The sequence below is a fragment of the Xenorhabdus innexi genome, from assembly GCF_002632485.1.
Taxonomy (GTDB): Bacteria; Pseudomonadota; Gammaproteobacteria; order Enterobacterales; family Enterobacteriaceae; genus Xenorhabdus; species Xenorhabdus innexi.
The window spans coordinates 1-47,041 of sequence record NZ_NIBU01000027.1 but is presented as its reverse complement, the minus strand read 5'-3'; the positions used below and the strand labels follow the sequence as shown (position 1 = coordinate 47,041).

The following is a 47,041-nucleotide window of genomic DNA, read 5'->3' as shown; positions in this document are numbered from 1 at the left end:
TTCTTCCGCCGGTTATCCAGAGAGTGTGATTTTGCCGTTTCCCCGCACCGGTATCGGCACACGGTGGCGTCAACGCTGATGAAATCGCCGGATCGCAATCTGCCGATGGTGAAACGATTACTGGGGCATCGCAATGTTGCGACGACGCTGGAGTATATTGATCTTGATATGGAAGTGACAGGGAAAACACTGGAGCGGGAACTGGGGTTATATACCGATCGCGTTGATAAGGATTGCGATGAGAATGAATAAACCGGCTTAAAAAAAACAGGGCGGGACTCAGACAGGATTGAGGTGGAGGTGGTATGTGAGCGACCCTGCATCAACATTGATGGCATAAAAAGCGATACTGCCCGTTCTGTGTCCCGTGAAGTTTTCACCTGACTTGACATCAGAATCAATTACTGAAATCATTACCTTCAACAAGAAAAGGGTAACTGTTAAAACAGCTACCCTGTAATCTTGTCTAAACTACTTTAAACATCACAATAGCGTGCAAATTGTCATTTAACATCTTATTAACTATTGTTTGTTTTCCACGCATTTGTCAGGAAATTTAACAAGTTCTGACAAACCCGCATCAAATCTTGGTGCCCGGAGGCGGAATCGAACCACCGACACGGGGATTTTCAATCCCCTGCTCTACCGACTGAGCTATCCGGGCTAACGGGGACGCATTAAACAGTATTCCCGCCAATCCGTCAACGACTTTCTATATAAATTTATTCAAGTGCTTTTAATTCATTCAATTGGTTGTAAATGTGAACAAAAAAGGAGAAGCGAACGCCTCTCCTTCTCTATTTTGTAGCGATTATTTATCGACGATAGCTCTTTTGTGCGTTATTCACTTTCATCAGATAACGGCGAGATTCAGCCGATGGGTGTTTATTAGTCAGAGTTTCATAGACATCACCCGGTGCCATTGTGTTGATAACTTGAGCGGCTTTTTTCTTGTCGCTGGAAAATACTCTTAATACACTACCAGCTCCACCGTTGTAAGCTGTAATAACAGCATAGCGGCGCGAGGTTGCGTTCTGGATTTCACCTAAATATGTATTCTGTAAAATCGCCAGATAAGCGGTACCCGCATCGATGTTATTTTCAGGGTCAAAAAGATAATTTCGGCTTGGCTGGCCGGATTTACCCTGTGCTCTGAATACATCCCTCCCCGCAGTATGCTGCATTACCTGCATTAGCCCCAATGCATCGGAACGGCTGACTGCGTATGGGTTGAAGCTGGATTCTGTCTGCATAATGGCAAGGATCAGGGACTCATCAATGCCATATTTAATGGCAGCCTTACGAACAATAGGCAGGTATTTATGAGCACGTTTATCCAGATGATTAGGTACTAATTGTATTGTGACAGACCAAATTACATGCAAACCCGACTGACGGCGCTGTAATTTATTTTGGATCAGGTAATCGGCAAAATGGTTTGCCCGCCATTCCCAGCGAATTGGCTCACCGGTATTATCCAGAACCTGCCCGTAAAGAAAGGGTTCTTTGCTGATTTGAATGTCATTCGCGTCAGAGTAAAGGTCGACAGAACCCGGGTCATCGCCCATTAATAAGGTTGTTACGATAGCCTTGTGTAAATGTTTATTTGGTTCAATAGGCGATATTGTTTCAATAGTAATGGTGCCAGCATCAAAATTAATATGGCTGCGGGTTTTATATTGATCGGTGTATTTTACGTAATCTTTAGGCCCTGCAATTAAAACTTCACGTAATCCCCAGATATTTTCAATGTCATGCGCGAATTGCCCCATCAAGATATCAAATCCGTTAGTATCTTTTATATATTCTTCTTTGTATTCAGTATCTTGTTTACTTGAGCAGGAAATTAGAAGTGGGATGAACAGGAATAGTGCCAGCAGTTTTTTCATTTTATGATGCCGTTGGATATTAGGATAAACTCTCATTTATTGGGTGATGTTTAAATATCCTGATTTCACCCAATAAATAGCAGATATTAAAAATTATTTTTCCGGCGGTGTATAACCGTCGATTTTAATATCTTTCCCTTCAAACAAGAATTTCACCATTTCCTGTTCGAGCAATTTGCGATCTTCCGGATTCATCGTATTTAGTTTCTTTTCGTTAATCAGCATAGTCTGCTTGCTCATCCATTGCTGCCAGGCTTCTTTAGATATTTCACTGAAAATACGCTTACCCAGTTCTCCCGGATAGAACTGAAAATCCTGGCCTTCAGCTTCTTGTTGCAAAAAAGTACAAAAAATAGTCCTGCTCATGATAAATCCTCAAATTAGTAATGGCACAAAAAGTATGGAGCAAAAAATATAGGTAAAATTTATCCCAACTGCTGCAAAAGATACTCAACGGGAGCTGCCAGCCCAATCGTTGCTGGCTGGCGTAAGTTATACCAAAGTCCCTTACTTTCATCCATGCAGGAATCGAAAGATGATATATCGATTTTAATGGGGACGATATCCAGATGAAAATGGCTGAATGTGTGGCGAAATGCAGTGAGTTGTTCAGGTTGGCTGTGAGCAATTCCTGAGTGTTCCAGCCACTGTTTTAGTGAGTTCTCATCAGTAAATTGCGGGAATGCGAATAATCCGCCCCAGATACCGGAAAGCGGGCGCTGCTCCAGCCAGACTGTATCGCCATGCTGCATCAATAAAAAGTAGGCTGTTTTTTCAGGGATTGTCTGTTTCGGTTTTTTACCCGGATAGTTCGTCCAACTATGGTTAGCATATGCAATACAGCCTGTATTAAGGGGGCAGATTTCACATTTGGGTTTACTGCGGGTACATACTATTGCACCTAAATCCATCATAGCCTGATTAAAATATTCAACACCCAGCGCAGGAGTCACACGGGTACTGATATCCCACAGTCGATTTTCCACCTCTTTTTTACCCGGCCAGCCATCAATAGCATAGCAGCGAGCCAGAACACGCTTCACATTACCATCAAGGATGGGGAAATGTTTGCCCTGAGAGAGAGAAAGTATAGCGCCTGCGGTGGAGCGGCCTACACCGGGTAAGGCGACCACATCATCAAAGGTTGTCGGGAATGTTCCAGCGTGTAATTCCACGATCCTCTGAGCAGCCTTATGCAGATTGCGGGCGCGGGCATAATAGCCCAAACCTGTCCACAGATGCAGAACTTCATCCAATGGAGCGGCTGCCAGTGAGGCTACATCAGGAAAACGTGAAATAAATTTCTGGAAATAAGGGATGACGGTCGCAACCTGAGTCTGTTGCAGCATCACTTCTGAAAGCCAGACGTGATAGGATGTTTTTTCCAGCTGCCACGGCAGAGTTTTGCGACCATAACGGTGATACCATTCAAGTACCGCCTGTGAAAATTGCTCGGCTTCCATCATTAGAATAATTGTCTTTATATCTGAGAATCGTTTCGTGAACGGGATTGCAACATAGTGTAACCTCAGTGTAAACCCGAACTTTGTTTCGAAGCACCACACAATTTAACATTAAAGTTGTGCTTATGAGCACTGAACTTGATAAACTCTGCCATCTTTGCATAACTGCGCTCTCTTTAGGCAATCCTGCGGTACATAACGTCCCGGAAGCCAGAGCAAAAGCCTTTAAAACTGATAGAAAGTACCAATAGACAGTACCATGATAAATAACGTAATTTCACCGGAATATGATGAAAATGGCAGGGCTTTGCGCCGTGTCCGCAGTTTTGTGCGTCGGCAGGGGCGGTTAACGGCTCGTCAGCAACATGCTCTTGATAATGTATGGCCAGATATGGGTGTGGATTATCAGCCTGAACTGCAAAACATGGCTGAATTGTTTGGCCGTGATGCACCTGTTGTGTTGGAAATTGGTTTTGGCATGGGGACATCGCTGGTCACAATGGCGAGCCAGAATCCAGAGAAGAATTTTTTCGGGATTGAAGTTCATGCTCCGGGAGTGGGTGCATGTCTGGCTTCTGCTGAAGATGAGAATATCAGCAATCTGCGTGTGATGTGCCATGATGCGATTGAAGTACTGGAAAATATGATCCCTGAACAGGGGCTGGAAATGGTTCAGCTATTCTTCCCTGATCCGTGGCATAAAGCACGGCATAATAAGCGTCGAATTGTACAGCCTGCTTTTGCCCAGCTGATCAGAAATAAACTGAAAATCGGTGGTGTATTCCATATGGCAACAGATTGGCAGCCATATGCTGAACATATGTTGGAAGTGATGAGCGAAGCCGAAGGCTATCGCAACATCTCGGAAAGCAATGATTATGTACCACGTCCTGATTCACGCCCTGTCACAAAATTTGAGATGCGCGGTCATCGTTTGGGGCATGGCGTTTGGGATCTAATGTTTGAGAGGGTAAAATAATGGCTAAAAACCGTAGTCGCCGTCTGCGTAAAAAACTGCGTATTGATGAGTTTCAGGAATTAGGTTTTTCCGTCAGATGGAACTTTCCGGCTGATACATCCGTTGAGGTTGTAGACAGCACGGTTGATGCTCTGATCGAAGAATTAATCGAGCCAAATGGGCTGGCACTGGATGCCAGCGGCTATTTACAGTGGGAAGGTCTGGTCTGTTTGCAGAAAATCGGTAAATGCACTGAAGAGCACCGTCAGTTGATTGATAACTGGTTGAAAGATCGCGGTATGGAAGAAGTTGCCACATCAGAGTTATTTGATATGTGGTGGGATTAGTTCGCTGTTGCATTAATAAAAAGATAGCGTGTATTGAAATTTTGACGCTATATGCAGGGGCTCCTTGAGAGCCCTTTTTTGTCTGGAGAAAAAGTGGTGAAAGTAAGGTTCTCTAATGCGTTGCTGGCAGATATCTTAGATGAAGTACGCCCTTTGATTGGCCAAGGAAAAGTAGCAGATTACATTCCTGCTCTGGCGGAAGTTCCGGTAAATAATTTGGCAATGGCTATCTGTACGGTTGATGGTCAGGTTTTTAAAGCGGGAAATGCGGAAAAACGTTTCTCCATCCAGTCTATTTCTAAAGTGCTGAGCCTGACACTGGCAATGACACGCTATAAAGAAGAGGATATCTGGCAGCGAGTAGGAACAGAGCCTTCGGGGCAGCCATTTAACTCGCTGGTGCAGTTGGAACTGGAGAAAGGTATTCCTCGCAACCCCTTTATTAATGCGGGAGCGTTGGTTATCTGTGACATGTTGCAATCACGCCTGAGTGCGCCAAAACACAGGATGCTGGAGTTTGTGCGCAGTCTCACAGGGCAAAAAGATATTGGCTATGATGAGGTCGTTGCCCGCTCAGAAATGGAACACTCAAGTCGCAATGCTGCTATTGCTTACCTGATGAAAGCATTTGGTAATTTTGAAAATGATGTACTTACAGTACTGCAAACCTATTTCCAGTATTGTGCTCTGAAAATGAATTGTGTTGAATTATCTCAGTGTTTTATTTATCTGGCTAATCAGGGGCGGATGATAGATTCCGGTCAGCAAATTTTGAGCCTCCGGCAAACCCGGCAGATTAATGCGTTAATGTTGACGTGTGGTATGTATGATGGTTCAGGAGAATTTGCTTTCAGGATTGGTATGCCCGGAAAATCGGGTGTTGGCGGAGGTATCGTCTGTGTTGTTCCGGGAGAATTTACTGTCACGGTATGGTCTCCAGAACTGGATCGTTCGGGTAACTCTCTGGCTGGTTGTGCCGCACTGGAAAAATTGGCTGAACGTATAGGGCGCTCTATTTTTTAATTTGAAACCTTAGCAGCTAATTGCAGTAGCTCTGAATAGCAGTAGAGGAGTACAACGCTGAGGAGAACAGGAGAAGGTATGTTACGAAAAATTGTGGTTGCGGCATCACTGGTATTTGCTGTTCAGGCACAGGCTGATTCAGAATGCCGGACGACACTCAAAGATGACATTATTGTTACGGCCGACTCAGTTCAGATGATTGGTGAAAACAGAAGCCTGAAAATTATGCCTGATGGCTCTGTTTTTCGTAATGGTAAGGCATTGTCGTTGAATGCCGATCAGCGCAATAAGGCAAAGCAGTTTCAGCAAGTTACCCGGCAGGATTTACCGTGGGTGAAAAAAAAGGCTTTAAATCATCTTACTGATGCGCGTGAGGCGCTGGATAAAGTTGTTTCTGAAACGATGGGAAAGGATAGCAATATTCGTACCCGCCTGATCCGACTGGAATCTGATCTGAATAAGCAAATTGATAAGGTACTGGAAACCCGTCCTGATGGTATTTCTTTCAATTATCAGGCTATCAAACAGGCAGAAATAGCCGGGAAGGATCTTATCCAACAGAGTTTGGGGGGAATTTTGCAGGACAGCATTAATGAAATGAGCCGTAAAACAAGTAATCAGAATGGTGACGGCAAACAGATGTTAATGTCTCTTCTCGGCGGTTTGGGAAATGCGCAGAATGGTTTTGAAGCAGAATGGAAAAAACAGGAAAAAGAGCTGAAACGCTTTAAAGGGGAAGTGTGCGATAAAACAAATAAACTGGAACAGTTGCGTACCAGCCTTTTGAATTCCATTAACTAAATCACAGTATTTCATATCAAATAAGAATCTAGATGAAATTGATTCTTATTTGATTGACATCCTATATCGGGCATCTAGAATGCAACTCACTGTTTATATAAACGATAACTTCAGGTGTCCTAATGAAAAAAATCCTGCCGATTATTTTAGCCTCATTGTTTTCTGTCACCAGTCACAGCGCATTCAGCCAGCAATCTACAGTATTTACGCCCAATTCAGTAATCACTCAGTCTGGAAATGATGTCACGGTAAAACATTTTTCTGGAGAAACAAAAGTTAAGAAAAACCCTGAGCGCGTGGTTTTATTTGACTTCGGTACTTACGATTCAATGGCCAAATTAGGGTTATCTGAGCGTGTTATCGCCTTGCCGAAAGAAAGTTTGCCTGAATATGTGCGCAGCAGTGTATCTGAAAAAATGAATGATGCTGGTGGGATGAAATCCCCGGATTTAGAAAAACTGGCTGAAATAAAACCTGATTTGATTGTGATCACCGGGCGTCAGGACGATTTTTATGATCGTTTATCCCAAATCGCACCAACAGTGAATTTAAGTACGGATAATAAAAATTATCTGCCGTCCGTTGAAAGTAACTTAAAGCTATTAGGTGAAGTGTTCGATAAACAAGACGCAGTAAAAGCACAGCAGGCTGATTTAGAAAGAACGATCACTACTGCGCAGGAAAAAGCAAAATCGTCAAATAATAAGGTGCTGGTTTTATTACATAATGCCGGTGAGCTATACCCGAATAATCAAACCGTTGTTTACAATGTGGTGAAAGCGCAACGTGCTGAATTGCCAGCAAAACCAGATAACGATAAGAGCCGTCTTGTAACATCAGAAATGATTGCTCAGGCAAATCCTGATGTCATTTTTATTATTGATAGAAGTAAAGCGATTGGAGCTGGGGAGTTAACAAAAGCTCAGTTTGAAACAGCTCAGGTGAAATCAACCAACGCTTATAAAAATGGCAAAATCGTCTATCTGCAACCTGATTTATGGTATCTGTCCGGTGGCGGAATAGAGAGCCTGACACATCAGGTTAATGCAATTGCTGATGCGCTATAATCAAAATCACACTGATTAAATTTGTTCTTCCACATTAATAAAATAAGGCTGCGCCAGAAACGAAGGGTGCAGCCTTATTTTTACAGGAACGATGTTTATAAAAGCAGTTTTATAAGGCAGGGCTACAAAAACAGTTCCAATAACGAATTCAGGAATAATTTTCCATGTTTCGTGATTTGCCAGTGTGTATCACTTTCAGTGATATAGCCTTTTGCCAGAGCCTTATCGAGTTGCGGACGAATGGCGTTTTCCGGTAATCCGGTAAAATCACTGAAATCCTTCCGTGGCATAGCTTCCAGCAAACGAAAACGATTCATGAAAAATTCAAATGGACGATCATCGTGATCTACCTGATTTTGCTGATCTAAATAACGTCCTTGCATATAGCCGCGCGGATGTTTGGTTTTCACTGTACGCAGGATACGCCCATCTTCAAACGATATTTTTCCGTGTGCGCCGCAGCCAATTCCCAGATAATCACCGAATCGCCAGTAATTCAGGTTATGTTGACACTGATAACCTTGTTTGGCATATGCTGAAGTTTCATACTGCTGATAACCTGCTTTCGTCAATAACTGATGCCCCTGAGAGAAAATATCCCATAGTGCATCATCATCCGGCAGGACTGGCGGGCGTGAACCAAAACTGGTATTCGGTTCAATAGTTAGCTGATACCACGACAAATGAGGTGGTGAGAGTTCAATGGCCTGACGTAAATCGTTCAGTGCTTCATCGAGTGTCTGGTTAGGCAGGCCATGCATCAGATCCAGATTGAAACTGCGCAGGCCAAGCCCGTCAGCCAGTTGTGCTGCTCGTTTCGCTTCCTCGGGGCCGTGAATACGCCCTAAGCGGATAAGTTTATCTGAACCGAAACTCTGTACGCCGATTGAAATCCGGTTAATCCCCGCCTTTTGGTAGGCACTGAAACGATCAGCTTCAACCGTTCCCGGATTTGCTTCCATCGTAATTTCTGCCTGTGGGGAAAGTGGCAACAGCTCCCTGACGCCATCAAGCAGCCGCTGCATGCCTTCCGCGCTGAGTAAACTGGGCGTGCCTCCACCGATAAAGATCGTTGATACTTCCCGCCCTTCAACCATTAGCAAATCATTACGTAAATCTGTCAGTAAATGTTCGACATATTCCTGATGTGGTACGTCTCCCTTTAATGCATGTGAATTGAAATCACAATAAGGGCATTTCTGTACACACCAGGGGATATGAATATAGAGACTCAATGGTGGTAATTTAAGCATTACTCATGGCTTCCAACAGCATTTTTAAGGCTTGCCCACGATGTGAAACAGCACTTTTTTGTTCACGACTTAATTCTGCTGCTGTACAGCCAAATTCTGGTACAAAGAAAATCGGATCATAACCGAAGCCACCGTTGCCTACTGCTTCACGGGTAATCACACCAGACCAGCGGCCGTGAAAGACCAGAGGTGTCGGATCTTCTGCATGACGTAAATAAACCAGAACGCAATTGAACTGAGCCTGGCGTTGTTCGTCAGGGATATCGCCCATGGCTTCCAGTAGTTTTTCCAGATTATCCTGATCGGAGGCATCAGCCCCCGCATAACGTGCTGAATAAATGCCCGGCGCACCACCGAGTGCATCGACTGATAGTCCTGAATCGTCAGCAATAGCAGGTAAACCGGTGACTGCCGCAGCATGACGAGCTTTAAGGATGGCATTTTCAATAAAAGTCAGGCCGGTTTCATCGGCGGAATCCACACCCAACTCAGTCTGAGCTACGATATCTAAACCGAAATCAGCCAGTAAACCAGCCAGCTCCCGTACTTTGCCCGCATTTCCTGTGGCAAGAACAACTTTCTGCATTGTTTATATCCAATTAACCTAATTTCTTAACCAGTTATCATTGCTGCTAACCATGACATAACATCGTAACGTAGTGCATTCAGCGCATACAGAATCAACATGACAATCATGGCTGAAAAATCGATTCCTCCCATTGATGGGATAACCCGGCGGATAGGTGCCATCAAGGGTTCTGTTAGTTGGATCAGAACGTAATCAACAGGGTTACGTCCCTGACTGATCCAGCTCAATAATGCGCGGACGATCACAAGCCAGAATATCAGTTTTCCGACTGCGGTAAGCAGTTCGATAAAACCAAAAAGGAAGACGATAGCGTGAGGCAGTAAAAATTGCCCTGTTTCCAGCCAATAGGGAAATAACATTTTGATCATGACAAGTAAGTAAGCCAAAATCACAGATGCTGTATCAATAGGACCTACCGGCGGGATGACTCTGCGCAAGGGGCGCACTACCGGTTGAGTGATTTTAACGATAAATTGTGAAAATGGGTTGTAAAAATCGCACCTTGCCCACTGCATCCAGACACGCAGTAAAAGAACTGCGGTGTATAACCACAGAAAATTCATAATAAGAAAGTTTAAGAATTGCATGTAGCAGCCCTGATTAAATTATATTGGTTGTTTAAAATAATTTTTCCATTTCCTGTGCCCGGCGAATAGCTCCCTGCATAGCTTGGGATACAACCTCCGGCAAATGGTTTTCATAAAAAATGCGTAATGCTTCAGCAGTTGTACCACCTTTAGATGTTACCTGTTCACGCAGGATAGAAAAAGGAAGTTCTGCCTGTGATGCAGCAAGTTTAGCTGAACCAATAGCCGTTTGCAGGACAAGCTCTCTGGCTGTTTGGCTGTCAAAGCCCATCCGTTCGGCTTCCTGTTGCATCGATTCCATAAACAGGAAGAAATACGCCGGAGCGCTTCCGGCGACGGCAATAATATCATTAATATTATTTTCATCGTTTACCCAGCAAACTTTACCGACACTGTTCATCAATGATTCAGCAAACTGACGATCTGATTGGTTTACCTGTTCAGGTGCAAACATGCCACTGATTCCTTGCCCGATAAGTGCGGGAGTATTTGGCATGATACGGATAATATTAAGGTTTTCCTGCAAAAATGAGTAAAAACGGGAAAGCGGAATACCGGCGGCAATGGAAAGAATGAGTTTCGGTTGGAAATTGACCTGTGAGCGTAAAGAGCCACAAACCTCTGCCATCATTTGAGGCTTAACCGCCAAGATAATAACATCCGCTTCTTTGGCATAGCGAATATTGTCACTCTGACTATTGATGCCATACTTTTCTGCCAGAACATCCCGGCGAGTTGTATTGGGTGAGCAGACAGTTATCAGGTTGGCTGGATAGCCTTTTTTGATCAACCCGGCAATGATGGCATGAGCCATATTTCCCGCACCGATAAAAGTGATTTTTCTATTTTCCATGAAGAGATTGTCTCAAATATTAATTAATTTTGTTCTGTTAACGTACGGTAGAACCATACTCGCGGGCGCCGAAAATGGCTGTCCCGATGCGTACTAAAGTTGAGCCACAGGCAATAGCCGCTTCCATATCATCAGTCATTCCCATAGAAAGTGTATCTATCTGTGGGTATTGTGCCTTTAATTTAATAAAAGCCTGTTCCATCCGACGAAAAATTGCAGCTTGTTGTTCATAATCTTCTTCCGGTGCAGGAATGGCCATCAAACCACGTAATACCAGATTAGGCAGTAAATTCACTTTTGCAGCCAACTCTTCAAGCTCCTCAAGCAAAATGCCTGACTTACTGTTTTCCCCACTAATATTAATCTGAATCAGAACGTTAAGCGGAGACATACTTTCAGGGCGTTGTTCACTTAATCGCTGTGCTATTTTTAGTCGATCGATAGTATGGCACCAGTCAAAGTGTTCGGCCACCAAACGACTTTTATTAGACTGTAAAGGCCCAATGAAGTGCCATATCAAATCGTTGCGGTTAGCAAACTGTTGAATTTTTTCAACACCCTCCTGAACGTAATTCTCGCCAAATTCCCTCTGGCCTGTGGCTATAGCTTTTGCGATAGCTTCCGCAGGTTTTGTTTTACTGACTGCAAGTAACGTAATTTCTTCTGGAGAGCGCCCGCATTTCTGAGCTGCGAGGATGATGTTGTTCCTGACATCGTGAAGATTTTGTTCGATATTGTGCATAAGAAACTCAGGAGATTAAAAAATGAATATGGAAAAGTTAGTGGCTCTTAGTGTAAAGCATAATGCCTCCGATCTGCATCTTTGTGTCGGGAAAGTGCCAATTTTGCGCATTAATGATGTGCTATACCCGCAGACACATCTGGCTGAGATTGATGATAGTTTCATCAGTGTATGGAGCAGAGGAGTATTAACTGAGGAACAACAACAGCAATTACGGATCGCTGGGCATTTTGATTTTGTCGTGGAAATGCAGGATAAGCGGCGGCTCAGGGGAAATTTATTCTACCAGCAGGAACATATTTCATTAGTCTTACGGTTAATTCCTGATAAATGCCCGACGTTAGAACAGTTATATGCGCCAGATATTATCCAGCAGCTTATTTTACAGGAAGACAATAGCCCGACAAAAAACGGTCTGATATTAGTCACAGGCGCAACCGGAAGCGGTAAATCAACAACGCTGTCAGCGATGATTAACACGCTCAATAATCATGTCAGAAAACACATCATTACGCTGGAAGACCCGATAGAGTTTGTTCATCGAAGTCGAAATTGCCTGATACAGCAACGGCAAATCGGGGAGAATGTGCCGGATTACCAGACAGCGCTGAAAGGAGCATTAAGGCAGGACCCTGATGTCATCCTGTTGGGAGAGCTTCGTGATAAAGAGACTATTCGGTTGGCACTGACAGCCGCTGAAACTGGCCACTTGGTTTTATCAACACTGCATACCCGTGGAGCAATTCAGGCAATAGACCGCTTGGTGGATGTGTTTCCCGCTGATGAAAAAGGATGGATATGCGCTCAGCTGGCAGGGAGTTTAAAGGCAGTTATTGCCCAGCAATTACTTCCGGCTAAAGATGGGGGCAGGGTAGCTGTTTATGAAATCTTAGTCGTCAATCAGGCTGTCAGCCATTTGATCAGGGAAGGAAAAAACCACCAGATAGCAACGTTAATGCAAACCGGAGCTGCCTGCGGTATGCAAACCTACGAGCAGAGCCGCCAACAACGCAAATTATCGGGTTTGCTGGCGGAATAGCTGGTGCGATAGTGGAGCAAATACCTATGGTTATAATTTCACTGTATTCTTTATTTACGATTATGGCTTTCAATGATCAGCTTTTTAATAATCGGTTTCTTAATGATCAATTTCTCAATGACCAATTTCTCAATGATCAATAGTGTTGTTCAAACCAGCTTTCCAAAATGACGACAGCAGAAGCGGAATCGACTTTGCCTTTATCGAGAGCCCGATACCCGCCGTGATCAAACAGATGAGAACGAGCCTCTACCGTGGTTAATCGTTCATCGTGCAGCTCAACCTGAACGCCAAAGCGGCCGTGTATACGATTAGCAAACTTTTTGGCCTGAACAGTGACCGGCTGCTCTGTGCCATCCATATTGAGTGGCAGACCAACAATGACTAAATCTGGCTGCCATTCTTTGAGAAGCTTTTCAACCATATCCCAATTAGGAGAACCCTCTTTGGCTTTGAAAGAATCTAATGCTCGGGCTGTGCCGGTTATTTCCTGTCCGACAGCCGCACCAATACTGCGGGTACCGAAATCGAAGGCAATCACTGTCCGGTTTTTCATCAGGCATGTCCTGCTTGTAATGCGAGATTGTGGATATTTATTCCCAATAAGGATGCAGCTTCATGCCAGCGATCGGCAATGGGAGTATTGAAAATAATTGAGGGGTCAGCACTGACAGTCAGCCAGCTATTTTCTATAATTTCGTTTTCCAGCTGGCCTTTTTCCCAGCCTGCATACCCGAGCGTCATTAAAATATTTTTCGGCTGGCGTGGTGTGCCTAATGCTTCGAGCATATCTTTGGAAGTCGTTAGCATGGTTTTATCAGAGATTTGTATACTGGAGCTGAATCCGGACTGTGGCGTATGTAAAATAAAACCGTGCTCTTCAGATAATGGCCCACCAGCCATAACAGGCCTGTCCAGATTGATATTATTGTCTCTGTCTTCGGGAGAGATCGCTAATTTCTTCAGTATTCCCTGAAGAGAAATCTGAGCGATTGGCTTATTGATCACTAACCCCATAGCCCCGTTTTGATCATGTTCACAGATGTAAACTACAGAACGGTTGAAATAAGGGTCAGTAAGCGAAGGCATAGCAATAAGGAAATGGTGCTGTAAGTTCATGTTTTTTCTGATGGTGATTTTTACGATAAATGAATAAAGTGGCCCACACAGTATGTGAGCCCACATAATAAATGGCAAATGCCACCACGGAACGGAAGCTGTTTAACCTATTATACCGTTTGTTTACCCAATCGTTTTTCAATTGCATTCATCAGCATACCCGTAACAGACACTTCAGGGAAGGCCGCTTCTATTTCACGTGCGCACGTTGGGCTGGTAACGTTGATTTCAGTCAGACGATCGCCAATGATATCAAGACCGACAAAAATTAACCCTTTCTCTTTAAGAACAGGTGCGACAGCTCGTGCTATTGCCCAGTCACTTTCTGACAGAGGCCGCGCTTCACCACGCCCGCCTGCGGCGAGGTTGCCTCGCGTCTCACCTTGTGCCGGAATACGGGCGAGACAGTAAGGCACAGGCTCACCGTCTACAACCAGTACTCGTTTATCTCCATCTTTAATGGCGGGCAGGAAATTTTGTGCCATACAGAAACGATTGCCGTGCTCTGTCAGTGTTTCAATAATCACACCGATATTCGGATCATCCTGTTTCAGCCGAAAAATAGATGCACCTCCCATACCATCCAATGGTTTGAAAATAACATCACCATGTTTTTGATGGAATTCACGTAACTTGCTGGCACTGCGTGTTACCAGTGTATCTGGCGTCAGTTCAGGGAACCATGCAGTAAACAGCTTTTCATTACAGTCGCGCAGGCTTTGTGGTTTGTTGACGATCAGGCTTCCTTTGACTTCAGCCCGTTCCAGAATATAAGTAGCGTAGATGAACTCAGTATCAAAAGGTGGGTCTTTACGCATCAGGATAACTTGCAGTGTATCTAGGGCGATATCCTGTTCACTGTCAAACTGATACCACTGCTGAGGGTTTTCCTCTACAGTCAGCAGACGGGTGCGCGCACGACCTTCCCCTTGATGCAGATAGAGATCATTCATCTCCATATAATGGATTTCCCATCCACGTTTCTGTGCTTCCAGCAGCATGGCAAAACTAGTGTCTTTCTTAATATTGATGGATGAAATTGGGTCCATCACTATACCGAGCTTGATCATTATTTCTCCTTTACCCGTCGTTTTTCAAGTTTTAACCTGAAATTCATAGGGTATTAACCCAGATCACCAAAACGAACTTGTAGTGCTGTTATTGCAGTGAGTGCCGTAGTTTCTGTCCGCAGGACACGAGGGCCTAACAGGATATCAGTAAACTGGTGATTTGCCGTCATTTCTATTTCTTCGGCGGATAATCCCCCTTCAGGGCCAATCAGCAAACGAATCTTTTCCACCGGCAATGGCAGCGTATTTATACTTTGGCTGGCACGGGGATGCAGATTTAATTTTAGGCTGTTATCGCTTTCTGCACACCACGCTTCAAGTGACATAATAGGACGTATTTCAGGGATCTGGTTGCGTCCGCATTGTTCACAGGCTGAAATTGCAATTTTTCTCCATTGCTGGCGTTTTTTTTCCAGCCTTTCCGCATCCAGTTTTACACCACAGCGTTCAGAAAGTAATGGCGTGATAGTGTTAACGCCCAGTTCAACCGATTTTTGGATTGTGAATTCCATTTTCTCACCCCGGGACATAACCTGCCCCAGATGAAGATCTAATGGTGATTCGTGATCAGACAACTCCCCTTGATGGATATATACTTTGACGGCTTTTTTGCTGGCCTCAGTAATTTCTGCATTAAAAACCTGATTGGTTCCATCGAAGAGTTGTAATTGCTGCCCGTTACTCATTCTGAGTACACGACCAACATGGTTGGCGGCGTCATCACTCAGGTGGATTTCAGTTCCTACAGTGAGGGGGGCTGGATGATAGATGCGGGGAATTCGCATATTTTTCTTTCCTTTTTTCTCCGGATAACCCCGGTATGGCATATGCGGTCATGATAAAGGAGCGCTGATAGCGTAATCAAGCCATACCCGTCGTCTTTCAAGTGCCTCTTTGTTGGCTGGGAAAACCCGTTCCCAATAAATTTATCATTTCCTTGCCGCTGCAATGTAGCTCGAAATCCATAGGTTATATCTCTCAGGTAAGAAGATCTTGCGAGCGGGTTCGCATATTTATTTCAGAATGGCAGTTTTAGTCGATTTTTCATTGCTAATGACCTGAATAAAAATCTAATATTCACCGTGTTCTGATTAATATCAGAAAATAAATAAGGGATATCATAACAGGGACGTTATTTATGGAAGGGATATTGAGCATTTTCATGGATGAAAAAAATCAATGGTTCAATAAATTAATTAATCTAAATAATATAGCAATTTCATTTTTTTGCATTACTTTAGTCTTCTTAGCCATTATTGATATAAAAACTTATCAGTTACCAGATGTTCTCACTCAGCCTTTATTATGGTTTGGATTGGTGTTTAATAGTGATAATAATTTAATTCCGATCAAGAGTGCGGTATATGGCGCCATATCAGGGTATTTATTTTTGTGGTTATTATATTGGTTATGTCGGTCTGTCTTGCGGAAAGAGGGAATAGGTTATGGTGATTTAAAGCTGACTGCCGCAATAGGTGCGTGGATTGGTGCGGAAATGATCCCTGTGCTGATGCTTCTGTCTTCAACCTCCGGATTATTAGGGTTTGTGGTGATTTGGCTGCAAAGGAAAAATTATCCGGAGTTTATTGCTTTTGGGCCTTATCTCTGTTTTTCTGCCATACTTTTGATGTTTTTAAATTTGTTAGAGTTCAATATAATCGGGATTTAGCAAAGTCAGATAATGAATTTTATCGTGTGTAATCAGAATAATGACAGAAACATTACAGCCTAAACGAGTGCACCATGACACTAAGAATAACAGCATTATTGGAAAATCAGGTTTTTGCACCTTATAAGGGAAGCTTAATCAACAAGCAGGGGTTAAGTTTATTAATTCAGGATCAGGAAAACACAATTCTTTTTGATACAGGGCCAGATGGGAGTTTTATCGATAATGCCAAGAAACTAAATATAGACTTATCAAAAATTTCCACTGTTATTATTTCACATGGTCATTTTGATCACTGTGGTGGTCTGCCTTTTTTCTCTACAAACGCTAAAGTGGTTTGTCACCCCGGAGTTAAGGATAAGAGGTACTATGGATGGTTAATAACGAAAAATAATGCGATGAAATTTAAAATGTTATCCAGAGAGGTTAATTATGATAATTTCGACACCTTTTTTTCAAAAGATGAAATGCATATTAGTGATAGTTTCATTTATTCAGGAGAAATTAAAAAAGAAGAAAATAAAAGCTATGGTGTGATCGTTGGTGAAAATTACTCCCCTGATTTTGTAAAGGATGAAGGAGTATTAATTTATAAATCACAGTATGGATTAATTATTTTTATTGGCTGTGGTCATCGTGGTGTTATCGATATGGTTGAATTTTGTAAGTCTATAACGGGTATCGATAAGATCTATGCCATTATCGGGGGCCTACATTTACGTTATGCGTCTCCTTTTAAACTTTTAAGTATCAGGCGATATATCAAAAAAGAGAATATACAGCATGTTTATGCTTGTCACTGTAGTGGTATGTGGGGAAGGTTATGGTTGCCGATTGCAAAGAATCTTTCTACCGGTCAATCTATTGAACTTGAATAATCTTATTTATTGGCAGAGAAATAAAGATGAGAAGTATGGGAGAGAGCAGGATTAGAGCCTATAGTACACATTAATCACATGGTAGATGTTAAAAGCATCTAATGTGTTGGGCTACTTTCTGCATACGATAGATGTTAAAAGCATCTAGTAGGCTGGGTAGCTCCCGTATACGCTAGACGTTGGAAGCATCTAGCTGGTTTAGGCTGTTCATCCTGCTTGCGCTAGACGTTGGAAGCATCTAGTTGGCCTTAAGCTTACCTTATATAACTTAGATGTTAAAAGCATCTAGTTATCTTAGGGTGGTTCGCTTATCTCTCCGTTGAAACTAAATCTAAAGTAAGCGGAATTTTAATTCAAATTGATTTATTCAGATATGACCTATTGATCACAACTTCAATTTATTAATCATTTGGAAATATAAAAAACGGATAAATATCACGTCAATTAGAAATGAATTATGTTTAATTGGAGGTTTTTTTGATTTTTATATATGACTGTTTTTCATTTTGATTGTTGTGAATTATAAAATATGAAACCCTTTTTGAAAAGGTGATTTTATTTTTGTTATAGGTTCTTATATTTCAGGGGGGATAATAAAAAACGGGTGATACGATTCGTAACACCCGTGATGTTTTTAATTTATTGAGGCCACTGCATTTCGCCTTTCAGCACTTTTGCACTTAATTCAAGGCTGGATTCTTCGGCAAAATTTGGATAATGTTTTTTCATAATTGAAATTAATTCAGCCGAGTCTTTTGCTTTTGGTAACTCTTTTTCCAGTGTAGTCAGGTAATTTTGAGTAAAATTCACTGATTCCAGCGTCATAGCTGTATTACCCATATAATGGCCCGGTACTACTGTTACAGGTTTTAGGCTTTTAATTCTGTCTAATGTCTGCATCCAGTTCTGACGTGATGATTTAGTCTGGGTATCAGCAATCCATACATGAATATTGTCAGATACGGTAACTCCGCCGACAACGGCTTTTAATTTAGGAACCCATACGAAGGTACGATCAGCAGCTGGGCCATCCAAACCTTCAACAATCAATTTTTCACCGTCTACAGTGAAAGTATTTCCTTTCAATGGCTCAGGGACGATAATTTTTTTCGGAGCCTGATCTTGCAGGACGCCACCCCAATATGCCAGCTTGCCGTCTTTGGTCTCATTGATAGCTTTAATTGTTTCTGGTGAAGCGATCACTTTGGCTTCAGGGAAGGCTTCCGTGATCACATCAAGACCAAAATAATAATCCGGATCAGATTGGCTAATGTAGATCGTAGTCAGTTTTTTCCCTGTTTTCTGGATCATGTTGACCAGTTCCTGAGCATCACTTTTTCTGAACTGTGCATCAATCAGTACAACTTCGTTTTCACCTCTGATAATTTCAGAAGAAACCGGAAAAATACTTTCTTCTCCCGGATTGTAAATATCCATTTTAAGTTCGGTGGCCTGAGCCAGTGTTCCCATCCCTAGGGAGAGTGCTGTGGCCAAAGCGGTATTTAATATTGTTTTATGTAGTGTAGTCTTATTAGCCATCATTGAATTCCTGAATATTTATCTGCTTGAATGGCGCATATAATAGATTGCATACTTCGATTGAAAAATCCCATAATTGGCAACTGTTTGTTGCATAAATCAATCGAATCAGCGTGGGGATACAGAAACACAGATGGACAGGGTCACAGCAGCACAGGTTTTTGTCACAATTGTTGAACAGGGCAGTTTGAGTGCAGCAGCAGAACGGCTTGATATGTCACGGGCAATGGTGTCACGTTATTTGTCTGAAATGGAAAGGTGGTCAGAAATTCGTCTTCTGCATCGTACAACCCGCCAAATTAGTCTGACATCAGCGGGAGAACAGGCTTATGAGCGCAGCCTGAAATTGATAGAGCTGGCGGAAGCAATGCCGGTTCAGCAATCAGTAGGATCTCAGGCCCTGAAAGGTTTATTAAGAGTAAGCTGTTGTCAGGCGTTGGGAATTAGTGCGCTGTCTGTGGCTATCCCTGAATTTATGCGAAAGTATCCGCAAATTGCTGTTAGTCTGGAAATCAGTAATAAAACAACTAAGTTGGTTGAAGAGCGTATTGATTTAGCAATTCGCATTACCAATAATCTGGGGCTGAGTTTAATTGCTCGTCCGTTATCAACTTGTCATTCTGTTATTTGCGCTGCTCCTTCTTATTTAGCCGACAAAAAAATACCCCTTAAACCCGCTGATTTGGCTATGCATAATTGCCTGACATATAACCTTTTTGATAAAAATTTGTGGTCGTTTGAAAAACAGCAAGAACAGTATTCAGTTCCTGTCAGCGGTACATTAAGTGCTAATGAATCAACGGTTCTGATGGAGGCTGCTTTACAGGGCGCGGGTATTTCTATGCAGCCCTATTATTCTGTTTCACCATACTTAAAATCCGGGCAATTAGTTGAGTTATTACCTGATTATCAGCCTCAGGTAATGGGGATCTACGGTATTTATGTCAGCCGCCAGAATATGCCCGCTACTTTGCGGGCTTTATTGGATTTTCTGGTGGAGTGGTTTGATACTGCACCTCACTGGCAGCAATTAGCACTGAAAAGCTGATGCTATTTTCTGTGAAAATAATTTAGCCTGTTGTTTTAAATGGCTAATGAATATTTCGACTGGTTCGGAGGATGGGCGATGGAGTGGCTTAATTAAGCTGACGACAAAAGGAATTTCTACGCTGAATGGCCGTATACAGAGTCCCGGGTTTTTATGCGGCGAATTTTTATGTAGATAGTCCAGAGCGGTCAGAGGGTTGACAATCGATACCCCGATACCTTCACTAACCATGGCACATACTGATGATGCACTATGGGTTTCCATGATCATTCTGCGTGAAACCTGATGCTCGTGAAATATCGCATCGATGAGTTTTCTGTAACTGTCAGTGGCCGAAAGGCTAATAAATGGCTGACTATGAAAATCGTCTGGTGTTAGTTGTTTTTTTTGTGCCAGCGGATGATTATTCGGCAGAACACAGACTTCATGTAATGTCAGCAACGTTTCACGCTCAGTTCCCACCGGTGTCTGCATATGTTCAGTTAAACCGATATCATGGCGTTGTGCCGAAAGCCACTCTTCCAATAATGGAGATTCCTGTGGAATGATTGTCAGCTGTGCATCAGGATAGGATTGAATAAAACTGCGGCAGGCTGTAGGCAATAAAGATTGTGAGAATACGGGTAAACAAGTGATAGATAGTTGTGCGTACTCAAATTGGCGAATGCTGTCTGCTGCATTGAGTATCCTTTCCAGTCCGTAATAGGAGCGCTGGACTTCTTCAAATAACTTTAGCCCCTGTGCAGTAGGGAACAAGCGCCCTTTAATCCGATCAAACAATTTAAATTTTAACAGTTGTTCTAAACGAGCCAGTTCACGGCTGACTGTTGGTTGTGAGGTTTTCAGTAAAACCGCAGCATCAGTCAGGTTCCTTGTGGTCATTACGGCCTGAAAAATCTCTATATGTCGCCATGAACAGACGTGCATAACGTCCTCCTTTATTTGACTTAATCTGGCTACTGTTTCACGAAGGGAAATAGTTTGTCAGTGGATACTATATATCAGTGGATACTATATAAATGGTGTGTTTAAAAAGAAAGCAATTCCATATCACAAATGAATAGACTTCAGTAAAATAGATATTTTTATTCCTGTCTGTTTACTGTCAATAATGAAGCATCTGCTGATTTTGTGAGAAAGCTTCAATGACAATACCCGCTATTACCACTATTTCTACCGCTACTTTTGGTTCTACCTCTACTTTGGGCAATAATTTTACGCCAGAAAACCTTCTTGATTTGCCCGCGATTTACGGAACACCATTATGGGTCTATGACAGTGATACCATTGTCAGACAAATCGGGAAACTAAAGCAGTTTGATGTTATCCGGTTTGCACAGAAAGCCTGTTCTAATACCCATATTCTGCGCTTGATGAGAGAGCAGGGTATTAAAGTGGATTCGGTATCACTGGGTGAAATTGAACGGGCTATCCATGCCGGATTTCAGCCCGGACGTGATAAATCCGAAATCGTATTCACTGCTGATCTTATTGATGAAGAGACGCTGGAACGGGTCATTGAGTTAGATATTCCTGTTAATGCCGGTTCCATTGATATGCTGGAGCAGATTGGTCAGCGTCAGCCAGAGCATCCGGTTTGGCTGAGAATTAATCCGGGCTTCGGGCATGGCCATAGCCAGAAAACAAATACGGGTGGTGAAAATAGCAAGCATGGGATTTGGTATCAGGATTTGCCTTTAGCTCTTGAGAAAATTCATCAATACAACCTGAATCTTGTCGGCCTGCATATGCATATTGGCTCCGGTGTTGATTACCAACATCTTGCCAATGTTTGTAATGCGATGGCTGAACAAGTTGTATTGTGTGGAATGGATATTCAGGCAATTTCAGCAGGCGGAGGATTATCCATTCCTTATAAAGACGGTGAGGAAGCCGTAGATACCAGCCATTATTACAGCTTATGGCATGAAGCCCGCCAACGTATTGAACAGCACTTGGGACATCGTATTAAGCTGGAGATTGAACCCGGTCGTTTTCTGGTTGCAGAAGCAGGGGTTTTGATGGCGGAAGTGAGAGCGGTAAAGTCAATGGGAAGTCGTCACTATGTGCTGGCAGATGCGGGTTTTAATGACCTGATGCGTCCGGCAATGTATGGCAGTTATCACCATATTTCTGTTTTGTCTGATGATCGTGATGAAAAGTGCAGTGATATCGGGGAAAACAGGAACAGTGCTGGTTTGAGGGAAACATTGGTGGCAGGGCCATTATGTGAATCAGGAGATGTTTTTACCCAGTTAGAAGGAGGAGAGGTGATCCCGCGTATGTTACCTGATGTTTCTGTCGGGGATTATCTGATTTTCCATGATACAGGGGCTTATGGCGCATCTATGTCTTCAAACTATAATAGTCGTCCTTTAATCCCGGAAGTATTGTTCGTTGAGGGGAAACCTCGTTTAATTCGTCGTCGACAGACGATAGAAGAATTACTGTTACTGGAAGCTGTGTAAATTTTAAATAAAGACGGAGCCAGTAATAAGCCCCGTCTTTTTCGTATTACTATTTAATCTGTATCAGCATTAAGCGGCTTTGGTCTGCTTATTCGCTTTTTTTGTTGCGTGAGGTACAGAGAACGCATCTGCTTCAAATTCATCAACATTGATTGAACGCAGTCTGCTGGCTTCCGCACGTTTCAGAATATCAGCCTCTTCTTTGCTGATCTTATTATCTGATAACGCTTTTTCAGCTAGCTGATCCAGACGTGTAAAGCTCAGGTTTTTGCCTGCTTCACGGCTCAGTCGGGCATGAATAGGCTCTGCGGCAATAATGTCATGCAGGGCTTCTTCCAGTAATCCATGAGGATTGTGTTCGCTGGGTGTCAGATATTGCCCGCGACCAATCCGATTACGAGTTGCAGAAGGTGTTTGTAATATCTTAGCCAGTTTGTGATCCAGTTTGTCGGCCGGAGCTGTGCGTGAACGACCTAATGGGAAAACTATACCCCGCATTAGGCCAGCTACCAGCCGGTTAGGGAAATTACGCAGCAAATCATGCAGAGCCAACTCCGCCTGATACAGAGCATCTTCTACCGCCCATTGTACCAGTGGTAAGTCTTCTTTCTGACGCCCCTCATCTTCATAGCGTTTTAAAGTTGCACTTGCCAGGAAGATTTGACTCAAAATATCTCCCAGACGGGCTGAGATGCGCTCACGACGTTTCAGACTGCCACCCAATACTCCCATAGAAACATCAGACATCAGAGCGAGGTTGGCACTCAGGCGATTGATGAGCTGATAGTAACGGCGGGTTGTATCATTGACAGGTGTGCTGCTGGTTCTGCCGTTAGTAATACCTAACCAGAGGCTACGGAGGGTATTACTGGCAACATGTCCGAGATGACCAAACAGCGCTTTATCAAATGCTTTGACATCATTTTTTTCAGCCGCAGCTATTTCATCCAGAACATAAGGATGGCAACGGATTGCACCCTGACCAAAGATAATCATGCTACGGGTCAGAATATTCGCACCTTCTACGGTAATGGCAATAGGTGCGCCCTGATAAGAGCGGGCTAAAAAGTTAGATGGGCCAAGGCAGATACCTTTACCGCCTGCGATATCCATGGCATCAATAACTGCACGCTGTCCTCTGTGGGTACAGTGATATTTCACGATGGCTGAGAGAACTGCTGGCTTCTCGCCCAGCATAATACCGCTTGTGATCATCGTTGCTGCGGCATCCATCAGATAAGAGTTACCGGCAATGCGGGCCAGCGGCTCTTCAATACCTTCCATTTTACCGATAGGCAGTTTGAACTGACGGCGAATGTAGGAGTAAGCACCGATAGCCATAGCGATACTTTTCAGTCCGCCTGTTGCGTTAGAAGGCAGAGTGATACCACGGCCAACTGACAGGCACTCAACCAGCATACGCCAGCCCTGTCCAGCCATTTTCGGCCCACCAATAATGTAATCGATAGGAACGAAAATATCCTTGCCGCGGGTTGGGCCATTCTGGAACGGAATATTCAGAGGGAAGTGGCGCTGCCCGATTTCAACACCGGGGGTGTTGGTTGGGATAAGAGCACAGGTTATGCCCAGAGATTCAGTTTCACCCAGTAAATGATCCGGGTCATACAATTTGAATGCCAGCCCCAGTACAGTCGCGATAGGCGCAAGCGTAATGTAGCGTTTATTCCAGTTCAGGCGCATACCGAGAACTTGTTCACCCTGCCATTCGCCCATACAGACGACTCCGGTATCCGGAATTGCGCCCGCATCAGAACCGGCTTCCGGGCTGGTCAGAGCAAAACAGGGAATTTCTTCACCACGGGCAAGACCGGGCAGATAATGCTTTTTCTGCTCATCGGTACCATAGTGCTGCAAGAGTTCACCCGGCCCCAATGAGTTAGGTACGCCGACAGTAATTGCCAGAATGCCGGAGACACCAGACAATTTTTGCAGAACTTGCGATTGAGCGTAAGCTGAGAATTCCAGACCGCCGTATTCTTTTTTGATGATCATCGCAAAGAAGCGATGCTCTTTCAGATAAGCCCAAAGCTCCGGGGATAAATCTGCTAATTCATGGCTGATTTGGAAATCATTTGCCATACGGCAGGCTTCTTCCACAGGGCCATCAATAAATGCCTGCTCTTCAGCAGTCAGTTGCGGCTTAGGGTAATTGTGCAGTTTATTCCAGTCAGGATTGCCCCGGAACAAATCACCTTCCCACCATGTTGTACCGGCATCAATGGCTTCTTTCTCTGTACTGGACATGCTTGGCATAACTTTACGGAATGCTTTCAGGCCGGGAGCGGAGAATAAAGAGATACGGGTCGGGGTGAAAACAAGAGGGAACAGGATAATAGCAAGAGGTACCAACAGCCAGTAGCTCCAGAGGCCGGTAACACCCATGATGAATGTATAGGCAATAAGCAGAAGGCTGCTGACAGTCAGGCTGACTTTGCGGTAACAAAGCCCGCCAATCAAGACTAAAAATAAGATGATACTGAGGACGGTCATAGTAAAACTCCTGTAAATCTCAGGTTGAGTTGTCAGAGGTCTGACCTGTTGTGATGTTCTTCTTTTTTAGATGAGGAAAAGACATTTATCAATATATTTACATCTTAATTACAATCCAGCTCACAAAGTGATTGGAGTTTTTACCGTGATTGTTTCAATAGGGATGTAATGACATCTTCTTTCAGACGGGGGAATCCGTTACACTGGGTAACTGTTGTTATTAATCAAGAATGTTATTAAGCCAAACTCGTTATTAATCCCGAAGACTTTGCCTTTCAGGAGTATGAACCCCATGTATCAAGATCTGATCCGTAGTGAATTATCTGAAGCCGTAGAAACACTCACTAACTTCCTCAACGATACTGCCAATATTGATGCCATCCAAAAAGCAGCGGTTTTGCTGGCAGATTCATTTAAGGCCGGAGGAAAAGTGCTTTCTTGCGGCAATGGCGGTTCACATTGTGATGCCATGCATTTTGCGGAAGAGCTGACAGGCCGTTATCGTGAAAACCGTCCGGGGTATCCTGGCATTGCTATCTCTGACCCCAGCCATCTGTCCTGCGTGAGTAATGATTTTGGCTATGACTATGTGTTTTCCCGCTATATTGAAGCTGTTGGTCAGCAAGGCGATGTTCTGCTGGGAATTTCAACTTCAGGTAATTCCGGCAATATTATTAAGGCAATTGAAGCAGCCCGTGCAAAAGGGATGAAAGTGATCACGCTGACTGGTAAAGATGGCGGTAAAATGGCCGGAACAGCGGATGTTGAAATCCGTGTACCTCATTTCGGTTACGCGGATCGTATTCAGGAAATTCATATTAAAGTTATCCATATTTTGATCCAGTTGATTGAAAAAGAAATGGTAAAAGCCTGATCGCATAGTGTTAACAGGTATTAGTGTTAACAGGTATCAGGTTCAGGTTAGAGGTAGGCAATGTGTGAATTACTTGGCATGAGTGCCAATGTGCCAACGGATATCGTTTTCAGTTTGAGTGGTCTGATCCAGCGAGGCGGGAATACCGGCCCTCACAGGGATGGTTGGGGAATTACTTTCTATGAAGGTCTCGGATACCGAGCCTTCAAAGATCACCAACCTTGTTATCATTCGCCTGTTGCCCGTTTTATTCAGGGTTATCCGATCAAATCAGAAGCTATTATTGCCCATATTCGTCAGGCTAACCGCGGCAATGTATCTCTTGTGAATACGCATCCGTTTACCCGTGAATTATGGGGAAGGTACTGGACTTATGCTCATAATGGTCAATTGAAAGGGCATCGTAATCTGAAGACGGGAAACTATCGCCCGGTGGGTGAAACGGACAGTGAATGGGCATTTTGCTGGATATTGCATCAGTTGTCGGTGAAGTATCCGAAACGGCCTTCCAACTGGCCTGCGGTATTTCGTTTTATCGCATCACTGGCAGATGAACTCAGGGGAAAAGGCGTTTTCAACATGCTGTTGTCTGACGGACAATTTATGCTGGCCTACTGTTCGACGAAGCTGCACTGGATTACCCGTCGCTCACCTTTTGGTAAAGCTAAATTGCTTGATCAGGACATTGAAATTGATTTTCAGGAGCATACTCATCCAGATGATGTGGTCTCAGTGATCGCAACTCAGCCTTTAACACATAATGAAACCTGGCATAAAATTGAACCGGGCAACTATGTATTATTTCATCTTGGTGAACGCATAATCTGATGGGGTTTGGCTGTCAGGTTGAGTTGCCTGATTTAAAACATATTTTCCTCTGATGACGTTGACAGTTGCAGGTGTGCTATTTTGAACGAAATATTCATAAGCAGGCTGCAACTGCTCCCAGAATGAGTAATTGGCGTTATTGTGATGGCGTTTCATATTTGATGACGTCATCCTGAAAGGATAAATTTCAATTTTAATTTCCCGTTGCCCGCGATGAAGAGCCTTTTCAGCGTATCGGTAGATTTCATCCATATAACGGTTGGTCATGGCATAGCAGCCAATAGATTTACATGCACCATGGATCATTAAATTCTTTCCGGAATAACCCCGGTCTTTATCAAATTGATTAGGAAAGCCTATATTAATGGCCCGGTAATAGCGGCTGTCGGGTTTTAACTGTTTAAGGCCGACGTGATAAAAACCTTCCGGGCTTTTGAAATCTCCTTTCAGCGTTTTGGGGCCAAGCCCGCCAGAATAGTCACAGATGGGATATTGGCGGACTAATTGATAATGGCCTGTGCTGTTTTTGGTATAGAGTTCAAGAATTTTTTCTTCTTTGAATATTTGAATGAAGATATCGGAGCCAAGCTGTTTTAATGATGATTTTTCACTAAATTGTTTGCTGCCTGATAATAAATCCTGAGCCTGAGTAAATACAGGTACACTAGCCAGAAGCCAGCTCAGCAAAAAATAAAAAACATTTTTTTTCATAATGTAACCCTCTCAGAAGGTAATAACTTAATGACATCCTGCGATTGAGGTTATCATGTCGTGGCAATATGCTGAGTAAATATCGTTGCGGTATTTAGCGGTCATAAAAACAGTCTGGTTAAAAAGCCCTCCGTAGTAGGGAAAAGTGATGATTTAGCTCGGATTTATCGAGTGGTTAACGGTTCAGCAGAGAAATTATTCTTATTTGCTTGAGCTAAATCACTCGATTAGTCAGACAGCGTTTGGGGGAAATGTTAGAATCGTTGCGGGCGAAACTTAAGAGAATATTGTAACGATTATCGGCATGAATAACTTGAGATATATGCCGCTCAAGCTGTTTTTTTATTACTGAAGTCGCTGCGTTACCCTGCGGAAATATGACAGGGTGATTTGTAGCATATGATTTAACTGATAAACTTGTGCAAATCTTATGATTAAAATTAAAAAAGGACTCGACCTCCCGATAGCAGGAGCGCCTGCCCAAGTTATAGAAGATGGTCCGACAATTCGCCATGTCGCCTTATTAGGTGAAGAATATGTTGGAATGCGTCCCTCTATGCTGGTTAAGGAAGGTGAGCATGTTAAGAAAGGCCAAATTCTTTTTGAAGATAAAAAGAATCCAGGGGTAGTATTTACCAGTCCCGCAAGTGGGAAAGTTGTAACCATCGGACGTGGAGAACGCCGTGTACTGCAATCTGTTGTGATTGAAGTTAATGGCGACGAAAAAATAACGTTTGATCGTTACGATCGTACAGAGCTTGCCGGTCTGACTCGCGAACAGGTAGAAAAAAACCTGCTTGCATCAGGAATGTGGACAGCACTGCGTACACGTCCTTTCAGTCGTTCTCCTGTCCCAGGCTCCACACCAAAGGCAATCTTTGTTACGGCAATTGATACTCAGCCACTGGCGGCTGATCCGTCCGTTGTCATTGCAACACAGGAAGAGGCTTTTGTTGATGGTCTGAATATTCTGTCAAAACTGACAGAGGGAAAAATCCACGTTTGCCACGGCACGGGGAAAATTCCAGCATCAGGGAACAACCCTCAAATTATTTACAGCCAGTTTGTCGGGCCGCATCCGGCCGGGCTAGTTGGAACCCATATCCATTTCATTGAACCGGTCAGTGCTCAGAAAACAGTATGGCATCTCGGATATCAGGATGTTATTGCTATCGGTAAGCTGTTCACAACCGGTGAACTGTACACTGATCGCGTAATTTCTCTGGCCGGGCCACAGGTTAAAACACCGCGTCTGGTTCGTTCCCGTCTGGGTGTCGATCTTCTGGAGCTGACCCACGGCCAGCTGAAAGAGGGCGAAAACCGCATAATTTCCGGTTCAGTCCTGTGCGGCGCTAAATCAGATGAAGCTCACCATTATCTGGGCCGTTTTCACACTCTGGTATCTGTCCTGTCTGAAGGTCGTGAAAAAGAGTTGTTTGGCTGGATCGCGCCCGGCACGAATAAATTCTCCATTACCCGTACTACCATCGGTCATTTCCTGAAGAAGAAGCGGTTCGCTTTCTCAACTTCAACAAATGGCGGAGATCGCTCTATGGTGCCAATTGGCAACTACGAACGTGTCATGCCATTGGATATCATGGCTACTCACTTGCTTCGTGATCTGCTGGCTGGGGACACTGACGGTTCTCAGGCTCTGGGTTGTCTGGAGTTGGATGAAGAAGATTTGGCACTGTGTACTTATGTTTGCCCGGGTAAATATGAGTATGGTCCGGTACTGCGTGAAGTGCTGACTAAGATTGAGCAGGAAGGGTAATTCATGGGCCTGAAAAATTATTTTGAAAAAGTAGAGCATCACTTTGAGGCCGGTGGCAAGCTGGAAAAATACTATCCTCTCTATGAGGCAGTGAGCACCGTCTTTTACACGCCGGGCACGGTGACAAAAGGGAAAACCCATGTCCGAGATGCCATTGATCTCAAGCGCATGATGATTCTGGTATGGATGTCTGTTTTTCCGGCGATGTTCTGGGGAATGTATAACGTGGGGAATCAGGCGATACCTGCTCTGACCCATTTATACAGCGGAGAGGCATTACAGCAGGTTCTGGCTTCTGACTGGCATTATATGCTGGCACAGTATCTTGGTGCATCACTGACACCGGATGCCGGGTGGGCCAGTAAAATGCTGCTGGGTGCAACCTATTTCCTGCCTATTTATGCTGTTGTTTTTGTGGTTGGTGGATTCTGGGAAGTTTTATTTGCCATTATCCGCAAACATGAAATCAACGAAGGCTTTTTTGTCAGCTCCATTCTGTTTGCACTGATTGTTCCGCCAACTCTGCCATTATGGCAGGCGGCACTGGGTATTACTTTTGGTGTCGTAGTTGCAAAAGAAATTTTTGGCGGAACAGGGCGTAACTTTCTTAACCCTGCGCTGGCAGGCCGTGCTTTCCTGTTCTTTGCTTACCCTGCGCAAATTTCAGGTGATCTGGTCTGGACTGCGGCGGATGGTTTTTCTGGTGCAACGCCACTGTCTCAGTGGGCGAATGCAGGCCAGCACGCTCTGATGAACACCATTTCAGGCCAGCCTGTAACATGGATGGATGCTTTCCTTGGTAACATTCCGGGTTCAGTTGGTGAAGTCTCCACGCTGATGATTTTCATCGGTGGTGCCATCATTCTGTTTGCCCGTATCGCTTCATGGCGCATCGTTGCCGGTGTCATGATCGGTATGATTGCAATGTCTTATCTGTTTAATGCGATTGGTTCAGACACTAACCCTATGTTTGCTATGCCGTGGTACTGGCATATGGTTCTGGGTGGTTTCGCTTTTGGTATGATCTTTATGGCTACAGACCCGGTATCTGCTGCATTTACGGATAAAGGTAAATGGGCTTACGGTATTCTGATCGGGGTCATGTGTATTCTGATCCGAGTTGTGAACCCAGCTTACCCGGAAGGGATGATGTTGGCGATTCTGTTCGCTAACCTGTTCGCGCCACTGTTCGATTATCTGGTCGTACAGGCCAATATTAAGCGGAGAAAAGCCCGTGGCTAATGATAAACCAAAAAATAATGACAGCATTGGCAGAACGTTTCTCGTTGTTTTTGTGCTGTGTCTTGTATGTTCGATTGTCGTTGCCGGTTCAGCCGTAGGTCTGAAAGCGCAACAACAGGAGCAGAAACTGCTGGATAAGCAGCGCAATATTCTGGATGTTGCCGGTTTGTTGAAACCGAACATGACAACAGAAGAAATCAAAGAAACTTATGACCGTCGTATTCAGCCTGAATTGCTTGATTTGAAAACGGCAACACTTGAAAAGAGTGATGGTAAGTTTGACCTGAATAATGCCCTGCGCAGTGATGAAACCAGTATCGCTTTATCCTCGAAGCAGGATCTGGCAAAAATCCGCCGTCGTGCTGATATGGCAGAAATCTATCTGGTAAAAGATGATCATGGAAAAACAACTGAACTGGTATTACCAATCTACGGTTCAGGTTTGTGGTCAATGATGTATGCGTTTATTTCTATTGATGTTGATGGCGTAACATCTCGCGGCATTACTTACTATTCTCACGGCGAAACCCCGGGTTTGGGCGGTGAAGTTGATAACCCGCAATGGCGTAAGCAATGGGTTGGTAAAAAGCTGTTTAATCCGGAAGGTGCTCCGGCGATTAAAATCGTTCGTGGTGGTGCCGGTGATAATCCTTACGGTGTAGATGGTTTGTCCGGAGCGACTCTGACCTCCAACGGTGTTCAGCATATGTTTGATTTCTGGTTGGGTGATAACGGTTTTGGTCCGTTCCTGAAAAAAGTACGCGAAGGAGCCCTGAAAGATGGCTGATAGTAAAGAGATAAAACGCGTCCTTCTTGGGCCGTTATTTGATAATAACCCGATTGCATTGCAGGTTTTGGGGGTGTGTTCAGCATTGGCTGTAACAACCAAACTGGAAACTGCACTGGTAATGACAATTGCTGTAACACTGGTAACGGCATTCTCTAACTTCTTTATTTCATTGATCCGTAACTATATTCCGGGCAGTGTGCGAATCATCGTCCAGATGGCTATCATTGCATCGCTGGTTATTGTGGTCGACCAGATTTTACAGGCGTTTGCCTATGAAATCTCAAAACAGTTATCCGTGTTTGTTGGCCTTATCATTACTAACTGTATCGTAATGGGTCGCGCAGAAGCCTATGCCATGAAATCCCCGCCGGTGGAGAGCTTTATGGATGGAATTGGTAACGGTTTGGGCTACGGTGTCATTCTGTTGCTGGTGGGTTTTTTACGCGAACTGTTTGGCTCAGGAAAACTGCTGGGCATTACAGTGATGGAATCTATTAAGAATGGTGGCTGGTATCAGCCTAATGGCTTGTTCCTGCTGGCACCAAGCGCATTCTTCATCATTGGTATGCTGATTTGGGGTCTGCGGACTCTGAAGCCTGCGCAGGTTGATAAGGAGTAACAGACAACATGGAACATTATATTAGTTTGTTTGTCCGTGCCGTCTTTATCGAGAATATGGCGTTATCCTTCTTTCTCGGTATGTGTACTTTTCTGGCGGTATCCAAAAACGTAAAAACGGCTTTTGGTCTGGGTGTTGCCGTAACCGTTGTTTTGGGGATCTCTGTTCCTGCCAACAACCTTGTCTACAATCTGGTACTTCGTGATGGCGCTCTGATTGAAGGTGTTGATCTGAGCTTCCTGAACTTCATCACCTTTATCGGTGTGATTGCAGCACTGGTACAGATACTGGAAATGATCCTCGATCGCTACGTTCCCGCCCTTTACAACGCATTGGGGATTTTCCTGCCGTTGATTACGGTAAACTGTGCGATTTTTGGTGGAGTTTCTTTCATGGCTCAGCGCGACTATAACTTTAGCGAATCTATCGTATATGGTTTTGGTTCAGGTATGGGCTGGATGCTGGCAATTGTTCTGATGGCCGCGATTCGTGAAAAAATGAAATATGCGGATGTTCCGGCAGGTTTGAAAGGACTGGGAATCACCTTTATTACCACCGGGCTGATGGCATTGGGCTTTATGTCCTTTTCCGGCGTGCAGCTCTAAAGGCGGGAAGAATTCATGGATATAATCATTCTAGGCGTAGTAATGTTTACCCTGATTGTGTTGGCACTGACTGCAATGATTTTGTTCGCAAAATCGAAGTTGGTAAACACCGGGGATATTAAAGTTGAAGTCAATGGCGAGGAAGATAAAAGTTTTACCGCTCCTGCCGGTGACAAATTGTTGGGTATGCTGGCTAATCAGGGGATTTTCGTTTCTTCTGCCTGTGGTGGTGGTGGTTCCTGTGGTCAGTGTCGCGTAAAAATTAAAGAAGGTGGCGGAGACATTCTGCCGACCGAACTGTCTCACATTAACAAGCGTGAAGCGAAAGAAGGCTGCCGTCTGGCATGTCAGGTTAATGTTAAACAGGATCTGAAAATTGAATTGCCGGAAGAAATATTCGGCGTGAAGAAGTGGGAATGTGAAGTTATCTCTAACGATAATAAAGCGACTTTCATCAAGGAATTGAAACTGAAAATTCCTGATGGGGAAGTTGTTCCATTCCGTGCGGGTGGCTATATTCAGATTGAATGTCCTCCACATGTTGCCCGTTATTCTGATTTTGATGTACCAGATGAATACCGCGAAGACTGGGATAAATTTAACCTGTTCCGCTATGTTTCTGAAGTCAATGAACCAACAGTTCGCGCTTACTCTATGGCGAACTATCCCGAAGAACATGGCATCATTATGTTGAACGTGCGTATTGCAACGCCACCGCCAAGAAATCCTGATGTAGCACCGGGTATCATGTCTTCTTATATCTGGTCACTGAAAGCCGGTGATAAGGTGACAATTTCCGGCCCATTCGGTGAATTCTTTGCCAAAGATACTGACGCAGAAATGGTCTTCATTGGTGGTGGTGCAGGTATGGCTCCAATGCGTTCACATATCTTTGATCAGCTGAGAAGGCTGAGTTCCAAGCGTAAAATCACTTTCTGGTACGGTGCTCGTTCTAAGCGCGAAATGTTCTACACCGAAGATTTCGACCAACTGGCAGCCGAAAACGAAAACTTCACATGGCATGTGGCCTTGTCTGATGCTTTGCCGGAAGATAATTGGGATGGTTACACTGGCTTTATTCATAATGTCCTGTATGAAAACTATCTGAAAGATCATCCGGCACCGGAAGATTGTGAGTTCTACATGTGTGGGCCTCCGGTGATGAACGCGGCAGTCATTAAGATGCTGAAAGATCTTGGTGTAGAAGATGAAAACATCCTGTTGGATGATTTCGGTGGCTGATGATGTGCATCAGGCCATGATGTATAGCCTCACAATTGCAGTAAAGCGAACAGTGGTGGGTATATAACACTTTGATTTAACGATAAGCGCCCACATTTTGTGGGCGCTGACGATTCAGAAAGAGTAAGTTATGTTGAATAAAAAAATGATCAACTGGGGTGTCATGCTGTTTATGGCTGTATTGCTGTCAGCATGTGGTGGCCCTGAACAGCAGAATCTGAGCGGGCAAACGATGGGGACATATTACTCCGTCAAATATGTCGCTGATTCATCAGTTCCTTCTCCGGAAATAATGCAAAAAGAGATTGATCGTTTACTGGAAGAAGTGAACGACCAGATGTCCACTTACCGGCCAAATTCTGAATTGAGTCGTTTTAATCAAAGCCGTGAAGTGAATACGCCTTTTCCGGTATCCGCAGCTACAGCTAAGGTTGTTAGAGAAGCCATCCGTATTAATAAACTAACGGACGGAGCGCTGGATGTTACTGTCGGGCCATTAGTGAATCTATGGGGGTTCGGGCCGGAAGGACGGGTGACGAAAGCGCCAACAGAGGACGAACTGGCAACACGTAGGGCGTGGATTGGAATTGATAAACTCTCTGTTGAAGGGAATAACCTGATTAAATCGATTCCGGAATTGTATGTTGATCTCTCTTCTATTGCTAAAGGCTATGGTGTTGATGTCGTGGCGGAATATCTGGCTTCTCAGAATATCGATAATTATATGGTTGATATTGGTGGTGAAGTCCGCACGGCAGGTAATAATGGCAAAGGGACACCTTGGCGGATTGCGATTGAAAAACCATCCGATAGTGGAATGACGCAGAGTGCTCAGGAGATTATTGAACTGGGCAAGATGGCTGTTGCCACATCAGGTGATTACCGTAACTATTTTGAACAGAACGGTGTACGTTATTCTCACACGATTAACCCTAAGACAGGGCGACCTATTGCGCACAATCTGGTTTCAATCACAGTACTTGCTCCAACCTGTATGAGCGCAGATGGTTTTTCTACCGGAATAGATGTGCTGGGGCCGGAAAAAGGAATGGAAATCGCTGAGAAGCTGAACATACCTGTCTTTATGATTGTCAAAACTAAAGAAGGTTTTGAAGAGCGTTATAGCCCGGCCTTTAAACCTTATTTACAACAGAAACAAGACGTACAACAGAAGCAATAAGAGGGAAGGTTATGGAAGTCTTTATCGCAGCCTTTATCTTTTTCCTGCTGGCTTTTGCAGGAATGGCGTTAGGTTATATTGTTAAACGCAAAAGTATTCAGGGAAGTTGCGGTGGTTTGGGAAGCATTGGTGTTGAGAAAGTGTGTGATTGTCCATCGCCCTGCGATGCCCGCAAAAAGCGCGAGGCAAGGGAAGCTGCCCGTCTTGCTCAGTTAGAAAAAAACCGTATTTTGTAATTAGCAGAGAAAACGAATTTAAACAAAACCCGTTGTTAGAAGAAACAGCGGGTTTTGTTTTTCTATGGGCTACTAAGAGGGTGGCATCTTTTATGAGCTTGTTGTAAGTAACTTTTTACTGAACTCATTGAAATACCAAGATCTTCTGCTACGTCTTTATAGCGCATTCCTTGCAACTGTGTCAGCAGAAATGCTTGTCTGACTTTTATTGGTAGCTTATCAAGTGTATTGTCTATCCGCTCTAATTGTTCCAACAGTACGAGTTGATGTTCTGCCGGACAGAACGTGTTTTTCGGCACTGTACTGATATAGTCCAGATAATTTTCTTCGAGCTTTTTCCGTCGGTAATAATTAGCGATGATTCTACGGGCCATGGTAATTAAAAAGGCTTTAGGATAACGGATATCAGCCAGATCTGGAGATTGTAGCAATTTGATAAAAATATCATGGGACAGATCTTCTGCATGGTTGAGATTGGCACAGTTCTGTTTGATCCAGCTGAGCAGCCATTCGTGGTATTCGTTATAGAGCTGACGAGCTATTTCATTGTGTCCGAATGTGCTTTTTTGCACAGCCATGTGATATTGCCTACATAAATAGATTTGATAATGATTATTATTTTTATTTATTAATGGAAGTCAATAGCACATTGCAGCAATAACCCTCTTAAAAATTAAGAGGGTATATTGTATGAGGTGTTTAATGGCAGTCAGAAATGCTGTGAAATACTGAATTTATAGTTGCGACCGATACCTGAAGAAGTATCCAATAAGTATGGATAGTAATCACGATTTAACAAATTGTCGATGGTGATCCTTGCTTCAAAACCTTGTATAAAAGGCGGCTGCCAGCTTGCAAACAGGCCGTGCAGAGCATAACCTTTACTCTTTGGTAATGACCAATGCCCCGCATCAGGATCGTCATCTATCGGTGAACGATCTTGTTTACGGATAAACTCACTTTTCCAGCCCATCGTCATTTGCAAAAGCGGGATTTTAAAGCCGAGCGTTGTGCGCAATGATGCCGGGGGTATTTGATCCCAGTGGGTTTTATGTCCTATCCACGGGTCGCGCGGAGAAGCATCGCGTTGCCCGCGCATAGTAGAGTAGGATAACTTACCAAATAGGAGAGGGCTATCGTAGAAAGTTTCTATTTCTAACCCTTCAAGAGTATAGCCGGGTAGGTTGCGATGATTTGATAATGGTTTTCCACATGCATCATTTGCACCGCTTTTTTTGTGTTCTTCACAATAAATTCCACGCCTTTTGAAAATTTCATCTTTTCCCCGATTGCGGAATAGTGTAGTGCGAATTTGTAGGCTGTCATTTTCTGAGATCAGGTTACCGTAATCAAGAATGGCACCAAGTCGTATCCCTGTCATTTTTTCAACGTTGAGATTGCGGCTGGAACCCGGAACGTTGGTTCTTTCTGATTGAACCTCATACTGTTCATCTATCAGTGGAGCTCTCCATGTGTGGCTGATATCTGCAAACAGTGAAAGATTTTTATTGGTTTTCCACATTAGGCCCAGATGAGGCGTCCAACCGGCATAAGTTACACTGCTGTAGTCATGATTGGCTTCAGGTGCTTTATTGTTAAAACGGGGAGCCTTATTTTCTTCACCGGTATTTTTCACATGGTCATAACGTACTCCCGGTGTAACTGTAACGTTACCCAGATTCAGAGAGTCCTGCATATACAAGCTGTAGGTATGCTGAGTGCCCGCTGGCATATAATAAGGTTGATAGTAACCGTAATTATACTCAGCTTTACCTTTGTTCCCTTTATCGAACATTAACACGTTGCGTTGGTTCTTATGCCAACGAGTTCCGGTGATTAATTCATGTTCGATTATACCCGTTAAGAATACGCTATTATTCTTGATCTCAACCAGATTGTCGGTGTAATCCGTCCAACTTTTGTTCCCCATTGATCCATTGAACAGGGATGATGCGTTATTGGGACGACTATCATTTTGTTTGGTTTTGGAATAAGCGTAGGTTAGTGTTAAATTTATCCATACATTATCTTCCGGTGCGATATTCCATTTAGCGCTATAGTTTTGATCAGTCTGATCACGAAAAATCAGTTTTCTTTTCCATGCGCTATCCCTACCATATTTTTCTATATCGCTTTCAGTTGGTACATTCATTATTCCCCGCTTAGCAGCCCAAGGCTGCCAGCCAGCGGATTCTGAATGCATAGCTGACAAGCTTATTGTGTGTGTGTCACTGGGGTAGAAATTTGTTTTCAGTAAATAGGAGGTCTGGTTGTTTTGTGAAAACTCAAACCGTGTACCATCGGGGCGCTTAATATTATGACCATCGCGTTTGCTGAAATACAGCAGACCATCAGCGTTGCCATTTGGATCTCTGCCATATAATGCTGCGCTGTTAATCCATTGTCTGTCATTGGTGTGGTAGCTTTGTTTAATAAATCCGCCCCAGTCCTCATCAGAGCGTAATAAATCGCTGGCATCTTTGGTTTCAACTTTAATAGAGCCACCAAACCCGCCGTTACCATTCAGGATATTATGCGGCCCTTTATCCACATCAATCCGTTTGATTAACTCCGGTTCGATAAAGATGGAGCCTTGCCGATATTTTTCAAAACCTTTGGGGGCATCATCCAGTGTCACTTTGACATCTTCCTGATCTCCCATTCCCCAGATATTTAATGTTTGTCCACCGGGACGCGGTGAACCAGACATTGAAACACCGGGAAGCTGTTCAAGTAACTCAGCGATATTATCCGCTTGGGTACGGTCGATATCTTCCTGTTTGAGTGCTGAGCTTCCCGCACTGGTGCTGTTATGAGCGCTTCCTACAACAGAAAGTGTAGCGAGCTGAACCGTATCATTTCTCTTTTCAGGCGCTTGTCCTGAAGGTGTTTCAGCCGCCGAAACTGAGCCGGAAAAGACTGTTCCCAGCACCAGAGAGCCAGAGAATGTTCCGCTTACAATTTTTCGGATAAAAGTTGCGATTGGGCGTTTTTCTAAATTTTGACTATTATTTGCCATAAATTTCCCGAAATATGTCTGTATGAAATATTGCATTGCTATAAGTCACCTGAGAAAGCAAATCGGGCAGATAAAAGTGAGAATTATTTTTATCTGCAAGGTTTGCGACAACGTGCTTATGGATGTTGTGGCATAAAAAGCCAGAACACTCATTTGCAAGATTATTTCCGTAAGTGCAAGGGGTTAGCCAATGAAGAAGATTCTTAGTACTCTGTTTCTGGCCGGAATTGTGGCATTCATTGCGGGCTGTGATGATGCAACTAAAAAAGCTGAGGATGCGATGCATCCTGCTGAAAATAGTGCGGCTCAAATGAAGACTGATTCAGAGCAGAAAAGCTCAGACGCAATGGACAATGCAAAGGAAAAACCGCAGGGAACACAAGAAAATACTGGGTCTGAAGAGCAGAAAGCAACAGATAACCTGAAGAAATTACAGAGTAATGTGGAAAGCGCCGCCCAAAGTTCGGTAAACCAAATGTCATCCAAAACGGAAGATATAAAGAATAGCATCACTAAATCTGTCGGTGATGTGGCTGATAAGGTGAAAAATAAAACCGGGGAAATAGAGCAGCAGGCTAAAGATAAAATTAATCAGTTTACCGATGACGCAAAATCGAAGTCGAAAGAAATGAAATCCGATGCCGATAAAAAAACGGATGATTTAATTAAAAAGCTGAAGGGCGATGACGATAAAAAAGAAGAAGGTTGAGCTGGCGCGGTTTATTTCTCTCTCTGAAACCTTGTTTGTGTAGTTTACCAGTTTGAACGTCAGCAAAAATCAGAAGGGCGTCTCTATAAGAAACGCCCTTGTTTTTTATTTTTTTATTACTATCTTATTACTTCGTATCTCTGTAATTAATTATGTTTAGGGTATAAAAATGAAAATAGAACACAGCTTAGGAAGACAAAACCCTGAATTAACTCAGCAGGCTTTCAATATCCGCCAACAAGTTTTTACCGATGAGCAGGGATTTGCCGCCGACATTGATATTGATGAGTATGATGATATTGCCCTGCATGTCGTAGTATCTGATTCAGAAAAGCCTGTTGCGGTATTACGGGCTGTTCCTGAACATAACAATATGCTCAAAGTGGGGCGTGTCGCTGTTTTGAAAGCTTACCGGGGGCAGGGTATCGGCCGTCTGGTGATGGAATACATTGAGGATTATGCCCGCAAAAATGGAGTAGCAACGATTGGTTTATCTTCACAATGTCATGCCCAGCCATTTTATGAAGGACTTGGCTATCAAACAAAAGGTGAAATCTATATGGAAGATGGGGCAGAGCATATCTTTATGACACTGGATCTACTCTAAAACTCTTGGCTTTTTAACGTTGCCTCCTGACTCACCGAGTATATAAATACGGGAACAGCAGTTGATGAATCACTCAGCTATTTCCCGTATTGATAATTGATCTGCCAGTAAGTATTAATTTGTAGGCGAACTTTTCAGTGCAGGTTTGCGGGCAGGCTCACCATTGGCAATATAGTATTTTGCCTGACTACGGGGCAGAGGCGCATTTCCCCTCATTTTATCGGCAATTTTCTCTGCCATCATAATTGTGGTGGCGTTCAGATTACCGGTAATGATCTCCGGCATAATAGACGCATCAATGACCCGTAAATTTTCAACACCATGTACACGTCCCTGACCATCAACCACCGCCATCTCATCAAACCCCATTTTGCAGCTACAGGATGGGTGGAAAGCAGTTTCAGCTCGTTCACGAATAAAGGCATTCAGCTGATCATCTGTTCGGATATCCGCTCCGGGACTTATTTCCCGACCACAATAGGGAGCCAGAGCCGGTTGTGCCATGATCTCCCGTGTGATGCGGATGGCATCGCGGAATTCCTGCCAGTCCTGTTCGGTAGACATGTAGTTAAACAGAATGCTCGGATGCTGGCGTGGATCGCGTGACGTAATTTTTACACGGCCACGGCTTGGGGAACGCATTGAACCAACATGAGCCTGAAAACCATGCTCGTTGACGGGATTGCTGCCGTTGTAATTAATAGCAACCGGCAGGAAATGGAACTGAATATTAGGCCAGTCAAATTTTTCACTGGTACGGATAAAGCCCCCCGCTTCAAACTGATTACTGGCACCAACTCCTGTTCCCTGAAATAACCATTCTGCACCAATCATGGGCTGGTTATACCATTTCAGCGAAGGATAGAGTGAAACGGGTTTCAGGCACTCATATTGCAGGTACATTTCAAGGTGATCCTGAAGATTTTGTCCAACCCCCGGCAGGATATGTACCGCAGGAATCGAAAATTCATTTAATACTTCTTCAGGGCCAATTCCTGACCGTTGCAAAATTTGTGGAGAAGCTATTGCACCGGCACAAAGTAAAACTTCTTTTTGTGCAGTAGCCTGTATCAGTTCGGAATTATTACCCTGATAAAAAGCAACGCCAACGGCCATTTTACCTTTAAATGTGATCGTATCTGTTAAGGCATGGGTAATGATGGTCAGATTAGCCCTCTGTCTGGCCTGATCCAGATAACCACGGGCAGTACTGGATCGACGGCCTTTGGGGGTAACGGTACGATCCATCGGGCCAAACCCTTCCTGCTGATAACCATTCAGATCATCTGTAGCTGGATAACCCGCCTGAACACCTGCTTTCACCATTGCGTGAAAAAGTTCGTTATTACCCGCTTTTGGTGTCGTCACACTGACAGGGCCATCGCTACCATGATAGTCGTTCTGGCCGATATCCCGTGATTCTGCTTTGCGGAAATAAGGCAGGCAATCAAGGTATGACCACTCTTCCAGACCCGGCTGTTTTGCCCAGTTGTCGAAATCCAGCGCGTTTCCACGGATATAACACATCCCATTGATCAGTGATGAACCGCCTAACCCCTTGCCTCGTCCGCATTCCATGCGGCGGTTATTCATATAGGGTTCAGGATCGGTTTCATACGCCCAGTTATAACGGGTTCCCTGCAAGGGGTATGCCAGCGCTGCTGGCATTTGAGTGCGAAAGTCAAATCGATAATCAGGCCCGCCAGCTTCCAGCAACAGGACTGTGATATTCGGATCTTCTGTTAAACGAGTTGCAAGCACATTACCCGCTGAACCAGCACCGATAATAATGTAGTCAAATACCATTGTTATCTCCTCTGTTTCAGTCATCGTTGTTTAAAATAACGATTCAAAATTACCCAGCTCAACCTGTACAGATTTAATCTGTGTGTAATGTTGTAGTGTGACCAGCCCGTTTTCACGGCCGACACCGGAGTGTTTATAGCCGCCAACCGGCATTGCAGCTGGTGATTCTCCCCAAGTGTTTATCCAGCAGATTCCGGCTTCCAGCTGGTGGATAACACGATGAGCGCGGGAGAGATCTTTTGTCACAACGCCAGCAGCGAGGCCATAATCCGTATTGTTAGCACGGGCAATGACTTCATCTTCTGTTTCATAAGCAAGAATACACATTACCGGGCCGAAAATTTCTTCCCGTGCAATAAGCATATCATCCGTGCAGTCAGTGAATACCGTGGGTGCAACAAATGCCCCTTTTCCTAATTCACCTTCCGTAAGACGTTTGCCACCGTACAGCAGGTGTGCCCCGGCATTTTTGCCGTTTTCTATATAGCGCAGAACCGACTCCATATGCGGGAAACTCACCAGAGGGCCGAAATTGGTATTCGGATCGAGGGGGGAACCGATACGGATTCGTTTAACTCGCTCCATTATTTTGTTTTCAAAATGAGGAACCAGTGCCTTCGGAACAAAAACCCGTGTACCGTTGGTACAAACCTGACCAGAGCTGAAATAGTTTGCCATCATGGCAATATCGGCTGCCCGATCCAGATTGGCATCATCGAAAATAATCAATGGAGATTTTCCACCCAGCTCCATCGTTACTTCTTTCAGGGTTGAACCGGATGCATTAGCCATCACTTTTTTACCGGTGACAATGCCGCCGGTAAAAGACATTTTGGCAATTTTCGGATGGACAGCCAGATAGTGGCCTGTTTCATGCCCCATGCCTGTCAGTACGTTAAATACACCATCAGGCAGACCTGCTTCGGTATAAATTTCAGCAAGTTTCAGAGCGGTAAGGGAGGTCACTTCGCTGGGTTTGAAAATCATGGCATTACCGGCTGCCAGCGCGGGTGCTGATTTCCACAGGGCAATTTGGATTGGATAGTTCCATGCGCCGATACCCGCAACGATGCCCAGAGGTTCACGGCGCGTATAGACGAAAGAGGATTCGCGTAACGGAATTTGCTGGCCTTCAAGTGCAGGGATCAGGCCGGCATAATATTCCAGAACATCGGCGCCGGTGACGATATCAACCTGTTGGGTTTCAGAAAGTGGTTTACCGGTATCTAGAGTCTCCAGTTCAGCCAGTTCATCATTGCGTTCACGCAGAATATCAACAGCTTTAAGCAGCACCCGGGAGCGTTCTGTCGCTGTCATCGCGGCCCAGATTTTCTGCCCTTTTTGGGCACTTTCCACAGCCCGTTGGACATCCTGTTCAGTTGCAGACTGTAATTGTGCAATGATTTCACCATTCGCCGGATTGATTGCATCAAAAATATTTTTATCAGGAGTATTTTTATCAAGATTAGTGCTGTCAACATAAGCACCGTGGATATAAAGCTTCTGTAAACCAAAGCGGGTCATGGGTTCTCCTTAGGTCAGAATTCAGGAAGAATGCTCATTTGAGTTTTTGTTCGATGTAATCGAAAGTAATCGTGAATGCACTTTCTGTATCAAAAGGCTTGCTGCTCAAGGCGCTTCTCAGCCAGATGCCGTCAATCAGAGCTGCCAGCCCTTGGGCAGCCAGTTGCGCTTCTCTTCTGGGCAAAGCCTTGTTGAATTCGGCACAGATATTGGAATAAAGTCGGCGTTCGTTAATTTGCTGTAACCGGTATAAATTGGGTTGGTGCATACTGCTTGCCCAGAAAGCCAGCCAGGTTTTCATGGCGGCACTATTAATCTGGCTAGTATCAAAATTTCCGTCAATGATGGCTTTTAGCCTGTTAAGAGGGCTGGCATTGTCGAGCAGCCTTAATCGCCGCGCAATAGCCATCTGGAGTTGATGTAATAAGTGCCGCATGGCAGCTTCAAGTAATTTATTCTTATCTTTGAAATAATGGCTGATGATACCGTTAGATACACCCGCTTTTCTTGCTATCTGAGCAATACTTGCTTCCTGCATTCCAACTTCATTAATAACAGCTAATGTAGCATCAATAAGCTGCTGTTTTCTTATTGACTGTATTCCGACTTTTGGCATGACTGTACGCTCAGAGATCAATGGCTCGGTCACTATTAAACTTTTTTTTGATTGAATGTTCAATCAAAATTAAATATGTTTTATTACAATAATTTTACAAATACTGGCTGGGGTTATCGAAGATGATTTAATTTTTATTATGTTATTCAACAGATTATGAATATGACTCTTTTATATTTTTTCCTTTCATTCACTTCAGGAACTGCCTATGAACAGCGGAGACAGTCCAAAAAACAATCAGAAGGATTCACTGAACTCTGTCGTTTTTTTTACCTCAGCAGCATTAATTATTATTTTTTCTCTTTTCACACTTTTCTTCACGGATGCAACAAGCATCTGGATAAAAAACACTCTTAACTGGGTTTCAAAAACATTTGGCTGGTACTACCTGCTGGCGGCCACACTTTACATTGTCTTTGTCATTTTTGTTGCGGCCTCTCGTTTTGGCGCTATCAAGCTGGGCCCGGAACAATCTAAACCTGAATTTAGTCTGCTTAGCTGGGCTGCAATGTTGTTTGCGGCCGGAATCGGCATTGATTTGATGTTTTTCTCTGTTGCTGAGCCGATTACCCAATATATGCGTCCGCCGACGGGCCAAGGGGAAACAATTGAAGCAGCTCGTCAGGCGATGGTGTGGACACTGTTTCACTATGGCCTGACGGGCTGGTCTATGTATGCTTTGATGGGGATTGCACTGGGCTATTTTAGTTATCGTTACAATTTGCCATTAACTATCCGCTCGGCGCTTTATCCTATTTTCGGAAACCGTATTAAAGGTGCGATAGGTCATACTGTGGATATTGCCGCAGTAATCGGGACGATTTTCGGCATCGCGACAACGCTTGGGATTGGTGTCGTACAGCTAAACTATGGCCTGAAAGTGTTGTTTGATTTGCCTCAGGGATTGGGAGTTCAGGGGGGATTAATACTGCTGTCGGTTATCGTGGCAACAGTATCTGTGACCTCAGGAGTGAATAAAGGTATTCGGTTTCTGTCTGAATTAAATGTTCTGCTGGCATTAGGATTGGTATTGTTTATTCTTTTTGTCGGGGATACGGAGTTTTTGCTTAATGGGCTGGTACAGAATGTTGGTGATTATATCAGCCGTTTTATGGGGATGACCCTCAATAGCTTTGCGTTTGAACGACCGACTGAATGGATGAATAGTTGGACGCTGTTTTTCTGGGCATGGTGGGTAGCCTGGTCACCCTTTGTTGGGTTATTTCTTGCCCGTATTTCCCGTGGCCGTACGATCCGCCAGTTTGTGATGGGAACATTGATTATTCCATTTGTATTTACCCTGATTTGGCTGTCTGTCTTTGGTAATAGCGCGTTATATGAAATTCTTCACGGCCACCGCGAATTAGCTGAAACGGTGTTAGTTCATCCTGAACGGGGGTTTTATGACCTGCTGGCACTTTACCCGGCTTTCACACTGAGTGCTTCTGTTGCCACAATCACAGGGCTGCTGTTTTATGTTACGTCAGCAGATTCTGGATCATTGGTTTTAGGTAATTTTACTTCCAATCTCAGTGACATGAATAATGATGCGCCGAACTGGCTGCGGATATTCTGGTCTGTGGCAATTGGTGTACTGACGCTGGGTATATTAATGACGGACGGTATCTCCGCTTTGCAGAATATGACGGTCATCATGGGGCTGCCGTTTAGTTTTGTGATTTTTTTCATCATGGCGGGATTGTATAAATCGTTGCGGGTTGAGGATTTTCGTAAAGCCAGCGCTTTACAGAATACATCTCCGACATTGGTGCATGATAATGGTTCTCTGAACTGGAAACAGCGACTAAGCCGTATGATGCATTTTCCCGGCACAAAAAGTACTCAACGTATGCTGAATATAGTGTGTCGTCCTGCGATGCAGGAAGTTGCAAAAGAGCTGGAATTACGGGGAGCAAAAGTACAGTTTAATATGCTGCTTTCAGAAGAAGATAAACGCCTTACCCCACTTGAGTTGATTGTGGATTTGGGAGATGAACAGGATTTTATTTACCAGATTTGGCCTCAACGTTACTCTGTTCCTGGGTTTACTTACCGTGCAAGATTAGGCAAATCTGACTATTTCCGGCTGGAAACTTTCTTGATAGAAGGGACTCAGGGTAATGATTTGATGGGATACACAAAAGAGCAGATTATCAGTGATATTCTTGATCACTATGAGAAGCACCTGAATTTTATTCATCTGAATCGTGAATCTCCGGGGCAGACATTGATTTTCCCTAACGGAGTATAATTAAATGGCCTGCAATATCTCATTGCAGGCCATTTAATCAGTCAGCTTTTAAAACCAAATGCTTCAGGGTAGATTTTTTCATAGTAACCATTTAACTGGTTTTCTGACATTTTTGAGATTTCGATATATCTTGGGGAAGATAAAATCAATAGTGATATTAATCCCATAAAGAAAGAGAAACCTAACAATAATACTTTAATATCGTAACTATCAATAATATAAGTTGCTGTCAGCATTCCCAGAGGAATAGATGCCATGCAAATGGCAATGAATTTTGACTCCATTGAATTACGGTAATTCTCTGGTGTGGCAAGACAGCGAATAGAAGTCGTGTTTATATTATAAATAACTAAACCGATACCACAAAATAGCATGTAACAACATAACTCAATAAAAGTGCCTGCCTGTGATATTCCGGCAATACAGAGTGCCATAACGAGTGCTGAAACAAATGCAGTATGAGCCTTGCATAATACTTTATTTATCTGATTTATGATAAAGACACTGCCAAACATCATACCAACGCCAAAGGTTGCCTCAGCAATACCAACATGTAATGCACTGAGTTTAAATTGATTTAAAATGATAATTGGCAGGATATAGATTATTAATGGCGTAATCGCAAAATTAAAGAAAGCAGAGACCAGTGATAATCTTATCTCGGTTGGGTTTTTGGTAATGATTCTAAAACTTTTTTGACCACGATGACCCGTTTTTTCAGATAAATTTTCTGAATTTGTTTTAATGAAATAGAAACCAACTAATGGCAGCAATGACATTGCCGCGATAAAAATTAATGCGCCGTCAATATTTAAATAGTGAATAATTAACCCAGAGATCGCTGGGCCAAGCATAGTATTAATGGAATTTACCAAGCCTCGGTATTTAAATGCCTGCTCTAATTTACTTTTATCCATTATTTCAGGAATGATGCTTGTTCCTATAGGCTGAATAATAGCTGCCGCAATTGAGGTTGTAATGTAAATTAAACCTAATGACAGGTAAAAATTACTGTCGACAAAGTTAGAAATAACAAAAAGAATAAAGGAAGGGATTGCACAATACAGTACAAAACTTCTTTTATTAATTTTATCGCCTATTTCTCCGAACTTAATTAAGAATAAAATCTGAAATAACCAACAAAAAAAGATAAACCAGCCGAGTTTTAATTCCAGCTTTAGTATCTCAATCATCCACCAGGAAAATAACATGCCAAATGCTTTTGTTGACGAAGTGAACAGAATATCCGATACCTGATACAAATAAAAAGAACGATTATTGCTCATCAGAGTCCTTATTTTGGAGTCAAATTTAACAGAGTTTTAAAATATTAGCGTGATATTTGAGCAAGTTGTTTTTCACTTCGTGTGATTTTTATAGTTGGTTAGTGTCAATTCATAGATAGGCTCTTAAGAATTAAGCCGTTCAAAACACGCATCCAATGTTTTGTTTTTACATGATTTTCTTTGTGGTGTTTTGAACGCGTTCTGGCATA

46 protein-coding genes and 1 tRNA gene are annotated in these 47,041 nt (G+C 43.6%); 24 read left to right on the top strand and 23 right to left on the bottom strand.

The window, feature by feature from the left end:
- A partial coding sequence (locus Xinn_RS11915) for a site-specific integrase (protein WP_153043407.1) occupies positions 1 to 252 on the top strand: 252 nt, incomplete at its 5' end.
- A 336-nt stretch (positions 253 to 588) separates the two neighbouring features.
- Here the strand turns inward: Xinn_RS11915 and Xinn_RS11910 are convergent.
- The 4 genes from Xinn_RS11910 to mutY form a co-directional block, all read right to left on the bottom strand.
- Positions 589 to 664, bottom strand: a tRNA-Phe gene (locus Xinn_RS11910).
- Positions 665 to 815: 151 nt separating this feature from the next.
- Positions 816 to 1,889: a membrane-bound lytic murein transglycosylase MltC gene (gene mltC / locus Xinn_RS11905; RefSeq protein WP_086956474.1), complete on the bottom strand. Its 1,074-nt coding sequence runs from the start codon at positions 1,887 to 1,889 to the stop codon at positions 816 to 818.
- Positions 1,890 to 1,982: 93 nt separating this feature from the next.
- The gene (locus tag Xinn_RS11900; RefSeq protein ID WP_086953977.1) at positions 1,983 to 2,255 is read right to left on the bottom strand and encodes an oxidative damage protection protein; all 273 of its coding nucleotides are present in this window, start codon (positions 2,253 to 2,255) and stop codon (positions 1,983 to 1,985) included.
- A 59-nt stretch (positions 2,256 to 2,314) separates the two neighbouring features.
- Positions 2,315 to 3,352, bottom strand: coding sequence for an A/G-specific adenine glycosylase (mutY, locus tag Xinn_RS11895; RefSeq protein ID WP_186435693.1), 1,038 nt, complete (start codon positions 3,350 to 3,352; stop codon positions 2,315 to 2,317).
- A gap of 259 nt (positions 3,353 to 3,611) precedes the next feature.
- Between mutY and trmB the strand changes: the two genes are divergently transcribed.
- The 5 genes from trmB (at position 3,612) to Xinn_RS11870 (ending at position 7,548) form a co-directional block, all read left to right on the top strand.
- Positions 3,612 to 4,331: a tRNA (guanosine(46)-N7)-methyltransferase TrmB gene (gene trmB / locus Xinn_RS11890; protein WP_086953975.1), complete on the top strand. Its 720-nt coding sequence runs from the start codon at positions 3,612 to 3,614 to the stop codon at positions 4,329 to 4,331.
- Entirely contained in the window at positions 4,331 to 4,657 is a 327-nt protein-coding gene (locus Xinn_RS11885) for a YggL family protein (RefSeq protein ID WP_086953974.1), read from the top strand. Before trmB ends, Xinn_RS11885 begins: the two co-directional genes overlap by 1 nt.
- A 51-nt stretch (positions 4,658 to 4,708) precedes the next feature.
- Positions 4,709 to 5,680 carry a glutaminase B gene (gene glsB, locus Xinn_RS11880; RefSeq protein ID WP_086953973.1) on the top strand — a complete coding sequence of 324 codons (972 nt, stop codon included), beginning with the start codon at positions 4,709 to 4,711 and terminating at the stop codon, positions 5,678 to 5,680.
- Between the two features lie 78 nt (positions 5,681 to 5,758).
- Positions 5,759 to 6,481 (top strand): DUF2884 family protein, encoded by a 723-nt coding sequence (locus Xinn_RS11875; protein WP_086953972.1) that lies wholly within the window; start codon positions 5,759 to 5,761, stop codon positions 6,479 to 6,481.
- Between the two features lie 122 nt (positions 6,482 to 6,603).
- Positions 6,604 to 7,548: a siderophore ABC transporter substrate-binding protein gene (locus Xinn_RS11870; RefSeq protein WP_086953971.1), complete on the top strand. Its 945-nt coding sequence runs from the start codon at positions 6,604 to 6,606 to the stop codon at positions 7,546 to 7,548.
- A 122-nt stretch (positions 7,549 to 7,670) separates the two neighbouring features.
- Here Xinn_RS11870 and hemW read toward each other — a convergent pair whose 3' ends face one another.
- From hemW to Xinn_RS11845, 5 genes are read right to left on the bottom strand one after another with little or no spacing between them, the layout of a single operon-like run.
- A complete protein-coding gene (gene hemW / locus Xinn_RS11865; protein ID WP_086953970.1) occupies positions 7,671 to 8,801 on the bottom strand; it encodes a radical SAM family heme chaperone HemW in 1,131 nt (376 codons plus the stop codon).
- Positions 8,794 to 9,387 (bottom strand): XTP/dITP diphosphatase, encoded by a 594-nt coding sequence (locus Xinn_RS11860; RefSeq protein ID WP_086953969.1) that lies wholly within the window; start codon positions 9,385 to 9,387, stop codon positions 8,794 to 8,796. Before Xinn_RS11860 ends, hemW begins: the two co-directional genes overlap by 8 nt.
- Positions 9,388 to 9,413: 26 nt before the next feature.
- Positions 9,414 to 9,977, bottom strand: coding sequence for a YggT family protein (locus Xinn_RS11855; RefSeq protein WP_086953968.1), 564 nt, complete (start codon positions 9,975 to 9,977; stop codon positions 9,414 to 9,416).
- Positions 9,978 to 10,008: 31 nt separating this feature from the next.
- Positions 10,009 to 10,830 (bottom strand): pyrroline-5-carboxylate reductase, encoded by an 822-nt coding sequence (gene proC, locus Xinn_RS11850; RefSeq protein ID WP_086953967.1) that lies wholly within the window; start codon positions 10,828 to 10,830, stop codon positions 10,009 to 10,011.
- 37 nt (positions 10,831 to 10,867) lie between these two features.
- The gene (locus Xinn_RS11845) at positions 10,868 to 11,572 is read right to left on the bottom strand and encodes a YggS family pyridoxal phosphate-dependent enzyme (protein WP_086953966.1); all 705 of its coding nucleotides are present in this window, start codon (positions 11,570 to 11,572) and stop codon (positions 10,868 to 10,870) included.
- Positions 11,573 to 11,594: 22 nt separating this feature from the next.
- Between Xinn_RS11845 and Xinn_RS11840 the strand changes: the two genes are divergently transcribed.
- Entirely contained in the window at positions 11,595 to 12,611 is a 1,017-nt protein-coding gene (locus Xinn_RS11840; protein WP_086953965.1) for a type IV pilus twitching motility protein PilT, read from the top strand.
- A 136-nt stretch (positions 12,612 to 12,747) separates the two neighbouring features.
- Here Xinn_RS11840 and ruvX read toward each other — a convergent pair whose 3' ends face one another.
- The 4 genes from ruvX to rsmE form a co-directional block, all read right to left on the bottom strand.
- A complete protein-coding gene (ruvX, locus tag Xinn_RS11835) occupies positions 12,748 to 13,167 on the bottom strand; it encodes a Holliday junction resolvase RuvX (protein ID WP_086953964.1) in 420 nt (139 codons plus the stop codon).
- On the bottom strand, positions 13,167 to 13,730 hold the full coding sequence (locus Xinn_RS11830) for a YqgE/AlgH family protein (protein ID WP_086953963.1): 564 nt from the start codon (positions 13,728 to 13,730) through the stop codon (positions 13,167 to 13,169). Before Xinn_RS11830 ends, ruvX begins: the two co-directional genes overlap by 1 nt.
- A gap of 110 nt (positions 13,731 to 13,840) precedes the next feature.
- A complete protein-coding gene (gene gshB, locus Xinn_RS11825) occupies positions 13,841 to 14,800 on the bottom strand; it encodes a glutathione synthase (RefSeq protein WP_086953962.1) in 960 nt (319 codons plus the stop codon).
- 53 nt (positions 14,801 to 14,853) lie between these two features.
- Complete coding sequence (gene rsmE / locus Xinn_RS11820) at positions 14,854 to 15,585, bottom strand: 16S rRNA (uracil(1498)-N(3))-methyltransferase (protein WP_086953961.1); 732 nt, start codon at positions 15,583 to 15,585, stop codon at positions 14,854 to 14,856.
- A 353-nt stretch (positions 15,586 to 15,938) separates the two neighbouring features.
- On the opposite strand from rsmE, the gene Xinn_RS11815 reads away from it, so the two are divergent.
- Entirely contained in the window at positions 15,939 to 16,469 is a 531-nt protein-coding gene (locus Xinn_RS11815) for a prepilin peptidase (RefSeq protein ID WP_244590189.1), read from the top strand.
- A 74-nt stretch (positions 16,470 to 16,543) separates the two neighbouring features.
- The gene (locus Xinn_RS11810) at positions 16,544 to 17,347 is read left to right on the top strand and encodes an MBL fold metallo-hydrolase (protein WP_086953960.1); all 804 of its coding nucleotides are present in this window, start codon (positions 16,544 to 16,546) and stop codon (positions 17,345 to 17,347) included.
- 639 nt (positions 17,348 to 17,986) lie between these two features.
- Here the strand turns inward: Xinn_RS11810 and Xinn_RS11805 are convergent.
- Entirely contained in the window at positions 17,987 to 18,886 is a 900-nt protein-coding gene (locus Xinn_RS11805; protein WP_086953959.1) for an MBL fold metallo-hydrolase, read from the bottom strand.
- Between the two features lie 133 nt (positions 18,887 to 19,019).
- On the opposite strand from Xinn_RS11805, the gene Xinn_RS11800 reads away from it, so the two are divergent.
- Positions 19,020 to 19,934, top strand: coding sequence for a LysR family transcriptional regulator (locus Xinn_RS11800; RefSeq protein ID WP_086953958.1), 915 nt, complete (start codon positions 19,020 to 19,022; stop codon positions 19,932 to 19,934).
- On the opposite strand, the gene Xinn_RS11795 is transcribed toward Xinn_RS11800, so the two are convergent.
- Positions 19,917 to 20,861, bottom strand: a complete 945-nt coding sequence (locus Xinn_RS11795; RefSeq protein WP_086953957.1) for a LysR family transcriptional regulator — start codon at positions 20,859 to 20,861, stop codon at positions 19,917 to 19,919. The genes Xinn_RS11800 and Xinn_RS11795 overlap by 18 nt on opposite strands.
- Before the next feature lie 218 nt (positions 20,862 to 21,079).
- On the opposite strand from Xinn_RS11795, the gene lysA reads away from it, so the two are divergent.
- Positions 21,080 to 22,402, top strand: a complete 1,323-nt coding sequence (gene lysA, locus Xinn_RS11790) for a diaminopimelate decarboxylase (RefSeq protein WP_086953956.1) — start codon at positions 21,080 to 21,082, stop codon at positions 22,400 to 22,402.
- Positions 22,403 to 22,471: 69 nt separating this feature from the next.
- Here the strand turns inward: lysA and fadE are convergent, their stop codons facing one another.
- A complete protein-coding gene (fadE, locus tag Xinn_RS11785; protein WP_086953955.1) occupies positions 22,472 to 24,913 on the bottom strand; it encodes an acyl-CoA dehydrogenase FadE in 2,442 nt (813 codons plus the stop codon).
- Between the two features lie 292 nt (positions 24,914 to 25,205).
- Here fadE and lpcA point away from each other — a divergent pair, with 292 nt between their 5' ends.
- Together lpcA and Xinn_RS11775 are read left to right on the top strand one after the other, a co-directional pair.
- A complete protein-coding gene (gene lpcA, locus Xinn_RS11780; protein WP_086953954.1) occupies positions 25,206 to 25,787 on the top strand; it encodes a D-sedoheptulose 7-phosphate isomerase in 582 nt (193 codons plus the stop codon).
- 60 nt (positions 25,788 to 25,847) lie between these two features.
- A complete protein-coding gene (locus Xinn_RS11775; protein ID WP_086953953.1) occupies positions 25,848 to 26,615 on the top strand; it encodes a class II glutamine amidotransferase in 768 nt (255 codons plus the stop codon).
- On the opposite strand, the gene Xinn_RS11770 is transcribed toward Xinn_RS11775, so the two are convergent.
- Complete coding sequence (locus Xinn_RS11770) at positions 26,586 to 27,326, bottom strand: L,D-transpeptidase family protein (RefSeq protein WP_086953952.1); 741 nt, start codon at positions 27,324 to 27,326, stop codon at positions 26,586 to 26,588. The genes Xinn_RS11775 and Xinn_RS11770 overlap by 30 nt on opposite strands.
- A gap of 430 nt (positions 27,327 to 27,756) precedes the next feature.
- On the opposite strand from Xinn_RS11770, the gene Xinn_RS11765 reads away from it, so the two are divergent.
- From Xinn_RS11765 to nqrM, 8 genes are all read left to right on the top strand, one after another.
- On the top strand, positions 27,757 to 29,100 hold the full coding sequence (locus Xinn_RS11765; RefSeq protein WP_086953951.1) for a Na(+)-translocating NADH-quinone reductase subunit A: 1,344 nt from the start codon (positions 27,757 to 27,759) through the stop codon (positions 29,098 to 29,100).
- A gap of 3 nt (positions 29,101 to 29,103) precedes the next feature.
- Positions 29,104 to 30,342 (top strand): NADH:ubiquinone reductase (Na(+)-transporting) subunit B, encoded by a 1,239-nt coding sequence (locus tag Xinn_RS11760; protein ID WP_086953950.1) that lies wholly within the window; start codon positions 29,104 to 29,106, stop codon positions 30,340 to 30,342.
- Positions 30,335 to 31,129 carry a Na(+)-translocating NADH-quinone reductase subunit C gene (locus Xinn_RS11755; protein ID WP_086953949.1) on the top strand — a complete coding sequence of 265 codons (795 nt, stop codon included), beginning with the start codon at positions 30,335 to 30,337 and terminating at the stop codon, positions 31,127 to 31,129. The genes Xinn_RS11760 and Xinn_RS11755 overlap by 8 nt, the downstream gene beginning before the upstream one ends.
- Positions 31,122 to 31,751, top strand: a complete 630-nt coding sequence (locus Xinn_RS11750; protein WP_086953948.1) for an NADH:ubiquinone reductase (Na(+)-transporting) subunit D — start codon at positions 31,122 to 31,124, stop codon at positions 31,749 to 31,751. Before Xinn_RS11755 ends, Xinn_RS11750 begins: the two co-directional genes overlap by 8 nt.
- A gap of 8 nt (positions 31,752 to 31,759) precedes the next feature.
- Positions 31,760 to 32,356, top strand: coding sequence for an NADH:ubiquinone reductase (Na(+)-transporting) subunit E (nqrE, locus tag Xinn_RS11745; RefSeq protein WP_086953947.1), 597 nt, complete (start codon positions 31,760 to 31,762; stop codon positions 32,354 to 32,356).
- A gap of 15 nt (positions 32,357 to 32,371) precedes the next feature.
- A complete protein-coding gene (gene nqrF, locus Xinn_RS11740) occupies positions 32,372 to 33,598 on the top strand; it encodes an NADH:ubiquinone reductase (Na(+)-transporting) subunit F (protein ID WP_086953946.1) in 1,227 nt (408 codons plus the stop codon).
- Between the two features lie 130 nt (positions 33,599 to 33,728).
- On the top strand, positions 33,729 to 34,778 hold the full coding sequence (locus Xinn_RS11735; protein WP_086953945.1) for an FAD:protein FMN transferase: 1,050 nt from the start codon (positions 33,729 to 33,731) through the stop codon (positions 34,776 to 34,778).
- Between the two features lie 11 nt (positions 34,779 to 34,789).
- The gene (gene nqrM / locus Xinn_RS11730) at positions 34,790 to 35,014 is read left to right on the top strand and encodes a (Na+)-NQR maturation NqrM (protein WP_086953944.1); all 225 of its coding nucleotides are present in this window, start codon (positions 34,790 to 34,792) and stop codon (positions 35,012 to 35,014) included.
- Positions 35,015 to 35,076: 62 nt separating this feature from the next.
- Here nqrM and Xinn_RS11725 read toward each other — a convergent pair whose 3' ends face one another.
- Together Xinn_RS11725 and Xinn_RS11720 are read right to left on the bottom strand one after the other, a co-directional pair.
- Positions 35,077 to 35,592 (bottom strand): sigma-70 family RNA polymerase sigma factor, encoded by a 516-nt coding sequence (locus tag Xinn_RS11725; protein WP_086953943.1) that lies wholly within the window; start codon positions 35,590 to 35,592, stop codon positions 35,077 to 35,079.
- Between the two features lie 131 nt (positions 35,593 to 35,723).
- Complete coding sequence (locus tag Xinn_RS11720; protein WP_244590188.1) at positions 35,724 to 38,033, bottom strand: TonB-dependent hemoglobin/transferrin/lactoferrin family receptor; 2,310 nt, start codon at positions 38,031 to 38,033, stop codon at positions 35,724 to 35,726.
- A 190-nt stretch (positions 38,034 to 38,223) separates the two neighbouring features.
- Between Xinn_RS11720 and Xinn_RS11715 the strand changes: the two genes are divergently transcribed.
- Together Xinn_RS11715 and Xinn_RS11710 are read left to right on the top strand one after the other, a co-directional pair.
- Positions 38,224 to 38,742 carry a hypothetical protein gene (locus Xinn_RS11715; protein ID WP_086953941.1) on the top strand — a complete coding sequence of 173 codons (519 nt, stop codon included), beginning with the start codon at positions 38,224 to 38,226 and terminating at the stop codon, positions 38,740 to 38,742.
- Between the two features lie 169 nt (positions 38,743 to 38,911).
- Entirely contained in the window at positions 38,912 to 39,349 is a 438-nt protein-coding gene (locus tag Xinn_RS11710; protein WP_086953940.1) for a GNAT family N-acetyltransferase, read from the top strand.
- 114 nt (positions 39,350 to 39,463) lie between these two features.
- On the opposite strand, the gene betA is transcribed toward Xinn_RS11710, so the two are convergent.
- The 3 genes from betA to betI are packed head-to-tail and all read right to left on the bottom strand — an operon-like array spanning position 39,464 to position 43,295.
- A complete protein-coding gene (gene betA / locus Xinn_RS11705; protein WP_086953939.1) occupies positions 39,464 to 41,155 on the bottom strand; it encodes a choline dehydrogenase in 1,692 nt (563 codons plus the stop codon).
- Between the two features lie 30 nt (positions 41,156 to 41,185).
- Entirely contained in the window at positions 41,186 to 42,679 is a 1,494-nt protein-coding gene (gene betB / locus Xinn_RS11700; protein ID WP_086953937.1) for a betaine-aldehyde dehydrogenase, read from the bottom strand.
- 34 nt (positions 42,680 to 42,713) lie between these two features.
- Positions 42,714 to 43,295, bottom strand: coding sequence for a transcriptional regulator BetI (gene betI / locus Xinn_RS11695; protein ID WP_086953935.1), 582 nt, complete (start codon positions 43,293 to 43,295; stop codon positions 42,714 to 42,716).
- Positions 43,296 to 43,503: 208 nt separating this feature from the next.
- Between betI and Xinn_RS11690 the strand changes: the two genes are divergently transcribed.
- Positions 43,504 to 45,546, top strand: coding sequence for a choline transporter (locus Xinn_RS11690; RefSeq protein ID WP_086953933.1), 2,043 nt, complete (start codon positions 43,504 to 43,506; stop codon positions 45,544 to 45,546).
- Positions 45,547 to 45,587: 41 nt separating this feature from the next.
- On the opposite strand, the gene Xinn_RS11685 is transcribed toward Xinn_RS11690, so the two are convergent.
- Positions 45,588 to 46,832 (bottom strand): MFS transporter, encoded by a 1,245-nt coding sequence (locus Xinn_RS11685; protein WP_086953931.1) that lies wholly within the window; start codon positions 46,830 to 46,832, stop codon positions 45,588 to 45,590.
- Positions 46,833 to 47,041: the final 209 nt, after the last annotated feature.

Coding starts and splice junctions, on each gene's coding strand:
- mltC (WP_086956474.1), bottom strand. CDS start 1,889: ATGAAAAAACTGCTGGCACTATTCCTGTTCATCCCACTTCTAATTTCC.
- Xinn_RS11900 (WP_086953977.1), bottom strand. CDS start 2,255: ATGAGCAGGACTATTTTTTGTACTTTTTTGCAACAAGAAGCTGAAGGC.
- mutY (WP_186435693.1), bottom strand. CDS start 3,352: ATGGAAGCCGAGCAATTTTCACAGGCGGTACTTGAATGGTATCACCGT.
- trmB (WP_086953975.1), top strand. CDS start 3,612: ATGATAAATAACGTAATTTCACCGGAATATGATGAAAATGGCAGGGCT.
- Xinn_RS11885 (WP_086953974.1), top strand. CDS start 4,331: ATGGCTAAAAACCGTAGTCGCCGTCTGCGTAAAAAACTGCGTATTGAT.
- glsB (WP_086953973.1), top strand. CDS start 4,709: ATGCAGGGGCTCCTTGAGAGCCCTTTTTTGTCTGGAGAAAAAGTGGTG.
- Xinn_RS11875 (WP_086953972.1), top strand. CDS start 5,759: ATGTTACGAAAAATTGTGGTTGCGGCATCACTGGTATTTGCTGTTCAG.
- Xinn_RS11870 (WP_086953971.1), top strand. CDS start 6,604: ATGAAAAAAATCCTGCCGATTATTTTAGCCTCATTGTTTTCTGTCACC.
- hemW (WP_086953970.1), bottom strand. CDS start 8,801: ATGCTTAAATTACCACCATTGAGTCTCTATATTCATATCCCCTGGTGT.
- Xinn_RS11860 (WP_086953969.1), bottom strand. CDS start 9,387: ATGCAGAAAGTTGTTCTTGCCACAGGAAATGCGGGCAAAGTACGGGAG.
- Xinn_RS11855 (WP_086953968.1), bottom strand. CDS start 9,977: ATGCAATTCTTAAACTTTCTTATTATGAATTTTCTGTGGTTATACACC.
- proC (WP_086953967.1), bottom strand. CDS start 10,830: ATGGAAAATAGAAAAATCACTTTTATCGGTGCGGGAAATATGGCTCAT.
- Xinn_RS11845 (WP_086953966.1), bottom strand. CDS start 11,572: ATGCACAATATCGAACAAAATCTTCACGATGTCAGGAACAACATCATC.
- Xinn_RS11840 (WP_086953965.1), top strand. CDS start 11,595: ATGAATATGGAAAAGTTAGTGGCTCTTAGTGTAAAGCATAATGCCTCC.
- ruvX (WP_086953964.1), bottom strand. CDS start 13,167: ATGAAAAACCGGACAGTGATTGCCTTCGATTTCGGTACCCGCAGTATT.
- Xinn_RS11830 (WP_086953963.1), bottom strand. CDS start 13,730: ATGAACTTACAGCACCATTTCCTTATTGCTATGCCTTCGCTTACTGAC.
- gshB (WP_086953962.1), bottom strand. CDS start 14,800: ATGATCAAGCTCGGTATAGTGATGGACCCAATTTCATCCATCAATATT.
- rsmE (WP_086953961.1), bottom strand. CDS start 15,585: ATGCGAATTCCCCGCATCTATCATCCAGCCCCCCTCACTGTAGGAACT.
- Xinn_RS11815 (WP_244590189.1), top strand. CDS start 15,939: ATGGAAGGGATATTGAGCATTTTCATGGATGAAAAAAATCAATGGTTC.
- Xinn_RS11810 (WP_086953960.1), top strand. CDS start 16,544: ATGACACTAAGAATAACAGCATTATTGGAAAATCAGGTTTTTGCACCT.
- Xinn_RS11805 (WP_086953959.1), bottom strand. CDS start 18,886: ATGGCTAATAAGACTACACTACATAAAACAATATTAAATACCGCTTTG.
- Xinn_RS11800 (WP_086953958.1), top strand. CDS start 19,020: ATGGACAGGGTCACAGCAGCACAGGTTTTTGTCACAATTGTTGAACAG.
- Xinn_RS11795 (WP_086953957.1), bottom strand. CDS start 20,861: ATGCACGTCTGTTCATGGCGACATATAGAGATTTTTCAGGCCGTAATG.
- lysA (WP_086953956.1), top strand. CDS start 21,080: ATGACAATACCCGCTATTACCACTATTTCTACCGCTACTTTTGGTTCT.
- fadE (WP_086953955.1), bottom strand. CDS start 24,913: ATGACCGTCCTCAGTATCATCTTATTTTTAGTCTTGATTGGCGGGCTT.
- lpcA (WP_086953954.1), top strand. CDS start 25,206: ATGTATCAAGATCTGATCCGTAGTGAATTATCTGAAGCCGTAGAAACA.
- Xinn_RS11775 (WP_086953953.1), top strand. CDS start 25,848: ATGTGTGAATTACTTGGCATGAGTGCCAATGTGCCAACGGATATCGTT.
- Xinn_RS11770 (WP_086953952.1), bottom strand. CDS start 27,326: ATGAAAAAAAATGTTTTTTATTTTTTGCTGAGCTGGCTTCTGGCTAGT.
- Xinn_RS11765 (WP_086953951.1), top strand. CDS start 27,757: ATGATTAAAATTAAAAAAGGACTCGACCTCCCGATAGCAGGAGCGCCT.
- Xinn_RS11760 (WP_086953950.1), top strand. CDS start 29,104: ATGGGCCTGAAAAATTATTTTGAAAAAGTAGAGCATCACTTTGAGGCC.
- Xinn_RS11750 (WP_086953948.1), top strand. CDS start 31,122: ATGGCTGATAGTAAAGAGATAAAACGCGTCCTTCTTGGGCCGTTATTT.
- nqrE (WP_086953947.1), top strand. CDS start 31,760: ATGGAACATTATATTAGTTTGTTTGTCCGTGCCGTCTTTATCGAGAAT.
- nqrF (WP_086953946.1), top strand. CDS start 32,372: ATGGATATAATCATTCTAGGCGTAGTAATGTTTACCCTGATTGTGTTG.
- Xinn_RS11735 (WP_086953945.1), top strand. CDS start 33,729: ATGTTGAATAAAAAAATGATCAACTGGGGTGTCATGCTGTTTATGGCT.
- nqrM (WP_086953944.1), top strand. CDS start 34,790: ATGGAAGTCTTTATCGCAGCCTTTATCTTTTTCCTGCTGGCTTTTGCA.
- Xinn_RS11725 (WP_086953943.1), bottom strand. CDS start 35,592: ATGGCTGTGCAAAAAAGCACATTCGGACACAATGAAATAGCTCGTCAG.
- Xinn_RS11720 (WP_244590188.1), bottom strand. CDS start 38,033: ATGGCAAATAATAGTCAAAATTTAGAAAAACGCCCAATCGCAACTTTT.
- Xinn_RS11715 (WP_086953941.1), top strand. CDS start 38,224: ATGAAGAAGATTCTTAGTACTCTGTTTCTGGCCGGAATTGTGGCATTC.
- Xinn_RS11710 (WP_086953940.1), top strand. CDS start 38,912: ATGAAAATAGAACACAGCTTAGGAAGACAAAACCCTGAATTAACTCAG.
- betA (WP_086953939.1), bottom strand. CDS start 41,155: ATGGTATTTGACTACATTATTATCGGTGCTGGTTCAGCGGGTAATGTG.
- betB (WP_086953937.1), bottom strand. CDS start 42,679: ATGACCCGCTTTGGTTTACAGAAGCTTTATATCCACGGTGCTTATGTT.
- betI (WP_086953935.1), bottom strand. CDS start 43,295: ATGCCAAAAGTCGGAATACAGTCAATAAGAAAACAGCAGCTTATTGAT.
- Xinn_RS11690 (WP_086953933.1), top strand. CDS start 43,504: ATGAACAGCGGAGACAGTCCAAAAAACAATCAGAAGGATTCACTGAAC.
- Xinn_RS11685 (WP_086953931.1), bottom strand. CDS start 46,832: ATGAGCAATAATCGTTCTTTTTATTTGTATCAGGTATCGGATATTCTG.